This is a genomic window from uncultured Winogradskyella sp. (genome assembly GCF_937958655.1).
GTDB lineage: Bacteria > Bacteroidota > Bacteroidia > Flavobacteriales > Flavobacteriaceae > Winogradskyella.
Genome location: NZ_CALGNH010000063.1, coordinates 1 through 57,671, shown reverse-complemented (window position 1 = coordinate 57,671; position 57,671 = coordinate 1). Strand labels below are relative to the sequence as shown.

General features: G+C 34.2%; 54 protein-coding genes and 1 tRNA gene (1 of these 55 running past the window's edge). 21 read left to right on the top strand and 34 right to left on the bottom strand.

Annotated elements, in window-relative coordinates; all coding sequences use genetic code 11:
- Nucleotides 1–1,123 carry the 3' portion of an FAD-dependent oxidoreductase gene (locus Q0800_RS11780; RefSeq protein WP_299129911.1) on the top strand. 122 nt of this gene lie to the left of the window's left edge, so only the last 1,123 of its 1,245 coding nucleotides appear in the window; the start codon falls outside the window, past its left edge; the stop codon is at nt 1,121–1,123.
- A gap of 231 nt (nt 1,124–1,354) precedes the next feature.
- Here the strand turns inward: Q0800_RS11780 and Q0800_RS11775 are convergent, their stop codons facing one another.
- From Q0800_RS11775 to Q0800_RS11755, 5 genes are all read right to left on the bottom strand, one after another.
- On the bottom strand, nt 1,355–2,032 hold the full coding sequence (locus tag Q0800_RS11775) for a uracil-DNA glycosylase family protein (protein WP_299129905.1): 678 nt from the start codon (nt 2,030–2,032) through the stop codon (nt 1,355–1,357).
- Between the two features lie 157 nt (nt 2,033–2,189).
- Nucleotides 2,190–2,915 carry a hypothetical protein gene (locus Q0800_RS11770; RefSeq protein WP_299129903.1) on the bottom strand — a complete coding sequence of 242 codons (726 nt, stop codon included), beginning with the start codon at nt 2,913–2,915 and terminating at the stop codon, nt 2,190–2,192.
- Between the two features lie 33 nt (nt 2,916–2,948).
- Nucleotides 2,949–3,707, bottom strand: a complete 759-nt coding sequence (yaaA, locus tag Q0800_RS11765; protein WP_299129901.1) for a peroxide stress protein YaaA — start codon at nt 3,705–3,707, stop codon at nt 2,949–2,951.
- A 236-nt stretch (nt 3,708–3,943) separates the two neighbouring features.
- A complete protein-coding gene (locus Q0800_RS11760; RefSeq protein WP_299129899.1) occupies nt 3,944–4,978 on the bottom strand; it encodes an RluA family pseudouridine synthase in 1,035 nt (344 codons plus the stop codon).
- A 4-nt stretch (nt 4,979–4,982) separates the two neighbouring features.
- Nucleotides 4,983–5,534, bottom strand: a complete 552-nt coding sequence (locus Q0800_RS11755; protein ID WP_299129896.1) for a PASTA domain-containing protein — start codon at nt 5,532–5,534, stop codon at nt 4,983–4,985.
- 225 nt (nt 5,535–5,759) lie between these two features.
- Between Q0800_RS11755 and Q0800_RS11750 the strand changes: the two genes are divergently transcribed.
- Entirely contained in the window at nt 5,760–6,731 is a 972-nt protein-coding gene (locus Q0800_RS11750) for a D-alanine--D-alanine ligase (protein ID WP_299129894.1), read from the top strand.
- A 104-nt stretch (nt 6,732–6,835) separates the two neighbouring features.
- Nucleotides 6,836–7,294, top strand: a complete 459-nt coding sequence (gene coaD, locus Q0800_RS11745; protein WP_299129890.1) for a pantetheine-phosphate adenylyltransferase — start codon at nt 6,836–6,838, stop codon at nt 7,292–7,294.
- 87 nt (nt 7,295–7,381) lie between these two features.
- Here coaD and Q0800_RS11740 read toward each other — a convergent pair whose 3' ends face one another.
- From Q0800_RS11740 to alaS, 3 genes are all read right to left on the bottom strand, one after another.
- Entirely contained in the window at nt 7,382–8,338 is a 957-nt protein-coding gene (locus Q0800_RS11740) for a GSCFA domain-containing protein (RefSeq protein WP_299129887.1), read from the bottom strand.
- Between the two features lie 45 nt (nt 8,339–8,383).
- Entirely contained in the window at nt 8,384–8,761 is a 378-nt protein-coding gene (locus Q0800_RS11735; RefSeq protein WP_299129885.1) for a GxxExxY protein, read from the bottom strand.
- Between the two features lie 73 nt (nt 8,762–8,834).
- Complete coding sequence (gene alaS, locus Q0800_RS11730) at nt 8,835–11,450, bottom strand: alanine--tRNA ligase (RefSeq protein WP_299129882.1); 2,616 nt, start codon at nt 11,448–11,450, stop codon at nt 8,835–8,837.
- Nucleotides 11,451–11,581: 131 nt separating this feature from the next.
- Here alaS and Q0800_RS11725 point away from each other — a divergent pair, with 131 nt between their 5' ends.
- From Q0800_RS11725 to Q0800_RS11705, 5 genes are read left to right on the top strand one after another with little or no spacing between them, the layout of a single operon-like run.
- A complete protein-coding gene (locus Q0800_RS11725; RefSeq protein ID WP_299129880.1) occupies nt 11,582–12,553 on the top strand; it encodes a M23 family metallopeptidase in 972 nt (323 codons plus the stop codon).
- A gap of 1 nt (nt 12,554) precedes the next feature.
- Nucleotides 12,555–12,884, top strand: coding sequence for a MerR family transcriptional regulator (locus Q0800_RS11720; RefSeq protein WP_299129878.1), 330 nt, complete (start codon nt 12,555–12,557; stop codon nt 12,882–12,884).
- A 12-nt stretch (nt 12,885–12,896) separates the two neighbouring features.
- Nucleotides 12,897–13,496, top strand: a complete 600-nt coding sequence (locus tag Q0800_RS11715; RefSeq protein WP_299129875.1) for a LemA family protein — start codon at nt 12,897–12,899, stop codon at nt 13,494–13,496.
- Between the two features lie 9 nt (nt 13,497–13,505).
- Nucleotides 13,506–13,943 carry a TPM domain-containing protein gene (locus Q0800_RS11710; RefSeq protein WP_299129873.1) on the top strand — a complete coding sequence of 146 codons (438 nt, stop codon included), beginning with the start codon at nt 13,506–13,508 and terminating at the stop codon, nt 13,941–13,943.
- Entirely contained in the window at nt 13,940–14,803 is an 864-nt protein-coding gene (locus tag Q0800_RS11705; RefSeq protein WP_299129871.1) for a YgcG family protein, read from the top strand. Before Q0800_RS11710 ends, Q0800_RS11705 begins: the two co-directional genes overlap by 4 nt.
- 23 nt (nt 14,804–14,826) lie before the next feature.
- On the opposite strand, the gene Q0800_RS11700 is transcribed toward Q0800_RS11705, so the two are convergent.
- From Q0800_RS11700 to Q0800_RS11685, 4 genes are all read right to left on the bottom strand, one after another.
- Nucleotides 14,827–17,610 carry an outer membrane beta-barrel protein gene (locus Q0800_RS11700; RefSeq protein WP_299129868.1) on the bottom strand — a complete coding sequence of 928 codons (2,784 nt, stop codon included), beginning with the start codon at nt 17,608–17,610 and terminating at the stop codon, nt 14,827–14,829.
- 131 nt (nt 17,611–17,741) lie between these two features.
- Nucleotides 17,742–19,046: a ribosome biogenesis GTPase Der gene (der, locus tag Q0800_RS11695; protein WP_299129866.1), complete on the bottom strand. Its 1,305-nt coding sequence runs from the start codon at nt 19,044–19,046 to the stop codon at nt 17,742–17,744.
- A 161-nt stretch (nt 19,047–19,207) separates the two neighbouring features.
- Nucleotides 19,208–20,089, bottom strand: coding sequence for a GTPase Era (era, locus tag Q0800_RS11690; RefSeq protein WP_299129864.1), 882 nt, complete (start codon nt 20,087–20,089; stop codon nt 19,208–19,210).
- Nucleotides 20,090–20,109: 20 nt separating this feature from the next.
- Entirely contained in the window at nt 20,110–20,568 is a 459-nt protein-coding gene (locus Q0800_RS11685; RefSeq protein ID WP_299129862.1) for an RNA methyltransferase, read from the bottom strand.
- A gap of 105 nt (nt 20,569–20,673) precedes the next feature.
- Between Q0800_RS11685 and Q0800_RS11680 the strand changes: the two genes are divergently transcribed.
- Both Q0800_RS11680 and Q0800_RS11675 read left to right on the top strand, forming a co-directional pair.
- Nucleotides 20,674–21,213: a hypothetical protein gene (locus Q0800_RS11680; RefSeq protein ID WP_299129860.1), complete on the top strand. Its 540-nt coding sequence runs from the start codon at nt 20,674–20,676 to the stop codon at nt 21,211–21,213.
- A gap of 33 nt (nt 21,214–21,246) precedes the next feature.
- Nucleotides 21,247–21,429, top strand: coding sequence for a hypothetical protein (locus tag Q0800_RS11675; RefSeq protein ID WP_299129856.1), 183 nt, complete (start codon nt 21,247–21,249; stop codon nt 21,427–21,429).
- A 196-nt stretch (nt 21,430–21,625) separates the two neighbouring features.
- Here Q0800_RS11675 and Q0800_RS11670 read toward each other — a convergent pair.
- The 7 genes from Q0800_RS11670 to Q0800_RS11640 all read right to left on the bottom strand — a co-directional run bounded on the left by Q0800_RS11670 (nt 21,626) and on the right by Q0800_RS11640 (nt 30,695).
- A tRNA-Met gene (locus tag Q0800_RS11670) sits at nt 21,626–21,698 on the bottom strand.
- Between the two features lie 116 nt (nt 21,699–21,814).
- A complete protein-coding gene (locus tag Q0800_RS11665) occupies nt 21,815–22,663 on the bottom strand; it encodes a Two component regulator three Y domain protein (RefSeq protein WP_299129854.1) in 849 nt (282 codons plus the stop codon).
- Nucleotides 22,664–22,791: 128 nt separating this feature from the next.
- Nucleotides 22,792–22,974: a CPXCG motif-containing cysteine-rich protein gene (locus Q0800_RS11660; RefSeq protein ID WP_299129851.1), complete on the bottom strand. Its 183-nt coding sequence runs from the start codon at nt 22,972–22,974 to the stop codon at nt 22,792–22,794.
- Nucleotides 22,975–22,979: 5 nt separating this feature from the next.
- A complete protein-coding gene (locus tag Q0800_RS11655; RefSeq protein ID WP_299129847.1) occupies nt 22,980–24,305 on the bottom strand; it encodes a TolC family protein in 1,326 nt (441 codons plus the stop codon).
- Complete coding sequence (locus Q0800_RS11650) at nt 24,292–27,564, bottom strand: efflux RND transporter permease subunit (protein WP_299129844.1); 3,273 nt, start codon at nt 27,562–27,564, stop codon at nt 24,292–24,294. The genes Q0800_RS11655 and Q0800_RS11650 overlap by 14 nt, the downstream gene beginning before the upstream one ends.
- A 3-nt stretch (nt 27,565–27,567) precedes the next feature.
- Entirely contained in the window at nt 27,568–28,719 is a 1,152-nt protein-coding gene (locus Q0800_RS11645) for an HlyD family efflux transporter periplasmic adaptor subunit (RefSeq protein WP_299129841.1), read from the bottom strand.
- Nucleotides 28,720–28,784: 65 nt separating this feature from the next.
- Nucleotides 28,785–30,695 (bottom strand): ABC-F family ATP-binding cassette domain-containing protein, encoded by a 1,911-nt coding sequence (locus Q0800_RS11640; RefSeq protein WP_299129838.1) that lies wholly within the window; start codon nt 30,693–30,695, stop codon nt 28,785–28,787.
- Between the two features lie 112 nt (nt 30,696–30,807).
- On the opposite strand from Q0800_RS11640, the gene Q0800_RS11635 reads away from it, so the two are divergent.
- On the top strand, nt 30,808–31,215 hold the full coding sequence (locus tag Q0800_RS11635; protein ID WP_299129835.1) for a DUF983 domain-containing protein: 408 nt from the start codon (nt 30,808–30,810) through the stop codon (nt 31,213–31,215).
- A 15-nt stretch (nt 31,216–31,230) separates the two neighbouring features.
- Here the strand turns inward: Q0800_RS11635 and Q0800_RS11630 are convergent, their stop codons facing one another.
- From Q0800_RS11630 to topA, 7 genes are all read right to left on the bottom strand, one after another.
- Nucleotides 31,231–32,274 (bottom strand): FAD-dependent oxidoreductase, encoded by a 1,044-nt coding sequence (locus Q0800_RS11630; protein WP_299129831.1) that lies wholly within the window; start codon nt 32,272–32,274, stop codon nt 31,231–31,233.
- A 112-nt stretch (nt 32,275–32,386) separates the two neighbouring features.
- Nucleotides 32,387–33,295: a gliding motility protein GldN gene (gldN, locus tag Q0800_RS11625; RefSeq protein WP_299129827.1), complete on the bottom strand. Its 909-nt coding sequence runs from the start codon at nt 33,293–33,295 to the stop codon at nt 32,387–32,389.
- Nucleotides 33,296–33,341: 46 nt separating this feature from the next.
- Complete coding sequence (gene gldM / locus Q0800_RS11620; protein ID WP_299129823.1) at nt 33,342–34,913, bottom strand: gliding motility protein GldM; 1,572 nt, start codon at nt 34,911–34,913, stop codon at nt 33,342–33,344.
- A gap of 48 nt (nt 34,914–34,961) precedes the next feature.
- The gene (gldL, locus tag Q0800_RS11615) at nt 34,962–35,597 is read right to left on the bottom strand and encodes a gliding motility protein GldL (protein WP_299129820.1); all 636 of its coding nucleotides are present in this window, start codon (nt 35,595–35,597) and stop codon (nt 34,962–34,964) included.
- 92 nt (nt 35,598–35,689) lie between these two features.
- Nucleotides 35,690–37,042, bottom strand: coding sequence for a gliding motility lipoprotein GldK (gene gldK / locus Q0800_RS11610; RefSeq protein ID WP_299129818.1), 1,353 nt, complete (start codon nt 37,040–37,042; stop codon nt 35,690–35,692).
- A 160-nt stretch (nt 37,043–37,202) separates the two neighbouring features.
- The gene (locus Q0800_RS11605) at nt 37,203–38,369 is read right to left on the bottom strand and encodes a formimidoylglutamase (protein ID WP_299129816.1); all 1,167 of its coding nucleotides are present in this window, start codon (nt 38,367–38,369) and stop codon (nt 37,203–37,205) included.
- An 8-nt stretch (nt 38,370–38,377) separates the two neighbouring features.
- Complete coding sequence (gene topA, locus Q0800_RS11600) at nt 38,378–40,882, bottom strand: type I DNA topoisomerase (RefSeq protein WP_299129814.1); 2,505 nt, start codon at nt 40,880–40,882, stop codon at nt 38,378–38,380.
- Nucleotides 40,883–41,384: 502 nt separating this feature from the next.
- Here topA and miaB point away from each other — a divergent pair.
- From miaB to groL, 8 genes are all read left to right on the top strand, one after another.
- Nucleotides 41,385–42,830 carry a tRNA (N6-isopentenyl adenosine(37)-C2)-methylthiotransferase MiaB gene (gene miaB, locus Q0800_RS11595; RefSeq protein WP_299129812.1) on the top strand — a complete coding sequence of 482 codons (1,446 nt, stop codon included), beginning with the start codon at nt 41,385–41,387 and terminating at the stop codon, nt 42,828–42,830.
- 4 nt (nt 42,831–42,834) lie between these two features.
- A complete protein-coding gene (locus Q0800_RS11590) occupies nt 42,835–44,103 on the top strand; it encodes a sigma-54 dependent transcriptional regulator (RefSeq protein ID WP_299129809.1) in 1,269 nt (422 codons plus the stop codon).
- 17 nt (nt 44,104–44,120) lie between these two features.
- Complete coding sequence (locus Q0800_RS11585; RefSeq protein ID WP_185788259.1) at nt 44,121–44,318, top strand: hypothetical protein; 198 nt, start codon at nt 44,121–44,123, stop codon at nt 44,316–44,318.
- Between the two features lie 2 nt (nt 44,319–44,320).
- On the top strand, nt 44,321–44,821 hold the full coding sequence (locus Q0800_RS11580) for an LptE family protein (RefSeq protein ID WP_299129806.1): 501 nt from the start codon (nt 44,321–44,323) through the stop codon (nt 44,819–44,821).
- A gap of 7 nt (nt 44,822–44,828) precedes the next feature.
- Nucleotides 44,829–45,749: a hypothetical protein gene (locus tag Q0800_RS11575; protein ID WP_299129803.1), complete on the top strand. Its 921-nt coding sequence runs from the start codon at nt 44,829–44,831 to the stop codon at nt 45,747–45,749.
- A 1-nt stretch (nt 45,750) separates the two neighbouring features.
- Complete coding sequence (secG, locus tag Q0800_RS11570) at nt 45,751–46,089, top strand: preprotein translocase subunit SecG (protein ID WP_299129800.1); 339 nt, start codon at nt 45,751–45,753, stop codon at nt 46,087–46,089.
- 177 nt (nt 46,090–46,266) lie between these two features.
- Entirely contained in the window at nt 46,267–46,542 is a 276-nt protein-coding gene (locus tag Q0800_RS11565; RefSeq protein ID WP_299129798.1) for a co-chaperone GroES, read from the top strand.
- A gap of 95 nt (nt 46,543–46,637) precedes the next feature.
- Complete coding sequence (gene groL / locus Q0800_RS11560; protein ID WP_299129795.1) at nt 46,638–48,269, top strand: chaperonin GroEL; 1,632 nt, start codon at nt 46,638–46,640, stop codon at nt 48,267–48,269.
- 119 nt (nt 48,270–48,388) lie between these two features.
- Here groL and Q0800_RS11555 read toward each other — a convergent pair whose 3' ends face one another.
- From Q0800_RS11555 to xrtF, 6 genes are all read right to left on the bottom strand, one after another.
- On the bottom strand, nt 48,389–48,796 hold the full coding sequence (locus Q0800_RS11555; protein WP_299129793.1) for a hypothetical protein: 408 nt from the start codon (nt 48,794–48,796) through the stop codon (nt 48,389–48,391).
- Nucleotides 48,797–49,011: 215 nt separating this feature from the next.
- Complete coding sequence (locus Q0800_RS11550; RefSeq protein WP_299129791.1) at nt 49,012–49,392, bottom strand: heavy-metal-associated domain-containing protein; 381 nt, start codon at nt 49,390–49,392, stop codon at nt 49,012–49,014.
- 168 nt (nt 49,393–49,560) lie between these two features.
- The gene (locus Q0800_RS11545) at nt 49,561–51,822 is read right to left on the bottom strand and encodes a TonB-dependent receptor (RefSeq protein ID WP_299129787.1); all 2,262 of its coding nucleotides are present in this window, start codon (nt 51,820–51,822) and stop codon (nt 49,561–49,563) included.
- A gap of 67 nt (nt 51,823–51,889) precedes the next feature.
- On the bottom strand, nt 51,890–52,306 hold the full coding sequence (locus tag Q0800_RS11540; protein WP_299129783.1) for a hypothetical protein: 417 nt from the start codon (nt 52,304–52,306) through the stop codon (nt 51,890–51,892).
- A 45-nt stretch (nt 52,307–52,351) separates the two neighbouring features.
- Nucleotides 52,352–52,783 (bottom strand): exosortase F system-associated protein, encoded by a 432-nt coding sequence (locus tag Q0800_RS11535; protein ID WP_299129777.1) that lies wholly within the window; start codon nt 52,781–52,783, stop codon nt 52,352–52,354.
- Nucleotides 52,776–53,327 carry an exosortase family protein XrtF gene (gene xrtF / locus Q0800_RS11530; protein ID WP_299129967.1) on the bottom strand — a complete coding sequence of 184 codons (552 nt, stop codon included), beginning with the start codon at nt 53,325–53,327 and terminating at the stop codon, nt 52,776–52,778. Before xrtF ends, Q0800_RS11535 begins: the two co-directional genes overlap by 8 nt.
- A gap of 96 nt (nt 53,328–53,423) precedes the next feature.
- Here xrtF and Q0800_RS11525 point away from each other — a divergent pair, with 96 nt between their 5' ends.
- Nucleotides 53,424–53,879, top strand: a complete 456-nt coding sequence (locus Q0800_RS11525) for a GAF domain-containing protein (RefSeq protein WP_299129772.1) — start codon at nt 53,424–53,426, stop codon at nt 53,877–53,879.
- A 111-nt stretch (nt 53,880–53,990) separates the two neighbouring features.
- Here the strand turns inward: Q0800_RS11525 and Q0800_RS11520 are convergent, their stop codons facing one another.
- Nucleotides 53,991–55,241, bottom strand: coding sequence for an ABC transporter permease (locus Q0800_RS11520; protein ID WP_299129769.1), 1,251 nt, complete (start codon nt 55,239–55,241; stop codon nt 53,991–53,993).
- A gap of 144 nt (nt 55,242–55,385) precedes the next feature.
- Here Q0800_RS11520 and purH point away from each other — a divergent pair, with 144 nt between their 5' ends.
- Nucleotides 55,386–56,915: a bifunctional phosphoribosylaminoimidazolecarboxamide formyltransferase/IMP cyclohydrolase gene (gene purH, locus Q0800_RS11515; protein ID WP_299129766.1), complete on the top strand. Its 1,530-nt coding sequence runs from the start codon at nt 55,386–55,388 to the stop codon at nt 56,913–56,915.
- Nucleotides 56,916–57,004: 89 nt separating this feature from the next.
- Here purH and Q0800_RS11510 read toward each other — a convergent pair.
- Nucleotides 57,005–57,671: T9SS type A sorting domain-containing protein (locus Q0800_RS11510; RefSeq protein WP_299129763.1), on the bottom strand; the 667-nt coding region annotated here is incomplete at its 5' end.

The window sequence follows — 57,671 nt, the reverse complement described above, 5'->3', positions numbered from 1 at the left end:
AAGAGTAAAAACCAATAAAGTAAAAGGATACGCATTAGACCTTGGATTTCAGGTACTACTCAGCGCTTATCCTTTAGCAAAGCAGTATTTAGATATGGATGCACTTAATTTACATAAGCTTGAATCTGGTGCATTAATTTATGTAAACGATAAAGCCTATAGGATTGGAGACCCACTAAGAGACTGGAAGGTACTGCTACCTACCCTATTTTCAGACATTGGTACAATAGGTGATAAAATTAAAGTCTTAAAATTAAATAATAGTTTAAAGCGTAAATCTATAGATGAAATCTTTAATTCAAAAGAAACTACAACACTTCAATATCTTATTGAATTTGGTTTCTCCTCTAAGATAATTGAGCGGTTCTTTAAACCGTTTTTCTCTGGAATATTTTTGGAGACGAGTTTAAAAACATCGAGTAGAATGTTTGAATTTGTTTACAAAATGTTTGGTGAAGGATACGCCACCATACCAAAATTGGGCATAGGAGAAATAAGCAATCAATTGAAAAACAAATTACATAACACTGAGTTTATGTTTAACTCTGAAGTAAAAGAAATCACTGATGACAAAATTTTGATGAGTTCTGGTGAAAACATATCACATTATGGAGTGATTGTGGCTACTAACTCAAATTCAGTAATTCACTCTCATAACAACCAAGATATAGCGTGGAAGACTTGCATGTGCTTATATTTTGAAGTCGATAAAACTAATATCCCTACTCGTACAATTGCACTAATATCTGGTACAGAAAATTATGCCAATAACTTGTACGCCTATACAGATGTTAAAACAGATAAAACGGTTTTGTCCGTAACCACGCTTAAGCACCATAACATTTCGGATGCAGCAATCATTGAAAAGATTAGCTCTGAAGTTAAGAACTATACTGGAGCTTCTAGAGTTAATTACATTCACCATTACACAATCAATAAAGCTTTACCTGATATCCAAAATCTTAAAATGACTGTTCAACATAGCAAAAACGAGGTTCTGGATAATGTGTTTTTGGCCGGAGACGCCTTAATGAACGGTTCTTTAAACGCCGCTATGGAATCTGGGCGATTAGCTGCTAAAGCACTTCTAAAAAAAAGAAAAGAATTTTCAATAGACACTTAAAATTCTAACTAACTATAAAACTTGCACCCATAAAGAGACTGTCTGAAAAGTATTGTTTTCTGTTATTTTGAGCGCAGGCGGTAAATCTAAAATTTTGATTACCAGTGCATTTCGACTGCTTCGCAGTGTGCTTTCAATCAAAGCATACTTCGCTCTCAACCAATGCTCAAAGTGGTAGCTTATATTTTTACCGACCTTTCAGACAGCCTCAAGCCCTTAACCAAAAATCTATTAAAAGAACTCAGAATACTGCATCACTCTAAAATCAAAGGTATTAAAATCTGGGTTTTTAACTTTAAGCTGTTTATAAAGTGGCAATCTACTAATTGAAATATTAGCAGCACCCGAGCTAGAGGTTAGTGAAACAGTTTTGATGGTTCTTTGAGATTCTGAAACAAGTTCAGGATGACAAAGTTTAAATTGATGGATTCTCGGCACTTCATTATTTACCAATTCTAGTTTTAGATTATAATCTTTAAGATGTTTTCTAAAAAAATACTCTGGTCCATTTTTACTGTTGCCACCAATAAATAAAATGGTCTCTATATTTGGGTACTTTTTTATATAACCTATAATATCTCTTAGCTTAATGTTTTTCATACCCAAATCCGAAGCATCAATTTTTTCGCGTTCTGCACTTTCAACAATATCACAAACACCAATGTTGTGTTCTATTAAAAATTGCTTGCGTTGGTCTATAGCCTTATGAGAATTATCGTAACGTAAATTGAGATTATGAATTTTATCAATAAATAACCAAAGAGAATTATAATAACTTCCGTAGCAAAAGTCCACATCTTTCTCTAATAAATCACCAGTTGTAAATCGTGGTGGTGGCAGAGTGCCAACGATCAGCTTTTTGGTGTCTGATTGAATAAAGGGTTGGTATGGATGCTTGTGGAGGAACATTACCATTACAATATAATTCTATTTTTTAGAAAACACCCCTAAAGTTCCACTTGGACATACTTAGTGCATTACCTCAAGGAGACATTTGATTGAAGGTTAATTTTAGGATAGTCCTTTAATGGGACTTTAAGAATGTAAAGGCGTAAATAATTTATAATCAAGACGATTTTATCAAACGCTCAACTTCTTTGATTGTGTCTCTGTAAACTCGCCTGTTGTGCTTAGTCATGTGTTGAGATTCGGATAAAATTTCTTTAAGTAATTCAATACCTTCGGATTGTCGCTGATTTTCAAGATAAAACTTTGCTAATTCTAAACGTTCGTTATAATTTGAGTACGGTCTGTCTATTTGTTTTAATTGTATTTCTGCTTGGTCTAATTTACCAAGTTCCTTTAGTGCTAATCCATAACAGAATTGTTGCTTTGAGCCTAAAAATTCTGATCTATAACTAATTGTTTCAGCATGTTCTATAACACCTTTATAATCTTTAAGTTGAAAATAACATAATATCAATTGCTGCCTTGTGTAAAGATCATTTTGGTCAGAATCCTTTAAGGTATATTTATAATTTACGATGGCATTAGGCATATCGCCATTTTCTACATAAGCATCTGCCAAGGCAATTCTATTGGTATAAGAATCTGAAAATTCTAAGGTCTTTTCTAAATCACGAATCTTTTTTGTTGGATTTATAATCGATGTGATTTCATTCTGAATTTTATCAGCGTCACGTTTGCTATAAATATTGGTTATAAAATATATTATAGGACCAATAACAGGAATAACGAACACAATAAAATACCAATAATAAGGCTTGTTATTTTTATAGATATGGTAAAGACAATAGCCTTGTACGGCAATGATTAAGTAATATCTAAACATTAATGATTGGTTATTATCTTTTAAAGATAAAAACTATCTCACAAAAACCAACTCATTTTCAGAAGATAAACTTTCACTAAAACCATAATTTTCGTAATTAAAGCCTTTAATATCTTCTATGGTTTTAGCGTCTGTATCAATAACGTAACGCGACATAAGTCCTCTAGCAAGTTTAGCAAAAATGGCGATTATTTTATACTCACCATTTTTAAATTCTTTAAAGGCTACATTTACTACAGGCACTTTTAGTGCTTTTGTATCTATAGCTTTAAAATATTCGTTACTGGCTAAATTTAAGAATACTTCGCTCGCTTTAAGTTCATCATTTAAAGCTTTGGTAACTTTCTGTTTCCAAAACTCATAAAGATTTTTGTTCTTCCCTACAGGCATTTTAGTACCCATTTCTAAACGATAGGGCTGTATTAAATCTAAAGGTTTTAAAATACCGTATAAACCCGATATAATTCTTACTGTATCTTGTACCTTATCTAATCGATTTGTATCTATAGTATAGGCATCTAAACCTCTATATACATCACCATTAAAAGCGTATAAGGCTTGCCTTGCATTATCTTTTGTAAAGGGTAATTCCCAGTCTTGGTTGCGCTCGTAATTGAGTTGACCCAAGTTATCTGAAATCTTCATAAGCTTTGACAGGCTTTTCGCAGATTTCTTTTTTAAAAGTTTGTTTAGGCGTTCTGCTTCTGCTAAAAAACAACCTTCTGTTGTTTTAGTGGTTGGCAGTTTGCTTTCAAAATCTAAAGATTTAGCTGGTGATAATACAAGTTTCATAAGCCCCTTTTAATTCCCCAAAGGGGAAAATTCAAAATGTAAAAATACAACGGAAAGATTACAGTTTCAAGATTTTAATAGAACTAATCTCGATAGTAGTATAAGTAATTCCTATCCCCTAAAAATGATGATATCTATCATTCTCAACTGGTTTCAGAATCTGAGTTTAAAGTTTGGTTAGAGGTTGAAATCATTCCGTTAACTATGAGAACAGCATGACAAAAGTTTATTTTATTTTAGACATCTTGATGCTTAGCATAGCCTCGCCATTTTTCGATGCATTGTTGCATATCCTCAGGAACTTCGGTAGAAAAACTTAACCATTCTCCAGTTGTTGGATGCTCAAAACCTAAAGTTTTGGCATGTAGCGCTTGCCTTGGTAAGATTTTAAAACAATTCTCAACAAACTGCTTATACTTTGTAAATGTGGTGCCTTTTAGTATGCGCTCTCCACCATACCGCTCGTCGTTAAATAAGGTATGCCCAATGTGTTTCATGTGCACACGAATTTGGTGGGTACGGCCTGTTTCTAATTTACAGCGCACAAGTGTAACATAGCCTAATCGTTCTATAACCTTATAATGTGTTACGGCAGGTTTTCCTTTATAAGCTTCATCACCTTCGTAAACAGTGTTTTGTAATCTGTTTTTTGGGTTACGACCAATATGACCTTCTACAGTTCCTTTGTCTTCATTCATGTTTCCCCAAACTATAGCCACATATTCGCGCTCACTAGTCTTCTCAGCAAACTGATTAGACAAATGTGTCATAGCTTTTTCGGTCTTAGCTACAACTAATAACCCACTTGTGTCTTTATCTATACGATGTACCAAACCTGGTCGATCACTAGAGTTGTTTGGTAAATTTTTGAAATGAAAAATGAGACCGTTAATTAAAGTACCTGAGTAATTTCCGTGTCCTGGATGTACTACCATACCTGCAGGTTTATTAACCACAAGTACATCATCATCTTCGTAAACAATATCAATGGGTATATCCTCAGCCACCAGTAAATGTTCATGAGGAGGATGCTGAAATTTTACTGTGATTTGGTCGTTAGATTTTACCTTATAATTTGCTTTTACTGGTTTGCCGTTAACAAAAACGTTACCGTCTTTAGCGGCTTGCTGAATTTTGTTTCGTGTTGCGTTTTCAACAAAATTCATTAGGTATTTGTCTATACGTAAGGCTTGTTGGCCTTTTTCCACTTTAAAAGCGTAGTGCTCGTAAAGTCCGTCACTTTGGCTAGTGGTGTCTACAGTTGGTGCCATGCAGTTAACGATTACCGTTACCTAATACCAAATCTATAGTAGACGTTAAGGGTAACATCGTATTAGGTTTTAGGGTTTTCCCTTTATGTTTCATACCTAAGACCACGTCCTTACCAATATTATCTATATAAGTAATCTTACCGATTTTAAACTCTAACGCCTCTAATTGTGGTTTGGCTTGCCTAAAGGTGCGTTTTAGTATATTAGGAATCTTAACTTTTCTGTAGCCAGATGGGTTAGTAATTAAATAAATTTTACGATTTTCTTTAACTTTAGAACCTGCTTTGGGCTCTTGCTCAATTATGGCAAACTTAGGATAGTTGGGATTAAAATTAGCAGAGTCCTTAAGTTTAAACTCTAAATCTAAATCGTTTAATTCTATCTTAGCCGTTTTAAGAGACTTGCCTTTTAAGTCTGGCACCACAACAAATTCGCCATGATTTGTTGTAATATTTAACCATTTAAGCATTATAAAACTTAATACAACTATGGCTATTACTGCTAAGGCTAAATGTTTAAAAAATGTTTTACTGGTTAAAAACTTAACTAAACTCATATATGAAGAATTGGTAAACAAAAGTACATGAAATTTTTAATTTGAAAATTCATTAAAAAGTGAAATTATAAATTATATAACTTAACAAAGTTGTTGTTTCACTATTTAATCTTACAGATTAAAATTAATATACGTACAGTAGACTGCATTTAGTTTATAGAAAATAAATGATATTTTTACATTATAGTTTTAATTAAGATATTCCGTGCTTACGGAACACTAAAGATGAAAAGAAACATAGCAATCATTATGGGAGGCTATTCTAGCGAATATCTAATTTCTCTCAAAAGCGGTAATGTAGTTTATAATACCTTAGACAAAGCCAAATACAATGCCTATCGTATTCATGTTTTTAAAGATAAATGGGTTTTTATTAATGACAATAATGAAGAATTCCCTGTAGATAAAAACGATTTTTCCGTTTTAGTAAACGCTACAAAAATAACCTTTGACTGTGTTTTTAATGCCATACACGGATCGCCGGGCGAAGATGGTTATATGCAAGCTTATTTTAAGCTTATTAATTTACCACAGACCAGCTGTAACATGTACCAAGCTGCCTTAACCTTTAATAAACGAGACTTATTAGCAACACTAAAACCGTATGCTATTAAAACCGCTAAAAGTTATCATCTAAATTTAGGAGATCCCATAGATGCAAATGCTATAGTTGATAAAGTAGGCCTACCCTGCTTTGTAAAAGCCAACAAAGCTGGGAGTAGTTTTGGAGTTTCTAAAGTGTATAAAAAAGAAAACTTAAATGCAGCGATAGAAAACTCTTTTAAAGAAGATGACGAAATTATTATCGAACAGTTTTTAGATGGTGTTGAAGTGTCTATCGGTGTCATTACATATAAAGGTAAAACCACTGTTTTACCAATTACAGAAATTGTATCTGAAAATGACTTCTTTGATTATGCTGCCAAATACGAAGGTAAATCTCAAGAAATAACTCCTGCCAGAATCTCAAAAGATTACGAGGAAAAAGCCAAAAAGGTAGCGCAACACATCTATGAAGTTTTAGGCATGACAGGATTTTCGCGTAGTGAATTTATTTTTATGAATGACGAACCCTATTTTCTTGAAATGAATACCGTACCAGGCCTTACTAAAGAAAGCATCTTACCACAACAAGCCGCTGAAGCCGGAATTAGTCTTGCTGAGTTGTTTAGTAATGCGATTGAGGAAGCGCTCTGAGTAAGTAGTAGGTAGTAGGTAGTAGGTAGTAGGTAGTGAGCAAAATTATTTCATTAACTTTAAAAAAATTATCAATTTCCCCTCTGGGGAATTAAAAGGGGCTTATGAAACGTGCAATATTCCCAGGGTCTTTTGACCCAATTACCTTAGGGCATTATGATATTATAAAACGTAGTGTAAAACTTTTTGACGAAGTCATTGTTGCTATTGGCATTAATGCCGATAAAAAATATATGTTCTCACTAGACGAACGAAAAACATTTATTGAAAATGCCTTTAAGGATGAACTTAAAGTAAAAGTTGTTACCTACAAAGGTCTCACTGTAGATTTCTGTAAAAAGAATAATGTGGAATTTATTTTACGAGGCTTAAGGAATCCTGCAGATTTTGAATTCGAAAAAGCTATTGCACATACCAATAGAGATTTAGCTCCAATTGAAACCGTCTTTCTTTTAACAGCAGCAAGTACGTCTTATATCTCATCCTCTATTGTACGCGATGTGATTAGAAACAACGGTGATTATACCAAGTTGGTGCCTGATAGTGTTAGAGTAAAGCATTAAATACACCTTTTTAGTCTTATGAGCTAAATAAGGCCATGTAGCATAGATTTTAAATGTTTGTCTTTTGCGCTTTTAAACCGGTCAAACTTAAAATGTAATATTAGGATATTTATTCTGTATGTCCTTTATCTCAGATTGAAGTTTGTCACAGAATTGCTGGTGCGCCACAGAATTTGGATTAAACGGTCTATGCGCTATTTTAGCCTGTATCGCAGCCACCTTATCTGCAATTTTTAATGCCTCTTCTGTTAGCCAAACATATTTAAATTTCCCCCAAATATAATCTATGGCAAGCTCGTTCGGATGCACCATATCTTTTGCGTAGAAGCGATAATCCCTTAACTCGTCCATTACAATTTCATAGGATGGAAAATAATGGCATCTCGACTTCGCTCGATGTGACAGTAGAGAATGTATGGCTGCAACTAAATGCGATTTACTTTGTGTGTTTTCAATAAAACCATCTTTTAAATGACGTACAGGTGACACCGTAAATATGAAGTTTACCTTTGGATTTACATGCCTCACCAAACTAACAATAGCCTCTAGGGATGCTGTTATTTGTTCCACAGACAGCAACTCCTTTATAAACTCTTTTTGTTTTAGCTTATGGCAATTGGCAACAATTTTATTGGTGGCTATATAACGATATACCCAAGCTGTACCTAAAGTTATTATAATATGAGATGATTTTTTTAAATAATGATGTGCGGCTTCTATTTGGGCGTTTAGGGTGTTTAATAGTACTTCTTTTGATACGGCATTTAATTTAGAATGCGCCTCTAAACAACACCATTGCTCATTATTAAAAACCAATTCAGTTTCTGAATAATAATCCTTAGTAATGGCTCTAGTTATCAAATTTTCTATGGCTAAAGGGTGAAACTGAATCCCAAATGGGTTTACTTTAGATTGAAACTTAAAATACTCGAACTTATCACCTATATTTTCTGAAAAACACGATCCTAAAAGGAGAACATTAGCCTTATAATCTATTTGATTATGAGGTTGTTTATCTAATTGAATTTGAGTTAGGAGTTTCATTTTTTTCTCGCTAAGACGCAAAGGCGCAAAGACTTATCACAATTGCTAAAGATTATTTACTATTCTTGTAATACCTGTTTTAATTAATGGGCTATTAAAATTAATTAAAAGGCCGAGTTTTAATCCCGAAAGTTTTAAATATGTTAACAACTGTTTTGGATGAACAGGATGAATCTCTTGAACCGATTTTAGTTCAATTATCACTTTGTTTTCAACAATAAGATCAGTTCTATAATTCAAATTCATTGGTTTCCCTCTCCAGATTACAGGCAACGATTTTTGTCTTTCTACAATTAGACCCTCATTTTTTAATTCGTGATATAATATTTCTTCATATACCGATTCCAATAAACCAGGTCCAAGCTCCACATGTATTTGATAACACGCATCAACAATAATCCTAGAAATATCATTTTCAGTCATAATTTAATCTCATAAAGATTAAATAAAAAATAGGTTTAGCGGTCTTTTCGTCTTAGCGACTCTGCGAGTATTTCTATTTCAAATACCCCTTTGCCGCATTTAAAGCATCCGCAATACCACTTGGATTTTTGCCACCAGCAGTAGCAAAGAAGGGCTGACCGCCTCCACCTCCTTGTATAAACTTACCAAGTTCTCGCACTATCAGCCCAGCATTTAAGTCTTTTTCCGACACAAGATTCTTAGATATATAACACGATAATATGGCCTTTCCGTTAGTATCAGAGCCAAAAATAGCAAATAGATTATCTACTTCACCTCCAAGTTCAAAACATAAATCCTTAATACCAGAGGCATCTAAATCCACTTTTTTAGAAATAAAATTAATGCCATTATGTTCTTGGATCTTAGCTTTAAGCTCTCCTTTTACATTTTTGGCCTTAGCCTTAAGAAGTTGTTCTATTTGCTTTTTTAAATCTGCATTTTCAGCCTGTAAATTTTGTAGTGCTTTTACAGGCTCTTTAGTATTGTTGAGTAAGTCTTTCATTTCAAAATAAACGCGATTATTTTCAAAATAAAAATCCTTAACAGCATCGTTAGTAATTGCTTCTATACGACGGATACCTGATGCCACTGCACTCTCTGAAGTTATTTTAAAATGCCATATGTCTGAGGTATTCTTTACATGTGTTCCGCCACAAAGCTCTATGGATTGTCCAAAACGGATGGTACGTACCGTATCACCATATTTTTCACCAAATAAGGCCATGGCACCATCTTCAATCGCTCTATCCATAGGTATATTACGCTGTTCTTCTAAGGGCAACTTACCTTCTATACGTGCGTTAACAAAATTTTCTACATCGCGTAATTCTTCAACGGTCATTTTTGAAAAATGAGAAAAATCAAAACGTAAGTATTTTGAGTGAACCGCAGATCCTTTTTGCTCAACATGCGTTCCTAAAACCTCGCGTAACGCTTGGTGTAACAAATGTGTTGCTGTATGATTACACTCAGTCCTGTAGCGTTGTTTATCATCTACAACAGCTTTAAAGGTATCATTTAGATGCTTAGGGAGGTTCTTTACAAAGTGAATGATAACATTATTCTCTTTCTTTGTATTAATAATATAAATCGTATCTCCATGGATATCTTGCAGATAACCTTTATCTCCTACTTGTCCTCCTCCTTCAGCATAAAACGGTGTGAGATTAAATACCAACTGATACATTTCACCCTCTTTTTTAGAGCTTACTTTTCTGTAACGGGTTACCTTAACGTTAGCTTCTAAAGTATCGTAGCCTATAAACTCTTGCTCGGCATCTTCTATTAAAATCGTCCAATCGTCTGTTGACATTTCGCTGGCTTTACGCGAGCGATCCTTTTGAGCTTTTAAGTGATTCTTAAATCCTTCCTCATCTAACTTTAAATGTTTTTCGGAAAGAATTAAAGCCGTTAAATCTATTGGAAATCCATAGGTGTCATATAATTCAAAAGCCTTTTCTCCAGAAACTGTATCGCCTTTGGTACCTTCTACAATTCTATTCAGTAAAATAAGGCCTTGCTCCAAGGTTCTTAAAAAAGAGGCTTCTTCTTCTTTAATAACGTTTTCTATAAGTTGTTTTTGAGCCTTAAGTTCAGTAAATGCATTTCCCATTTTTTTACCTAAAACATCCACCAAACGATAAATAAATGGTTCTTTTTTATCTAAAAACGTAAAACCATAACGTACCGCTCTACGCAAAATTCTTCGGATAACATAACCAGCACCTGTATTACTTGGCAGTTGACCATCTGCAATAGAAAAGGCAACGGCTCTAACGTGGTCAGATATTACTCTTATAGCCACATCTATTTCTTCGTTATTCCCATAAGCTTTATTAGTTATGGTCTCTATTTCTCTAATAATAGGTGTAAATACATCTGTATCGTAATTAGATTGCACACCTTGCAGAACCATACATAAACGCTCAAAGCCCATTCCTGTATCTATATGCTTATTTGGTAAGGCTTCTAAGGTTCCGTTAGCTTTACGGTTGTATTGCATAAAGACCAAATTCCAGATTTCAACAACCTGCGGATGGTCCATATTTACCAAAGACTTACCAGCAACCTTAGCTTTTTCTTCTTCAGACCGAATATCTACATGGATTTCGCTACAAGGCCCACAAGGCCCTTGGTCTCCCATTTCCCAGAAATTATCTTTTTTATTACCCATTAAGATACGATCTTCTGGTATAAAAGTTTTCCAAAGATCATACGCTTCTTTATCCATTTTTAGATTATCGGCATCATTGCTACCTTCAAAAACCGTAACGTATAAAATGTTTTTATCAATACCGTAAACTTCAGTCAATAGTTCCCAAGCCCAAGCAATGGCCTCTTTTTTAAAGTAATCTCCAAAACTCCAATTACCTAACATCTCAAAAAGGGTATGGTGATAGGTATCGTAACCTACTTCTTCTAAATCATTGTGTTTACCAGAAACCCTAAGGCACTTTTGCGAGTCTGCAATTCTGTTTTTCTTAGGTTCTGCATTTCCCAGAAAGTACTCTTTAAAAGGAGCCATACCAGAATTAACAAACATTAATGTAGGATCGTCTTTTAATACTATTGGTGCAGAAGGCACAATAAGATGCTCTTTTTCCTTGAAAAAGTCTAAAAACTTAGATCGAATATCTTGAGAGGTCATATACTGAAATTATAGCTTGTATCGTTTTAATTATAGCAATTGCAAAACAATTTTTTATATTTGATTACTTTGCAACTAAAATGAAGACTCAAACAGAGTCTAATAGCTGCAAAAATAGAATAAATTAAAACATGGCTAAGGTAAAATATTATTATGATGCTGATACGCTCTCGTATAGAAAAATAGAACGTAAAAAGCGAACCACATTTAAATACGCTACGGTTTTTCTGTTAGCCGCAGGCTTATTTGGCTTTTTGTGTTTTGCTGTTGCTAGCAACTACATAGAATCTCCTAAAGAACGACAACTCACAAGAGAACTCAATAACCTAGAGTTACAATATGAATTGCTCAATAAACGAATGGATGATGCCATAGCTGCATTAGAGAATGTTGAAGAACGAGATAACGCCATTTACAGATTGTATTTTGAAGCTAATCCTATACCCGAAGAACAACGAAGAGCAGGATTTGGTGGTGTTAATCGGTATAAAAAATATCAAGGGTTTGATAATTCTCAACTTATTGCAGAAACCAACAAACGCCTAGATATATTAGAAAAAGCAATAGTTGTACAATCTAAATCACTTGATGAAATTGCAAAATTAGCCGAGGATAAAGAAAAATTTTTAGAAGCTATACCTGCCATACAGCCTGTGAGCAATAAAGATTTAACCAGGATGGCTTCGGGCTATGGTTACAGAACCGATCCATTTACAAAGGTTAGAAAATTTCATTTTGGTATGGATTTTACCGCACCAAGAGGTACGCCTGTATATGCAACAGGCGATGGTATTGTGAGACGAGCAGACAATAGCTCAACAGGCTATGGAAAACACATTAGAGTAGATCACGGTTATGGTTACATAACACTTTATGCACACCTTTATAAATATAACGTAAGAGTAAATCAGCGCGTTAAGCGTGGAGATTTAATTGGCTTTGTTGGCAGTACTGGTCGCTCAGAAGCACCACATTTACATTATGAAGTTTTTAAAGATGGTGAACGTATTAATCCTATCAACTTTTACTACGGTAATTTATCACCAGAAGAATTTGATGTACTCTTAAGAAAGGCATCCTTAGAAAACCAATCCCTCGATTAATATGCATTTAGATTTACCTGAAAAACGCTATTATGCTATTGGAGAAGTTGCCAAAGCCTTTAATGTAAATGCATCCTTAATTAGATTTTGGGAAAAGGAATTTGACATTATTAAGCCTAAAAAGAATACCAAAGGAAACCGAAAGTTTACACCAGAAGATATTAAAAATTTAAAGTTTATTTATCACCTTGTAAAGGAAAGAGGCTTTACGTTAGAAGGGGCTAAAATTCATTTAAAAGAAGAAAAAAAACAAGCGCTTGAAAAGTTTGAAATTGTTGAAAAACTTCAGAACATTAAAGCACAACTTATTAAAATAAAATCACAACTTTAACTAAAATTAATCATGAAAAAACTACTCATCTTCGTTGCTATAATCGTTGTTTTAGGACTATTAGTGTACAAACCTGTCGTAGGCTTTAATAATACAGCTGTAGAATATGAAGCAGATGCCAAAACAGCTTGGTCTAATGTTGAAAGCTCGTACCAAAGAAGAAACGATCTTATCGGTAATTTAATTAAAACGGTACAAGGGGCTGCAGATTTTGAACGTACAACGCTAAGAGAAGTTATTGAAGCGCGTGCTAAAGCAACATCTACCACCATAGATGCTAGTAATTTAACAGCAGAAAACATAGCTCAATTTCAACAAGCCCAAAGTGGCTTAAGCGGAGCACTATCTAAGTTATTAGTGTCTGTTGAGCGTTACCCAGAACTAAAAGCCAACCAAAACTTCTTAGAATTGCAGAGCCAATTAGAAGGCACAGAGAATCGTATAAATATTGCCAGAGATCGTTATAACGAGAGCGTTAATATTTATGATAAACATACCACTAAATTCCCTGGGAAAATCCTAGCTGGCTGGTTTGGATTTGAGGAAATGCCACGTTACAAAGCAGATCCTGGAAGCGAAAACGCACCAGACGTTAATTTTGAATTCAACTAAAATTTAATCATGCCATATATAGAAGATTTCCTAACCAGCCATGAAGAAGAGGAAATCGTTGAAGCCATTCGTGTAGCAGAGCAAGAAACCTCGGGAGAAATCCGTGTACACATAGAACAAAAGTGTGTTTCTGATGTTTACGAGCGTGCTTTAGAGGTGTTTCATTTACTAAAAATGGACAATACTAAGGACCAGAATGGTGTCCTTATTTATGTGGCTGTAGATAATAAGTCCTTTGTGATTTTTGGAGATCAAGGCATTAATAATGTCGTTGACGCTAATTTCTGGAACTCTACCAGAGATAAAATAGCAACGCAATTTAAATCTGGTAGTTTCAAACAAGGATTAATAAATGGCGTAAAAGAAGCAGGCAATGTACTCGCCAAGTATTTCCCTTGGAAACATGGAGATAGAAACGAATTAGACAACTCAATTTCTAAAGGATGAAATGTAGTAGGCACTTTTCAGTAAACAGTAAACAGTTAGCTAGTGGTTTAAAGATCTTGTTTTTTATTACAACTCTTTTTACTAGTAGACTTGTTGAAGCCCAATATAAGATTCCGCCAATTCCTAAGATTGAAACAAGCGTTTACGATGAAATAGGCTTGCTAAGTGCTTCAGAAAGGCAGAATTTAGAGCAAAAGCTAATTCGCTACTCAGACACAACTTCAACACAAATCGTTATTGCTACTATAAGTTCAACTAACGGAGAATATATAAATTATTTAGGAGCACAATGGGCAGAAGCTTGGGGTATTGGACAGGCTGATAAAGACAATGGGATTTTTATCCTTTTAGCAAAAGATGATCGTAAAATAGGTATTAATACAGGTAAGGGAGTTGAGCATCTGCTAACCGACGCTCTTAGCAAACGAATTATAAATAGAGATATTATTCCCTATTTTAAGCGTAATGATTATTACGGTGGACTCAATAGAGCAACGGATGCCATTTTTGAAGTGATGAGTGGCGAATACCAAGGCAGTCGTAAGGCTAATGCAGTACTTTTTCCGTTTGAAATATTTATTTTTCTGTTTATCCTCTTTATTATCTTCGTTATTATTATTTCTAAAAGCCGTGGTGGTGGACATGGTGGTAATGGTGGCCACAGAGGTAATGATGATGCTAAAAGTATTCTTGAAGCTATAATCTTAAGCAACATGGGACGCGGCAGTTACTCTAGAGGCTCTTCTTCTGGTGGTATATTTGGTGGTGGTTCATCTGGCGGAAGCTTTGGTGGAGGCGGATTTGGTGGTGGCTTTGGAGGCGGAAGCTTTGGAGGTGGTGGAGCCTCTGGCGGATGGTAAAACTACTCAAAATATCCTATTGGCTAATCAAAAAAGAAAACACCACCATTATCAGGTTCCCCCTTACTCCCTAAACTATTAAACTTGTAACTAAAACTCAACATAAAAAAGCGTCTTAAAACTGTGCTCTCAGAATCCTGAATAAAGTCTTGATTAGCTATACGTCTGGCATTAGTATTTTGGTTGAGTAAGTCATAAACTTTTAATGTAATCAGCCCTTGATCTTTGAGTATAGAATATGCTAACGTAGAATTCCAAAACCATGAACTTTTCTGAAAACCGTCCGCAACATTTGGGTTATAGTTAAATGCAATATCATTTCGCCACTCGAGCTCCTTAGGGATAAAAGTTGCTGTTCGTATTCCTGCCGAGTGTGTGGTAAACTGTCTATCTTCAAAAGCTTCAATATCAAACGCATTATTGGTAAAATTTAAACGATAATACGGCTTAAATTCTAATACCTTATCCCAATAATATTCTATCCCAATATTAGGAGAGTAGGTAGATACTTTACTAGAATACTTAACAGCGTTATTAAAATTGATTCTATTATTAAAGTTATACCTAGCACCAACTCTAAATTTGATAGTACGTACGGTATCTATCTTAAAATCCTTGCTATAGTTACCCGAAATGCCATAGGTATAATTTCCATCTACGTTATCGTAGGTGGTCGTTCTACTTAAGGTTTCAGGATTTACAACGGTACGTGTAATCACTTGGTTATTTGTGATACTTGCATTTACATTGGTATAAAAACCTGTGCGCTTTTGCCAATCGAACCCGTTGTAACCTCCATAAAAGCTATGCCTATTAGATGGCGCTAAGTTTGGGTTACCAATGACAACATTTAATGGATTAGAAACATCTGTAAACGCTTGTAACTGCCTAATACCTGGTGGATTATTACTTAGTCTATAACCTGCGTAAATTGATGCTTTAGGGCTAAAACGGTAATTAAAATTAGAACGTGCTTCAATGTTTTTAAATGTACGCTCAACATTAAACTGCGGCCTCAATAAATCCTGATTCTTTAAAGTTCTAATATTGTAACCAATATTAAATCGTGTAGACCACTTTTCGCCACGATAGGTAAGGCCAAACTCTGGTATACTGCGTATATCCCTATATTCAAAGTCGGTACTTAAATCAGTATTAAAATCTGTAAAATCAAATGTTGCATCGTTAAAATCAAAGGTACTCTGTCTGTTTTTATCTTTATCCTTTGAAAATTCGTACTCAAAGTTGAGAAAGAACTTTTTTGAAATTATCGGATAGCGATAGGTTATACTGGTAGAAACGCCATAACTGTTATTCTCTCCATCTGTAAACTGGTTTCTAAGTATTGAATCTGGATTATCACCCAAAATTTGAGCTTCAGAATTTATAAAATCATCACTTTCTTGCTGGTCAACTTCAGTTTCTAGTCGCAATCTAATAAACCCACCTTTGTTACCATAACGTTTAGTTGCTGTTAACTCGTTCGAAAAATTCCTCGCAAAACTTTCTACGTTAGAGTTAACATCTGATGTATTGGTTAATACCAACTCATCATTAAAGGTTTCGTCTTGGCTTTCAAAACGTGTTCTATTTCTTGAGTAGCCAAATGAGGGTTCTATACTAAGTTGAAATGTTGAATCGGTCTCTATTTCAAATTCCAGATTAAAAGTATGACTGTCGTTTTCGTTCTCACTTTTCGATTCCGAATTACTAAAAAATCTAGAATCTGCTAAAATAGTTTCGCGCTGTGACGACGTTTCATTTTCAGAACTACTCGAAGCATAAAAATAATCACTAGAAATCTCAGTATAATTGCCTATTTCATCCGCATAATTAAACCCAGCATTTTGCGAAGTTGTAATGCCCTCTCCACCTCCAAAGGAACGACCACCAATTGAAAACGAACCATTACTACTAAAGTTTATACCGCCTCCACGACCAAACATTTTAGAAATTTCTCCAAAACTAAATCCTGGCGAATTGGTATTATTACCTCCCGCTAATACACTAATGCGTCTGTCATTATCAAAGAAATTGACCATCCCTGCAAATTCATAACGATCATCAGTACCAGCACCACCAGCAACTCTACCAAATACACCTTTGTTATTTTCTTCTTTTATCGTTAAGTTAATGGTCTTATTTTCTTTATCACCTTCTTCGCCAGTAAAGGCTTCTGCTTTAGTTTTGGTATCTACAACTTGTATTTTCTCAATAATATCTTTAGTTAAGTTTTTAGTTGTAATTGTTGGGTCGTTTCCAAAAAAAGGTTTGCCATTCACTAAAATCTTATTTACGCTCTTACCATTAACTGTAATAGTACCTTCATCATCGACCTCAACACCAGGTAATTTTTTTAACAAATCTTCTACGGTTGCATCTTTTTTGGTTTTAAACGATTTTACATTAAATTCTAGCGTATCCTTTTTAATGGTAATTGGAGCTGTTGACTTCACAAGAACTTCACCTAACATATTGTCGTCAACAGTGAGGTTTATAGTTTTAAGGTCAATCGTCTCTTTATCAATTTTAATAGATTTAAAATAGGTGTTGTAGCCTACATAAGAGATATACAGGTTTAGGCTTTTATCGTAAGTTGTGCCTTCTAATTTAAATTGTCCGTCTTTATCTGAAATAGTGTATGTAACAACACTACTATCTTTAACACGTTCTAAATAAACTGTGGCAGATTCTAAAGGTTTTTTATCGTCTTTTGCTTGAAGATTCCCTGAAATTTCGAATGATTTTTCTTGAGCATGGGCAAACAGCACAAAAAAAAGAGCGAAAACAAGTGATTGTCTTTTCATTAAAGTAAAAAAAAAGATCCCGGAACACGTAAAGCTCAGGTAGATTGATGATTGATTAGTTTACTATCAACGTCATTATATAAGAAATCGTATGTTTTTCTTAAATTCATTATAAAAAGATAAAATGAAATTTATTTTTTTCTCATATAAACACTAACAGGAACACCATTAAAATCGAATTGATCGCGTAATTTATTTTCTAAAAAACGCTTGTAAGGCTCTTTAACATATTGTGGTAAATTACAGAAAAATGCAAATTGAGGTTGCGGAGTTGGTAACTGCATTATGTATTTAATTTTTACATATTTCCCTTTGTAAGCTGGAGGTGGATTGTGCTCTATAACAGGTAACAAAACATCATTAAGTACGCTAGTTTTAATTCGCTTTGTTCTATTTTTATAAACCTCTACTGCAGTTTCAATAGCTTTAAAAATACGCTGTTTGTTTAGTACGGATATAAAAATAATGGGTACATCTGTAAACGGAGCTATTTCTTTTCGGATATGCTGTTCAAACTCTTTGGCTGTTTTAGTATTCTTCTCTACTAAATCCCATTTGTTAACTAAAATTACAATACCTTTTCTATTGCGCTCAGCTAACCAAAATATATTTTGAACCTGTCCATCGAATCCTCGAGTTGCATCGAGCACTAATAAACATACATCGCTATGTTCTATGGCTCGTACACTTCGCATTACAGAATAAAACTCTAGGTCTTCCTTCACCTTAGCTTTACGTCGAATACCTGCGGTATCCACAAGGTTAAATTCAAATCCGAAACGATTGTATTTAGTATCTATGGAGTCTCTGGTTGTACCTGCTATATCTGTAACTATATAGCGCTCTTCGCCAATTAACGCATTTATAAAAGAAGATTTCCCAGCATTTGGTCTCCCAACGACAGCAAAACGTGGTAATTGTTCTTCTTCAACCTCTTCTTTTTCTGGTAAAGCGTCAACAACAGCATCTAACAAATCGCCTGTACCACTTCCGTTTATGCTTGCTATTGTAAAATAATCTCCTAACCCTAATGCGTAAAACTCTACAGCATCTTCGGCACGTTTGTTATTGTCTACTTTATTAACCACAAGAAAAACAGGCTTATCAACTTTACGAAGTAAATTTGCAACATCTTTGTCCATCCCAGTTATACCTGCCTCAACATCTACCATAAATATTATAGCATCTGCTTCGTCAATGGCCAGCTCAACTTGCTTGTCTATTTCAGCTTCAAAAACATCATCACTACCAACCACGTAACCACCTGTATCAATGATGGAAAATTCTCGTCCATTCCAATCGGTTTTTCCATAGTGACGGTCTCTTGTAACACCACTTACGGCATCGACTATGGCTTCTCGTCTTTTGATTAAGCGATTAAAAAAAGTTGATTTCCCAACATTTGGTCGTCCTACAACGGCAACTATATTTCCCATATCATAAAGTTTTATTCTGCATTACATATCCTGTAAGCGACTGCAAAGGTAGGGTTTTAGAATTTGAGATTGTAGATTGTAGATTGTAGATTGTAGATTTGAGATTTGAGATTTGAGATTTGAGATTTTGGATTTTGGATTTGCGAATGAATAATAACTTATTATTTCTGGTTGTAACCAAAACGCTTTAACTGTCTTTCATTACTTCTCCAATTCTTATTCACCTTTACATACAATTCTAAATGTACTTGTTTGCCAAAGAATTTTTCGAGGTCCTTACGAGCCTCTACACCTACTCGCTTTAGAGCCGATCCTTTATGCCCTATGATGATTCCTTTTTGAGTTTCGCGTTCTACCATAATAACAGAGCGCATTTTGATTATCTTTTCTTCCTCAAAAAATTCTTCGGTATCAACCTCTACCGCATAAGGTATCTCTTTTTTGTAGTGCAATAGAATTTTTTCTCTAATGGCTTCATTTACAAAAAAACGCTCTGGCTTATCTGTAAGTTGGTCTTTTGGATAAAATGGTTGGGACTCTGGTAAGAGTTCTATTATTCTATTAAAAACATTCTGAACATTAAATCCCTTTAATGCAGATATAGGATAAAACTCGGCATTAGGCACTTTAGTTTGCCAAAGTTGAGCTTGCTCTTCTAATTGCTCTTGATTAGAATTATCTATTTTATTTAATAATAATAAAACAGGAATTTTTGAATTTGTAATCCTTTTAAAAAATGTGTCGTCCTTTAATTCCTTTTCACCTATTTCTACCATGTAAATTAAAACATCTGCATCTTCAAAAGCAGATTTTACAAAATCCATCATAGAACTTTGAAGCTCATAAGCAGGTTTAATAATTCCTGGTGTGTCGGATAATACAACTTGAAAATCTTCACCATTAACTATACCCAAAATACGATGTCTAGTGGTTTGCGCCTTTGATGTAATTATTGAGAGTTTCTCACCAATAAATGCGTTCATCAATGTGGACTTGCCAACGTTTGGATTACCAATAATATTTACAAAACCTGCTTTGTGCATAACTAAATTTTTAGGCAAAGTTACGACCTAGGTTTGTTAATTCCTCTATCATACAATACAATACTTCCTGCAACAGCTACATTAAGGCTTAACTGAGACTTAAATTTAACTAAGAAATGGCTCATCGCAATAGCTTGCTTAGATAGCCCGTGATCCTCTGCTCCTAATAAATACACACAGCGTCTAGGATGGTGAAAGGTTTCTAAATCCTCAGCTTCTTCTGCTAATTCTACACCAACTAAGCGTGCACCTTTGGGTAGATTATTAAAGAAATCGTCAAACGTTTCATAATGAAAGTACGGCATAGACTTTACCGCATTGTGCGTATCGCAAGCCTGTTTGGCATAGCGGTTACCTATAGTAAAAATAAAGCTGGCACCAAGATTTTGAGCTGAACGCCAAAGGACACCAAGATTTTCTGGTGTTTTTCCGTTGTGTATACCTATTCCGAAAAATTCGTTTGTAAAATTGTCATACATAATGATGCAAAAATAAAGGATACTGACAAAATGTAAGTTGTATTGAAAATGGCACTTTTTTTGGGTTTAGCGATGACACTTCATATAATTTAAAATTGTAATAAAATGAAAAAAGTATTTCTCTTTTTGTTCGTCGCAATTTTATCTACAAGTTGCAACGGACAAGATCAAAATTCAGCTAAGAAAGACGTGTCTAAGTCAGAAAATAAAGGTGATAGTTTACAAGATCCCAAAGAGCGCTGGGAAGTCAATAAAGAACTAGACGAAGATGGAAACATTATTCGCTACGACTCTATATATACCTGGTCTTCATCGGGAAACTTAAAAGGTATGCACAATGACAGTATTTTAAACAAAATGAAATCTAAGATGCAAAGGCGATTTTCAATGTTTCGATCTCCAAAAATGAATGCCTTAACCGAGCATGATTCTATTATGAAACAATTCTTCTCCAACGATTTCTTTAAGGATGATTTCTTCTTAAACGGTAGCGATTTTGGCTTTCCTAATATGGATGACATGATAAAACGAATGGAAGCCATGCGTCAACAATTTTTTGATAATAACCATGGATATATTATTCCACCAGAAGAAAAGAAAAACAAAGCCAAGAGTCCTAAAGTTATTGAGAAAAAACAAGTGTGAAATTTTATTGTTTAATAGTAAATCCATTAGATTATGAAAAAAGCACCAATTAAAGTTAGATTAGTTAACCAAGAAGGAAATATATATCAGATTAAGTTTCCAAACCTTAAAGTTCCTGTGACAGTTAACAAAGATTTATACTATAAGATGTTGAGAAGTGAAGACTATCAGTTTAGTGCTACTAATGCTGTTATAAATCAATCCTATTCTACATAGTTAAACCCAAAACTATTCGTTAAAATTTCAAAACCAAATACCAAAATGTATTTGGTTTTTTTGATATGAGCACTTAACTTGGTTGGATTGCGAGCCGTCTGAACATTTCGGCAAGCTCAATTTATCACTTTACGTCCTTTTACATAGGTTTTTAAATAAAAAAAGTCACAACTACAACGTTATGACTTTCAATTAGTAGCGGGAACTGGACTCGAACCAGTGACCTTCGGGTTATGAGCCCGACGAGCTACCTACTGCTCTATCCCGCGATATTGGACAACAAATATACAACCCTTTTTAACTTTAGCAAGTATTAAAACAAAAAAATAACGCTCAATTTTCATTGAGCGCTAAAATTTTTAACTTCTATAAAAGTTAAGACACATTAATCTTCATTATCATCTTGTTCCTCATCTAAAGTAGCTAAACTACCTTTCATGTTTACATGATCTAAATCAAAATCCACGATATGTGGTAATTGATCTTTTAAGACCGCATAATTTCCTTTAAAGCCATTGTTGCTTAAGAGTAACGTTTTTAAATTAGTTAGCTGTACTAACTCATTTGGTAAACTACCATAAAACGCATTATTAGATAAGACTAACTCCTCTAATTGACTTAATTCTCCAATAGATGAAGGTACGGTTCCTAAAAAACTATTATCAAAAAGACTTAAAACTTTTAAAGATTTTAAGCCAGATATACTTGATGGTAACTTTCCCATAAATTGATTACTACTTAGTATTAAACTTTGTAGGTTAGAAAGTTGACCTATTGAGACAGGAATCTCTCCTGTAAAATTATTATTAAACATTTCTAAAATTACAAGACTACTCATATTACCAATATCTGAAGGGAGTCTACCACTTAGATTATTAGAAAATAATCGCAATTCTTCTAACGTTTTCATTGTCGTTAGTCCTTTAGGCAATTGACCTTGAAGCTTATTAAATGATAAATTTAGAACTTTAAGGCTAGTAAGATCAGATATTTCATTTGGCAATGTACCATTGAGGTTATTAAAACTTAGGTTAATTTCTACGACTTTATCATCCTTAACCGTTACACCATGCCATGTATTAATGGAGGTGTGTAAGTCCCAATTTGTATTCCAACTACTGCCTTCTGTTGCATTATACAAGGCAATAAGTGCTTCTTTTTCGTTATTGGAAACCTCGGCAAATGCAAAGGCCGATAGAAAGCAACATAATAGAGTTAGTTTTAACGTTTTCATGATTGAGGTTTAATTTGAGGGCTTCTTAACGCTTCAAATATAAACTTAAACACCGTTAAATGCAAATTTATTCGACGAAATGCATGTTTGAATTCGCTATTGAAAATTTTACATCTGCGTTTAGACCACTATTGTTCTAAATTTTCGACGTTAAATTGAATAATTTGTTGCGCTTGCACAGTTACGGAAACTTGCATTGGATTGCAACATATTTCGCAATCCTCTACATAAGATTGTTGCGGCTGAGAAAAATCAATTAACATAGAAATCTGTTCCCAGCAATATGGACACTGAAAAAAATGCTCTTCCATGACTACTAAAATTCTACATTTAACAATTCTCCACTAATTTGCAAGACTAAAACTTCGGCTAGTTTAGCATCATACTTAGCCTGATTCTTATTTAATTCTGCCGATAATAAATTAAGCTGCGCTTGTCTAAATTCTATAGAAGTTGCTTGACCTAGTTTAAACTTTTCTTTAGTGCGTAAAAAGTTGTTTTTTGCTGTCTTAATATTAGATTTTTGTACGTCAAATATTCTTAATTTATTTTGGTAATCGTCCCAGGCGTTATTAAAATTTCTTGTAACATCGAGTTTAAGCTGATCTTTTTCGAGTTTTTGATTTTCGAGATTTATTTGAGCATTCTTCACTCTAGTAATAGTACCTCCACCATCAAACAAATTCCAAGTTAAATTTAAACCACCAGACAATCCTGTGTTTGAAGATACAGCCACAAAAGCTGCTGCATTATTATTATTTTCGTTCCAGCCGTAAGCACCTGTTAAACCAATTGTAGGTAGGTATCCGGATTTGTTAGCTTTTAATGTAAACTCATTAATTGCTATATTTTTTTCATTCTGAATTAACGTAACATTGTTTATGTATAGTTTATCTAAAAGTTCGTCTTTATTTAATTGAATTAAAAATGCAACCGTTGTATCTACAACAAACTCATTATCAATAGTGTTTCCTGTTACAAAATTAAGATTGCGCTTTGCATTAATAAGGCTCTGCTCTATGTTAATACTATTTATACTGTCGTTATTAATATCGACTTCGGCATTAAGTACATCTAACTTTGTATTTTGCCCATATTCAAATTGATACTCAGCTCTTGTTAACCTGTCTTTTGAAATTTTTAAAGTTTCTTCTAATGATTTTAAATTCTCTGAGCGCCTTGCCACGTCATAATATACCGTAAGTAGTTGCGTAATTGTATTCTCTATGGTTGCTCTTGCCTGTAGGGCTGTTAAATTGTATTCTTCTTTTAATCGCTTATAGTCGTAACGACGGCCAAAACCATCAAAAAGTGTATAGTTAAGACTTAAACCTGCATTGTAACGCGAGCTAGTTGCACCATTTAAAGTGGTAGACTCTCCGTTGGTAAATTCTGCAGAAATATTATCTCTATTGTAAGTTGCGCCTGCATTCCCTGTTAATGTTGGCAAAAACCCTGAGTTTAAAATATCTTTATTATTTGCCGCAATTTCAACATTATTATTGGCTATTTTTATACCGTAATTATGCTCTAATGCCAAGCTAATAGCATCAGATGGCTTTATAACTTGCTGAGCTACACCTTGAAAAGATAAACCTAAGGCTAGCACTAATACGATGTAATTAAAATTATAGGTCTTCATTTCCGTCTGTTATCAGATGTTCTTTGTTGTACAAAACCTTAAGTGTGTTAGATGTCGCCTCTGCATTACGTTCTTTTATGGCGCGCTCTACTTCTTCTTTAGTAATATCGTTACCTGTTATTAACCATTTAATATTCTTTTTTAAGAAATTACTAAATGAAAGAAAAATAGGTAATACTACCAAAGTTAAAACTGTAGCAAAGCCAATACCATAGGCAATAGAAACAGCCATTGGTATTAAGAATTGTGCTTGTCTACTTTCCTCAAAAATAAGTGGTGCAAGACCAGCTACAGTGGTTAAAGAGGTTAAAAATATAGCTCTAAAACGGGAGCGTCCAGCTTCGTATAAGGCATCATCAAAGCCTAGGCCTTCTCTTAGGTTTCTATTAAACTTACCTATTAAAACCAATCCGTCATTAACCATAATACCTATTAACGCTATTATACCAAGCATTGAAAGAATATTGACAGGAAAATCGTGTATCCAATGTCCCCAAGCTACTGCTGGTAAACTTAACGGAATTAATAATAATAACAAAAAGGGTTGACTGTAGCTTCTAAATGTAAATGCTATTACTATATAGATAAGTGCCAAAACAATCCAACCGACTCCAAGAGATTTAATTAATTTTAAGCGTTCTCTATTTTGCCCTTCGTAAGATGGTGTTACTGTTGGATATTTAGATAAAATCTCTGGCATAATGTCATCTCTAAGCTCTGCCATTATATCTGTTGCACTTGTCTTTTTGGTGTCTTTAATATCTGCAGATACCTGTATTTCTCTTCGACCATCTAAATGGTTTATCGCAACATCACCTCGCGCTATAGTGTAACTTGCAATTTCTTTTAATGGCACTTTTTGTCCATTTGGTGCCGTTATACGCATATTATCTAGGTTGTTTACAGAAGAACGATTTACTCTATCATAACGCACCCAAACTCTAATTTCATCTTGCCCTCTCTGAAAACGTTGCGCCTGAGAACCAAAAAATGCAGAACGCACTTGTGTCATTACTGTTCTAAGATTTAGTCCAAGAGCGTAGGCACTTTCATTGAGTTTTAATTTAATTTCTTTAATACCAGCAGGATCATTATCTGTAACATCTTTTAGCAGTATGTTATCTTCTAAGCTTTTCTTTAATTCGGACTTTACTGCTTTTAATTCAGCAATATCATTACCGAGTAATGACACCGAAACAGGCAAGCCTCCAAAATTTCCTCCGCCTCCATAGACCAAACTTTCTATACCAATTACTGGCCCTACACGCTCGCTCAGCCTATTGGTTACTAAGTCTGAAGTTATTTCGTTTGGTCGTTCTTCTCCCGGCAATAAATTTATAGTTAATGACGCTGTTGAAGAACCTGGCCCAATATTTTTAATCATATTTTCTACAAGATGCTTCTCATTCTCATCTCCAAGATACTCTTTATTAATCTCATTAGTTACCTCAATAGCTTTAGCTTCAATAAATGAAATAATGCTATCTGTAACTTTTTCATTGGTACCGTTTGGCATATTTAATGACACATCTATTCTATCGCTTGCAATTCTGGGGAAAAATGCTCCTCTAATAATACCACCTTGAAAACTGGCATTGGTTAGCATAAAGAATACTATAAAAAATGAAATCGTTAAAAATTTATAATTGAGCGCAAATCTTAGAATCGGACTATAAACCTTATCACGTAACCATCGCATTATAAAATCACCAAATGTATTGATGTATCTTAATTTTGAAAACACCTTTTGGATTACACCAAAAAATCCCGTTTTCTGCACAGGACTCTCTGCTCTTAACGCTTTTGAATGTGCTAAATGCGCAGGTAATATAATTAAAGCCTCTACCAATGACACTAGTAATGTTAGCATCACCACTACGGAAACTTCACCAAAAAACTCACCAATTCTACCGTCTAGAAATAAGAAGATACCAAAGGCTAAAATGGTTGTTAAAATTGCAGAGACAATAGCAGGAAGTACCTCCATAACACCGTCTATTGCTGCTTCTTCGGGTGATTTTCCTTTTTCGTATTGTTGGTAAATATTTTCTGCAATTACAATGCCATCATCTACCAAGATACCTATTACAATAATCATCGCAAATAGCGATAACACGTTAATTGTAACATTAAAATAACCTGCAAACATAAACATACCTGCAAAAGCTACTGGTAAACCTACCGCTACCCAAAATGCTAGCCGTGTATTTAAGAATAATGACAAAAACAGTAAAACTAAAAGCATACCAATAATGGCATTTTCTGCAAGTAAGTTTTTACGCTGTACTAACGTTGTAGAAAGATCTCTAATAACATTTAGCTGCACATTTTCGTACTTTTGATTAAAGTCTTCTATGTAAACTTTTGTTGCTTCTGCTGTAGAAATTAAATCTTCAGTATTTGTACTTGTAATGGTAATATTAATGGACAAATCTCCATTAAAATAATTAGAATTTGGTGTTTCAGAAAACTGATCTCTTACAACTGCAATATCTTTTAATTGGATAATACGACCCGAAGCATCTGCTTTTACGACTAAATTAGATAACTCATCCGCATAATAAGAACGTGAGTTGGCTCTAATCAAATATTCTTCAGCGTTTGTTTTTATAGTTCCACCTGTAGTGATAAGACTAGATTCATTTATGGCCTGAGAAACTTCTGCAAAAGTTAAATTGTAAGCTAATAAATTGGTTTCATTAAGTGCTATTTCTATTTCCTCTTCTGGATAACCCGAAATTTGAATTTGAGAAATACCGTCTATGCCTCTTAAGTCATTTTCAACCTGTCTCCCTATTTGTTTTAAAGTTACCAATGGAATTTTAGAGCCACTAATTGCAAATGCTATTGTGGGTCTAGACGCTTCTTGTTTGGCTACAATAAGAGGTTCCATACCAACAGGGAACGACGGTACACGATCTACAGCGTTTTTGACTTCGAGCAGCATAAAATCTATGTCTTTGCCCTTTTCAATTTCAACATTTATCGTTCCACTATTTTCTCTAGAGGTAGATGTAACCCGCTCTACACCATTTAAACCCTTAAGATTATCCTCTATTTTTAAAACAATACCTTCTTCTACCTCTTGAGGTGATGCGCCTGGATAGGCAACGTTAATTGTAATATTTTTAGAATCGATTAAAGGAAAAAACGAGGACTTTAGACTTTTAGCTCCAAAGTAACCAAAAATAAGAAATGACCACATGATCACGTTAACAGGAACGCTATACTTAATGAAAAAAGCAATTAGTTTTCTCATCTCTTAATTTAATTTTTGAGATGATTCATCTACTTTTTTATCAGAGATCTCTTTAAAAGGTTTCACAGCCATACCTGCGTATGCTCCAGGAATTGGTTTTGAAACCATAACGGTTCCATCTGGTATATTCTTTAGAACCACTTTAGTATCAGAAAAATAAACGGGCTTTACATCAATAAGATCTAAAATACTGTCTCTAACCACAAAAATCTGGTCGCCATCTTGCACCAAACTTCTATTCACTTCAATGGCATTTTCTTCTTGTTTTGCATTTAGATTGGCTTCTAAATACATACCTTCTTTTAGGGTTTTATCATTTACTTCTATGTATGCCGTAATGGTTTGTGTTGTAGCATCAATGCTACCATTAACACGAGAGACTTTACCTGTATAGCTTTCTGTATTATCAAGGTTTTTGAGTACTACGCTCTCACCTACTTTTAAAAGGCTTGCATACGATTTACTTAATGCCACTTCCATTTCGTAAACCGAAGGATCAATATATTCGCCCAATTTTTGCCCATTTCTAATTAATGAACCCTCTGTCACTAAAGCTTCAGTAAGAATACCTGTAAACGGTGCTCTTATATTATATTTAGCTAGGCGTTGTTCTAAATTTTTTACATTGTAATAACTAGAAACTATACCTCGACCAGTGATAAAATAGTTTTCCTTTTCGGAAGTCATTTCTGGTAATTTAGGCGTCGATTTGTTTAAATCAAAACCATTAAGGTAGCTTTGCCATTTTTGAAATATCTCAGGAAAGTCTAACCTTAAATCTGGCATTATTGCCGCTATAGAATTGTAAAGGTTACTTTTTGAAGATTGCACACTCGCATAATATTCTGAGGCATCGATACGTATTAAATTTTCACCTTGTCTGTATTCTTGTCCTGGTTTAAAGAGTTTACCGCTGGTTTTAAAAACTCCTTGTACTTCTGCATATAATTCAACACGTCTCTGGGCAACTAAGCTTCCATTTGCAGGAATTACAATTTGTACTGTAGAATTTTTAACCGTATCTGTAAAAACAGTTTTTACAACTTTAGCAGGTGTTGGCCTTTTCTTTTTAGCGTTGTTGGCTATATATTGACTAGCAAAGTAAGCTCCAACTATTAGGAGAATCCCTAATATGAAAAGAATAATTTTACGCATTGTAATGTGATGGTTGTTAAACAGCAAATTTACCGATAACTGAATGTGAACGCGTTAAAATAATCTTAATTGTTAAGTGTATCTAATTGCTCTTGTACGGTCTCCCAGTTTTCCATTAAGTCCTCTAAATCCTTTTTCTTTTTTTGATAGGCATCAAAAAATTTTGGGTCTGCGGCAGTTTCGTCGTAATGCGTTGCTAGTTTCAAATCATCGGACTTAATAGCTTTTTCTAACTGGTTAATTTTAGATTCTATATTACTCAACTTATTATTTAAAGACTTTAATTTCTTCTGGTCTTCGTAACTCTGCTTGTTGCTTTCTTTTGGCTTTTGAGTTACTACTGTTCTTTTTTCTGCCTCTCTTAGATTTTCTAAATTTCGCTGTTCTAGATAATAGTCGATATCGCCCAAATACTCTTTAATATTTTGATCTTTAAATTCGTAAACAGTATCGGTAAGGCCCTGAAGAAAATCCCTATCGTGAGACACCAAAATTAAAGTCCCTTCAAACTTTTTAAGCGCTTCTTTGAGTACATTTTTAGATTTAATATCCAGATGATTGGTAGGCTCATCCATAATAAGCACATTTAAAGGCTGAAGCAATAGCTTTGCTAATGCTAATCTGTTTCTTTCACCACCAGATAATACCTTAACGTATTTTTCTACTTCATCACCTCTAAACAAAAAAGATCCTAAAATATCTCTGACTTTACTTCGGTTACTTTCGTTAGCGGCATCAATCATAGTATCTAAAACGGTTTTAGTACCATCTAAATATTCGGCTTGGTTTTGCGCGAAATAACCAATTTGTACATTATGGCCAATTGTTAAATCGCCTTTATAATCTATGTCTCCTACTATGATCTTTGCTAATGTTGATTTTCCTTGTCCGTTTTGGCCTACAAAAGCAGTTTTTGTATCTCTGGGAATTGCTAAGTTTACATTGTTTAAAACTTGTAGTGCGCCATATGTTTTAGACACGTTTTCTAGTTCTACAACCACTTTACCTGGCGTTGTGGACACTGGGAAATTTAAAGTCATTACACTATTATCATCCTCATCTACCTCGATACGATCTATACGGTCTAACTTTTTAATTAAGGATTGCGCCATGGTTGCTTTAGATGCTTTTGCCCTAAATTTTTCAATAAGTTTTTCGGTTTGTTGTATTTGCTTTTCCTGATTTTTTTGCGCTGCCAATTGCTGCACTTTCATCTCCTTACGCAAGGCTAAAAACTTAGTATACGGCTTATTGTAATCGTAAATTCTGCCTAAAGAAATTTCTATAGTTCTGTTTGTAACGTTGTCTAAAAACATTTTATCGTGAGATACGATTACTACTGCACCACTATAACTCCTTAGAAAGTTTTCTAACCAAATAATAGACTCTATATCTAAGTGGTTAGTGGGCTCATCTAACAGCAAAAGATCATTATTTTGAAGTAATAATTTAGCCAATTCTATGCGCATACGCCAGCCTCCAGAAAAGGTATCTGTGAGTTTATTAAAATCGTTGCGTTTAAACCCTAAACCTTGTAGGATCTTCTCAGTCTCACCTTGATAGTTATAACCTCCCAAAATTTCATATTGGTGCTGTATATCGTTGAGATCTATCATTAATTGGTTATAAGATTCACTCTCGTAATCGGTGCGCTCTGCTAACTGTGTATTTATTGCCTCTAGCTTGGCTTCACATCCTTTTATAGCCTCAAAAGCTTCGTAAGATTCTTCTAAAACCGTTTTACCAAAGTCAAAGTCAATATCTTGTTTTAAAAAACCGATCTTTAGGTCTTTATCGGCTGCAATTTGTCCTGTATCCGACTCTTGTTCTTTAGAGAGAATTTTTAGCATCGTAGATTTACCCGCTCCATTTTTACCAATAAGACCCACACGGTCTCCTAAACCTAGTTTAAAGGTTATATCTTCAAAAAGGTGTTCTCCTTGAAATGAAATGGATAAATTATGAATGTTTAACATAGTAGTTTCTAATAATAGAATTGGTTTAAAGTAACCATTGTTACAATACTTAGCTCGGAAAAAAGCTACCTTTGTAATCTCGTAAAAAAGTGTAAAAGTAAAGGTTTTAGATATGATTAGAAAAGGAATGAAACTTTATAGTATTCTTTTTGGTACTTGCCCAAAATGTCACCACGAAACAATGTATGCTAACAAAAATCCTTATGTATTAAGCGATACACTCAAGATTAATGAAAACTGCTCTCACTGCAATACAAAGTATAGGATGGAACCTTCTTTTTTTTATGGCTCTATGTATGTGAGCTATGGCGTTGGTATAGCATTTGCTGTTGCGGCATTTGTTGTAAGCTACTTACTCTTAGAATCCTCTATAGATACTGCTTTTATTTCTATCGTTATTACTTTGGTGGTCTTTTTTCCTTTGATTCTAAGGCTTTCTAGAAATATATGGATCAATCTTTTTATGAGTTACGATAAAGAACTGGCTAAGAAAAGTGAGAGTAACAGAACATCGGCTTAAAAGTACCTTTTTTCCTTATTGAAATCTATTACTATTAATTTCAGGGTCTAGTGGCTGCTTGTTTTCAATATATTTATAGAGCTTGTCTGCAACATAAGGGGCAATCATAACTCCTCTTGTACCCAAACCATTTAAAATATAGAGATTTTTATAATCTGCATGCCTACCAACCAAAGGCCTTCGGTCTTTTACCGTAGGTCTTATACCTGCTCGTTGATTAATAATATTAAAATCGCATGTCATAAAGGTTCTTAGTTTAGCTACTAATTCATTTTTACCTTCTTCAGTGGTAAGGTGTGTTTTATCCTTCCAGTTGTAGGTAGCACCAACATAATACTTATCATTCCCTATAGGAACTAAAAATACGGATGATTTAATACCAAAATCTAATTTTAAATCTGGAGCTTTTATGGTAAGTACTTCACCTTTTGTTCCGTTAAGTGGTAAATGCTTAAAAAATGGATTTTGCTTTACTCCAAACCCTTCTGAAAAAACAATATATTGAGCTTCAATGTCTTCGTAATTAAGCTTATTGGTTGCAATCTGCAGCTTATTGTATTGAAACTTGGTATTGAAGAACCAGTTTTTATCAGTTAAAAACGCTTTGTACGCTTTTATCAGCACCTCAGTATCTAACCTTCCAGTTTGTAACACTTGCCCAAAGCCATATTGTGCATCAATAAAAGGATTGGTGTTTTTTAGTATTTGGGTTGAAAGAAAAGGCTCTAAATTTATTTTATCGCAAGCATTAAACCATAGGTTTTGTTCTTCTATAGATGTAAAACGTCTTAAAAGTTTGAGTTTATTATCTATGGTAATGTTTAAATCCCTTTCGAGGGTTTTATAAACAGGTAAGGCTATATCTAATTGTTCTTTTGCTTTCCACACCTCTGTAAAACGTTTTAGTATAACTGGGTTATATAAACCAGCCGCAACAATAGACGACTTTTGAGAAGCGTCATCAAAAACCATAAAAGATTTATTTTGGGCTCGCAATTGCTCACAAAACGCAATACTTGCTAAGCCGCAACCAACAATAATGTAATCGGTTTTTTTCACGTTGTAAAAATAAGGGATGCTTAGCCAGACTCAGCATAACATAGAAAATAAATTATAATAAAAAACGCCCACTAATAAAAGTGAGCGTTTAAGTTTTATGAGTTAGAGCATACTAGTAACTCCACATATCTTGTTCAAAATTTCTGATTTTGTCTTTGATACGGTCAGACTCTAGCAGCTGCATTAACGCATTTTCTGCTATATATTCTTTAACTTCTCTATCGCCATAAACATTTTCTTCTTTATAAATTAGACCGTGAAAACGACGACTGTTTAATAAATGATCAAACGATATTGGTGACGCACTGTTCTTATTATTAAACGCTTTAGCCTCGTGCAAGATATCTCTTACTTCTGGGAAAAACACCCAAAACATTGGTATTGGCTCACTATTATCAGAACCTTCTTCGTCAATAAAGTTTACGTCTGGTGCTGCTGGTGCAATACCTAAAATACGATACTTAAGTTCTCCTTGACGTTTATCGAAATACCAAAGGCCTTTAATTAAGTATGAGTTAATATCTGCTGGACCTATTTCTCTTCTAATAACATACTCCTCTGGTAATTGATCTTCGCTCACACCATTCTCGTTCATGTAATCTATACCAGCATCTGTAATTCTTGTCATCATTAAAGATGCCTCTAAATCCTTGAGCGTGCGCTCTTCGGTAAAATACGAATCTGCATAAACTTTGGAGATCATACCGCTTTCCATATTATCTTTTAGAACTTTGTATAATGATTTTCTATCATCACCTAAATTCTCTTCGATAGGGAAGTATAGCGGAAAATTAACACGTTCATCTAAGACTACTTTTTCCCAAGTCATTTTAGAAAATAAGATATCTCTATCTCCTACGTAGCCATATTCTAATGGCTTATCATTATCTAAAAGAAGTTCTGCTTCGGTTTTCATGCCAATCTCTTCTGGGATTTTGGCATTAAGAACGTTAGCCTGAGCAAACATAGCATTTGCTGCAAAAAGTGCTAAACCTACGTTTAAAATATTCTTTATTTTCATCTTACTTAATATTATAATTTGGGTTTTATACTAATGACAATGGTTATTAGTTAGTAACTTCTACAACGACCGGAGAAACGTTCTTCAATCTGTATGAGTTGTTACCTTGTATCTTTGCTTTTATATCAAAGATTGTAATATTATCGCCTTTACGTGCTCTCTTAATTGCTGCTTTAGCTTGAGCGTTCATTTTTGTACCTGCAACGTTAACGGTTGGCTGGCCTTGTACTTTTATCTTAAATGATGTGGTTTGTATTGGTAAATCAAAAACAAAATCATCTAATTTAGCACTCACTGTACCTACCTCTACATTACGTTTAGGTAATTTTACCACACCTGTTTGCCCAGAGATTGTTCCTGTTGGCGCAGGTATATCTTTAATTCTAAAGGTTTTACTATCTGTTGCTTTAGAACCATCATCTAAGGTGGCTGTAACATTAATAGTCATTTGCTTACCTGTACCAGCTCTAACAACGTATTTACCTTGGCCTCCAACTTTAGATAAACCTGAACCAGAAGCTGACACCTTATTATCTGGTACACCAGCAAAAGAAATAGTCATTGGGTTAGGAACACCACGATATACCACATTCATCTTATCTGCTGATATAGTAGCAGAATTTGGTCTTGGAACTACCACGTAGTTTGCATCAATTTTGATTGGTAATTCTTTGCCATTCTCGATAAATGTAAACTCACCTTCTATTTTGTGTTCACCAACATTACCAACATTAAAATCTAGAGTTGCAGCTCCTGAAGAATCAATTGCTTTAGATAAATCTATCTCCTTCCCTTGCACAACTAACTTAGTTGGAGGTACGTTAGCATATTTACCAATAACAACTCTACCTTGAAATTGTTCTCCTGCAAAAAAAGCTGATTTTTCAGGTAAAACGATTGCCTTGTAGTTATTCAGTGTAGTAGCCTCTGTAACTACTTTACCTAGAAATAAATTAAGCATATTGGCTTGAGCTACTCTAACATCATTTTGCATAGCAGTCAGCTTTGTGTAAGATGCTATAGCAGGAAAGCCTTGAAAATGGTAATCTAACCAATCTATTTTCTTACCATCTTTATTAGTTACTTTATCTGTATTAAAGGTCTTCTTAAAATCATCCGCAGTACCTCTGTAAGACTCGTCTTTAGATAATACCGCCAAAATTGATTTCTTGTATTCTTCAATATTACTCATTACTTCTTGACCTTTCTTTGTAAGCCTATCTCCAGTAAACCAAGCTTCATCAAGAATGTCTGTCTTATCCATTGCCTCAAATGGTAACTTACCATTTTCTGTAGGCTTGTAATTTCCTTCTCTTATAATATCTTGTTTTAAGGTTTCAAGGTATTTATAAAATTTATCAGAAGCTATTTCCGTTTGTTGTGCTCTAGCCGAAGGCACAGAAAATTCTTTCGGTTTTTCTTTTCCCTTTTCAACTAAATCGGTAAGTAATAATTCATTTCTGTCAGCTGTCGACGCGTTAGAGTCGGCAAACTTTGCTTCCATCAATCCGAAAGCGGATAGTACTTCTTTAGACATATTCATTGCCATCATAGCAATAAATACTAAGTACATTAGGTTAATCATTTTCTGCCTTGCAGATGCTTTTCCTCCTGCCATTGTAATTAGTTTTTAAATGTTAATTAAATTGATTATTGTAAAAACTAATTAGTTTTTGTTCATTGCAGAAAGCATACCACCATATACACCATTTAATGATGAAAGGTTTGATGCTAAGGATTGCATTTGTTCCTTTAACTTAGTTGCATTTTCTACAGCTTCTTCGTTAATTGCTGCCTGACGATTAGCACTTTCCATTTGTACTTTATAAAGACTGTTTAAAGACTCCATTTGTGCGGCTGCTAATGATAATTCTTCGCTGTATTTCTTTTGAGCAGACATTGAGTCTACAGTTGGGCTTATATTTTTTGCAGCTCCTTCAAAGTTTTTAATACTACTTCCTAAGCTTGCCATAAGCTCACCATCAATTTTTGCTTCTTTTAATAGGTTATCTAACTTTTTAGATAATAAACCTTCAGCATCTTTTGGCTCTTCTTTTTTCTTTTTACCACCTAAAGATTGACCTCCAGCTAATTCTGGATATACGAGTGACCAATCTAAATCTGCTTGTTGTTTTTCAAAAGCTGAATAGGTAAATACCAAAGCTTCTACGATCATACCAAGCGTTAAAATTTCTGAACCATAAGGCCAGTGCTGTATTTTAAACAATGCTCCTACGATTACGATTGCTGCTCCTAATCCGTAGACCATGTTTGTTATTGTCATTTTACCTTTTTGTGCCATAATTGTTTTAAGTTTTAAGTTTAAGTTAAGTGGATGTATAACTTAAGTAGGTTAATATATATTTAATTTGGGTTTACTATTTTAAATTATTTTTAATTTGTAGCGGCATTTTTAGTCACTTCTGTTCCCATATAATCTTGAACAGTTCTAAATCCGATATAACTTCTTGCTGAGTCGGCATATTCGTAATCTCTAGAACTTACTTGTAAGAAATAAGCAACATCTTTCCATGATCCTCCTCTTACCACTTTACGTGCATTGTCTGAATCATTAACATTAGGATTAATTGTAGACGCATACTCGTAAGATGCTGCATCGTAAGAACCGTTAACCCATTCTGACACATTACCTGCCATGTTATATAGGTTAAAATCATTAGGATCGTAAGCATCTGCTTCTACGGTGTATAGGGCTTGGTCTGCAGCATAGTCACCTCGTAATGGTTTAAAGTTAGCCATAAAACAACCTCTATCATTCTTTGCATAAGGTCCTCCCCAAGGATATGTTCCTCCTTGTAGTCCTCCACGAGCAGCATATTCCCACTCTGCTTCTGATGGTAACCTATATGAATTTACGGATTGCTTACCTTTACTTTTTTGGTAACCATTGTGCTTTAAAGTTCTCCATTGACAAAATGCTCTTGCTTGCTTCCATGATACTCCAACAACAGGATAATCATCGTAAGCAGAATGCCAAAAATAATCGTTGTGCATTGGTTCGTTATACGAATATGCAAAATCTCGTATCCAAGCTGTAGTATCTGGGTAGATCTCTACTTCCTCTTGTTGCAATACTTCAGATCGCTTTAAACTTCTATCTCTAGCTGCTTTAGCAATATCCATGTACGCATATTGAAATTTAAATTGCTTAACATCCCATGTGCGCTGTCCGTTATAAGATTCTTCTAATGGCAAATACATACCATCCATAACCTCTGCATATAATTCATCTGGGTAGTCGTCTGTATCAAAAACCAATTCTACATCTCTGTTTATTTGTCTTTGTTCGTTACCATACGTATTAAGCATATAACTTTCGTAGGCATTTAAGTTGTTAGGGTCTGAATCTAAATACGCAAACTCACCTATATCGCCGTTACCTGGTGTTTTACCTTCTAAATCAGCCATCTCAGCTAATTTAAGTCTTAAAATGGAATCCCTTACCCAATGTACAAAAGAGCGGTATTCACTATTTGTAATTTCAGTCTCATCCATATAGAATGCACGTACTGTTGCAGTTTTGGTTGGTGCATCTTGGACTCCTGCAATGTCATCATCGGATTTACCCATAATAAAGGCTCCGCCAGGAACCAAGGTCATACCATAGGGCTTTTCTGGGTGCCAAGCTTTACCTTTAACTCCTACTAGCTGTCCTCGGTCTCCAGAATTACAACTGGCAACCAAAATCAATACTGTGGTTAGTAAAATAAACTTCTTAATATTCATAGTAACTCGAGGTTAAATTAGTGGTCTTTATTTTCAAGGGGGTAAACATATTTATATATTTTCGAAAAAACAACTTTTTTCGGATTTTTTTTGCATTTCGTCCTTAAAAAATGCATTTCGTCGATGTTAATTTAGCCAAATCATCGATAAACGGTACATTTTAAAAGATGTTTTTTCTGTATGCTTTATACCACCTTTCGGGTATTTCACCCTCTATTGCACGCACATAATCTAAATGCATGCAAGGTAATAACGTATGCTTTTTTAATTTATTATTAACATCTGGTAAAAAAGGAATCTCTATCCACCATCGTCCTGTTTTTAAACTTTTATAAAAGATTAATTCATCATCTTCTACCAGCACATTGTATTTTTGGTAATAACTATCGTTTGTAAAATCATCATCTAGGACTCTACAATTTACACCTTCAATAAAATACCATATAATCTGTGCTATTAGCATTGCGGTCTCATTGTCATTTTTAGAACTATGATATTCATAAATGCCAAATGAAGAGACTTTATTACTTATACCAGCATAGCGCGAAATGGCGCATATCTCCTTGCCCGAAAAACCATTTGGTGAATATTTCTGGTTTGCACTGACTTCAGAGGCTCTAATAGATTTTAAATCTATTGACACAATATTAGCATCTCGCAATAATGGTTCTACTGCATTTATGTCTGAGGATACCTCTCCTAAACGGTAGCCCTCAAAATAGAGTTTCTCCATTAAATCAATCTCTTCTTGCGAATTAAAATAGGTCTGGTACCCAATGGTCGAATAATTAAAGAGATTATAAGGCTCCTCTACAATTATTTTACCGACGTAACTATTGTTTCTAATTGGTAAATTGGCATCACCCAAATCAAAATTAGCATCTACGTTAACAATGTTAATCATTGGTTTTATAGAATCATAGGCTCTGTAGTTTGCATAGGTTAGATCTTGACTACCACCAATAATAATAGGTGTTATTTCTTTCTCTAAGAGCAGAGTTACGGCTGTTCTAATGGCAAAGTACGTATCTTCTGTTGTTTCGCCAGGCTCTATATCACCCAAATCCGCTAGGGTTGTATGCCAATTACCGGGAAATAACGTGTATAGTGTTTTACGTATGGTATCAAAATTGATTTCTGCACCTATATAATTAACGTCGTTACGATTTTCTTTTACACCGATAATGGCTAACTGAACGTCATCTAATTCTGGAATGCCGTTTTGTTGCGAGTGGACTTTAATTTTTCTTCCTAGCGCTTGCTGCGCTATTAGTTCTTTATGAGCTAAAACCGCATCTGAAACAGGCGTTAGAAAGTTAAAATTCATAAAATTTACTATTTTTTAGAGGTCGATTTTTTCTTTGTTGTTTTTCTAGTCTTCTTTTTTGGAGCGTTTTTTTCTAAGATAGCCTTGGCTTCTTCTAATGTCATATCAGAAACATCAACAGTTTTTGCTAATTCAACCTTTTGTTTTCCTTGTATAACATTGTGCCTTCCCCATCTCGCCTTTTCTACTCTTATACCGTCATCTTCCCAAACATGGATAAGTTTATCTTTTTCTTTTTGGATTTTATCCTCTATTAAAGTTACAATATCTTCTTCTGATAAATTATCCCAATCGTACTTTTTATTCACATTAATAAACATATTGTTCCACTTAATAAATGGCCCAAAACGTCCTTTTCCTTTGGTTACCTCTAAACCTTGATAATTATAAATAGGTGCATCTGCTTTTTCTTTCTCCTTTATATAAATAATAGCCTCATCTAACTCTACGCTTAATGGATCTACACCTTTGGGTAGCGATACAAACTTTTTTCCAAAACGCACATAAGGCCCAAATCTACCATTATTAACTTCTACTTCATCATCTTTATAATGTCCTAAAGATTTTGGTAATTTAAATAAATCCATAGCTTCTTCAAACGTTATGGAGTTTAATTGTTGGTCTGGTGAGAGACTTGCAAATTTTGGCTTTTCCTCCTCATCTACAGTACCTATTTGCACCATTGGCCCAAACTTACCTAACCTAACGCTTACTTGGCGTCCTGTTTTAGGATCGGTACCTAATACACGCTCACCAGACTCACGCTCTGCATTTTCTTTAACATCTTCTACCTGAGGATGAAACCCTTTGTAGAAATCCTTCATCATCTTTCTCCAATCTTCTTTACCTTCTGCGATGTCATCAAAACTTTCTTCAACTCTAGCTGTAAAATTATAGTCTAAGATGCTTTCAAAATGATTCACTAAAAAATCAGTAACAATAAATCCAACATCCGTTGGTACTAATTTTCCTTTATTAGATCCTGTTTTTTCTGTAAGTTCTTTCGTTTTAATCGTTCCGCTTTCTAAAACCATCTGCGTATAATTACGCTGTTCCCCTTCATTTGTTCCTTTTTCGATGTAATTTCTATTCTGAATTGTAGAGATAGTTGGCGCGTAAGTAGATGGGCGACCTATCCCTAATTCTTCTAATTGTTTTACTAAAGCAGCTTCCGTAAATCGAGAAGGTGGCCTTGTAAATCGTTGTGTTGCTGTAATGTATTTATTTTGAAGTGTTTCTCCAATTTTTAAATCTGGCAGTATACCTTCTTGCTCTGTATCTTCATCATCTGTGCCTTCTAAATAAACTTTTAAAAACCCATCAAAAGTGATGATTTCTCCATTAGCAGTAAACTGTTCTTTTACCTTTGGATTAGAATTTACTTCTATTTTAAGATTGGTACGTTCTAATTTAGCATCGCTCATTTGAGAGGCTATTGCTCTTTTCCAAATAAGTTCATAAAGTCTAGCTTGGTCTCGCTCTGCATTTACAGAGTGGTTGGCAAAATTTGTAGGTCTAATAGCTTCGTGAGCTTCTTGTGCTCCTTTAGATTTACCTTTATAATTCGTAGGTTTACTATATTGAGATCCGTAAGCTGTTATAATTTCTGTTTCTGCTCCTTTGTTAGCTTCATCAGATAGGTTAACACTATCGGTTCTCATATAAGTAATAAGACCAGCTTCGTATAGTCGTTGTGCATTACTCATAGTTCTACTTACAGAAAAACCTAGCTTACGAGACGCTTCTTGTTGCAATGTAGAGGTTGTAAATGGTGCTGCGGGAGACTTTTTAGCGGGTTTCTTTTGTAAATCAGAAACTGTATAGGTTGCATTAAGGTTAGCATTTAAAAAATCTGACGCTTCTTGCTCCGAATCAAAATTTTTGGGCAATTTTGCTTTAAAAGAATTACCACTTACAGGATTAAATTCGGCATCTATTCTGTAAGAAGCCTGGGTTTTAAAATTTTCTATAGCTCTTTCGCGTTCTACAATTAAACGCACAGAAACGGATTGTACACGTCCGGCAGATAATCCTCCTTTAACTTTTCTCCATAAAACAGGAGATAACTCATACCCTACTATCCTATCTAAAACACGCCTTGCTTGCTGTGCATCTACTAAATTATAATCTATACTCCTTGGATTTTCAATAGCTCTTTTTATAGCCGCTTTTGTAATCTCATGAAATACTATACGCTTTGTTTTCTCTTTTTCTAAACCTAAGTTTTCTGCTAAATGCCAAGCAATAGCCTCTCCTTCTCTATCTTCATCACTTGCTAACCAAACCATCTCAGCTTTTTTAGCCAGATCTTTTAGCTTTTTAACAACATCTTTTTTATCTTTTGAAACTTGATATTTTGGTTTAAAATCGCCATCTACATCTACACCTAATTCTTTAGATGGTAAATCTGCAATGTGGCCAAAACTTGACTCAACCTTATAATCTTTTCCTAAAAACTTTTCTATAGTTTTTGCCTTTGCAGGTGACTCAACAATGACTAAATTCTTTGGCATGCCTTATTTTTTTGAGGTTACAAATGTATGTGAAAATTAAGATACAATCCTAATTTGCTCGTAAATACAACTAAATATTAAGAATTAAAAAATAATACTAAACAAAAAAGACCCAATCTTAGTGGAGCTTATTATCTTAACATACTAGATTATTACTAATAGATACAACTTAAAGTTTCTGATAAATTCTCTACATTAAGTCAATTTCATTTTCGCTGTCTATCTGCAAAGCTGATAAATTAAAAGACTGCGCTTTGATATACACAGCCGCACAACTTTTAGTATTGGTAAGGATAAGTCTTAAATTTCGTTGAACAGGAGCGGAATCCATAATAATATCAGCATCTACAAGTTGTAAATCCCAGAATAAACATAAAGAATAATAGTTTTACTTTGCATTTAACACCTGCCACTTTGTCACAATCTCTAAATAATCTTATCTTTGCATGCTATTTGAAAGCATATTAATGCAAAAAAGTTTCCACTAGTGTGGATAATGAATATGGAGAAAATCATAGACGAAAATAAACAAGGAGAATCCTTAATCTTAGACCATAAAGAAGGTAATACCAAAAAGCTTTTTATAGAAAGTTATGGTTGCCAAATGAATTTTAGCGATAGTGAAATTGTGGCTTCAATTTTATCTAATGAAGGTTATAATACCACACAAAAACTTGAAGACGCAGATCTCGTTTTGGTAAACACATGTTCTATTAGAGACAAAGCAGAACAGACCGTTAGAAAACGTCTTAAATACTACGATAAAATTAAACGTAAAAATCCTAAAATGAAGGTTGGCGTTTTGGGTTGCATGGCAGAACGTTTAAAAACAAAATTCTTAGATGAGGAAAAAATCGTCGATCTCGTTGTAGGACCAGATGCTTACAAGGACCTTCCTAATTTACTACAAGATGTTGATGAAGGTAGAGATGCGATCAACGTTATTTTATCAAAAGAAGAGACCTACGGCGACATATCGCCTGTGAGGCTAAACAGTAATGGAGTTACTGCATTTGTATCTATTACGCGTGGGTGCGATAACATGTGTACATTTTGTGTTGTACCCTTTACAAGAGGACGAGAGCGCAGTAGAGATCCGCAAAGTATCATAGAAGAAATTAATGATCTGTGGACAAAGGGTTATAAAGAAATAACACTACTAGGCCAAAATGTAGACAGCTATTTATGGTATGGAGGAGGCTTAAAAAAGGATTTTGAAAACGCTTCGGATATACAAAAGGCTACAGCAGTTAACTTTGCAAAGTTACTAGACCTTTGCGCTAAAGCTCAACCTAAAATGCGTTATCGTTTTTCTACATCTAATCCACAAGATATGACCTTAGATGTTATAGAAACCATGGCTAATCATCGTAATATTTGCAATTACATTCACCTACCTGTGCAGAGTGGAAGTGACCGTATTCTTAAAGAAATGAATCGCCTACATACAAGACAAGAGTACTTTAAACTTATAGATAACATACGTGGTATTATCCCAGATGTAGCTATTAGCCAAGACATGATTGCAGGGTTTCCAACAGAGACCGAAGAGGACCACCAAGACACCCTAAGTTTAATGGAATATGTAAAGTACGATTACGGCTTTATGTTTGCTTATTCTGAGCGCCCTGGCACACTTGCAGGTCGTAAAATGGAAGACGATGTTCCTGCGGATGTTAAGCAAAGACGACTCAACGAAATCCAAGCACTACAGCGTCAGCACAGTCTTTACAGAACCCAACAGCATGTTGGTAAGGTTGAAGAAATTCTTGTAGAAAAGTCATCTAAAAAATCCGATGCACATTGGGCCGGACGCAACAGCCAAAACATAGTGGCTGTATTCCCTAAAGAACACTACAAACCCGGAGACTTTGTTAACGTCAAAATTTTAGACTGCACAAGTGCAACACTCATTGGTGAAGCTATAGGATATTCTGAAAATAATTAAGATAATGGAATCAGTTCAAGCTATAAAACAACGTTTTGGTATAATTGGTAACGAACCCAAACTCAACCGTGCTATTGAAAAAGCCATACAAGTTGCAGCCACTGATATTTCAGTATTAGTAACTGGCGAAAGTGGAGTTGGTAAAGAAAGTGTTCCTAAAATTATACATCAACTATCGCATAGAAAACATGGTAAATACATCGCTGTTAATTGCGGTGCAATACCAGAAGGCACAATAGACAGTGAACTCTTTGGACACGAAAAAGGTGCATTTACCGGAGCTACCTCAACACGCTCTGGCTATTTCGAAGTAGCCGATGGAGGTACCATTTTCTTAGACGAAGTGGGAGAATTACCATTAACCACACAAGTTAGATTATTACGTGTCTTAGAAAATGGCGAATTTATAAAAGTTGGCTCTAGTAAAGTTCAAAAAACAGATGTTAGGATAGTTGCGGCTACCAACGTTAATATGTTTGAAGCCATAAAAAAAGAAAAATTTAGAGAAGACCTCTACTATCGTCTCAGCACTGTAGAAATCAATCTTCCACCACTTAGAGAGCGAAAAGACGATATTCATTTATTATTTAGAAAATTTGCCAGTGACTTTGCTTTAAAATACAAAATGCCAACTATAAAATTAACAGATGATGCTATTATATTACTCTTAAAGTATCGTTGGAATGGTAATATTAGGCAATTAAGAAACGTTGCAGAACAAATTTCTGTTTTAGAGCATAATCGCACCATAAGTGCTTCAGCTTTACAAAACTATCTACCAAATACAGGCAGCAATTTACCAGCAGTAATTAATCATTCAAAATCTGAAAGTGATTTTAGCAGTGAGCGCGAAATTTTATATAAGGTGTTATTTGATATGAAAAACGATCTTAATGACCTTAAAAAACTCACCATGGAGTTAATGAAAAACGGCAGCTCTACAGAGGTACAAAAAGACAATGAACATCTTATACAAAAGATTTATGGAGATGAAGATAATCCTAACTATAAAGCTGCAACAATAGAGGATTTAGAAGTTCTGTCCATACCAGAACATTCTGAAGTTAATGATGTTCAACCTAAAGACGTTGAAGACAAATATCATTTTGCAGAAGAAATTGAAGAGGAAGAAACATTATCTTTACAAGACAAAGAATTAGAGCTCATAAAAAAATCACTAGAACGACACGATGGCAAACGCAAATTAGCAGCTGCAGAACTTGGTATTAGCGAGCGTACTTTATACAGAAAAATTAAACAATACGATCTGTAAAAATTTAAATAAATATTATGAAAGCAGTAGAAATATTTATGATTAGAAAGTCGTTTAGACCTAATAGCTCGGAAGCTATACGACAAGAAGCGGAAGACCTTATAAACGAAAAACACTATAAAGGTTACCGCTTAATCAACGTTGATTTTGATGTTGCTGATAATGCAGGTTACATTTACGCCTTTATTACGATGAAACGACCAAATACCTATTAAGAATGCAAAAATTACGATACATTATAATAACCATATTGGGTCTAACTTTGGTGAGTTGTGGCCCGTATTCGTTTACTGGTTTAACAGAAACACCAGACACGTTTCAGGTTAATTTTTTTCAGAATAATGCAGATTTAGTAGAACCTGGTCTAGAAATAGATTTTAGAAATGCCTTACAAGATTTAATTCAGAATCAATCTAGTGCACAACTTGTTAATACTGGTGGCGAAGTAATTTACGAAGGCGAAATCACCGAATACAGAATAGCTCCAATGACGGCTACTGCCCAAAATACGGCAGCACAAAACCGATTAACAATTGGTGTTAACGTAAGATATATTAATACCAAAGACGAAGAAAAAGATTTTGAACAGCGGTTTTCTTTCTTTTTCGATTATCCTGCAAACGATCAATTAATTGGCAGTTTAAAAGATGAAGCTCACGAAGTTATTTTTGAGCGATTAACACAAGATATTATTAATGCATCCTTAGCAGATTGGTAAACTTTAAATGAAAAAACAAGACTTAATTTATCTTTTAAAACACCCTGAAGCCGTATCAGCATCTCAGTCTGCAGTATTATTAGAAAAAATTAATGAATATCCTTATTTTCAATCGTTAAGAGCGCTCTATCTAAAAGGGTTAAAAGAAAAAGAAAGCTATAAGTACAATAATACCCTAAAAATTACCGCAGCCTATACTACAGACAGAAGTGTTTTATTTGATTACATAACCTCAACAGTTTTTAATCAAAATGAAATATCTCAGCATATCAAACAAAATTCTGAATATCTAAAATCTATTACGGTTAGCGAAATTGATGATATTTCAGTTGAAAAAAGTGTAACAATAGATGACGCACTCAAAGCACATATTAAAGCAACGGAAGGTGTATTAGACCCTAATTTATTTAAAGTAAAACAAAAACCTTCAAAACAGTTAATTACACCAAAACTTGAAGATTCTATAATCGCAGTAGATGTAGACAATATTACACCAGAAAAGAAACTTAATATTGGTAAACCCCTAGAATTTAATAAAAACGAAAGTCACTCCTTTGCAGAATGGTTAAAAATCACAAACTTTAAACCTATTGTTAGGGAGCAGCCAGATGAGCTTATTGAGGGTAATACGTCCAAAAATCAGCCACTGACCAATAAATTAGAATTAATTAACAAATTTATTACCGAAAACCCTAAGATAAAACCCATTTCAGGTGATGCACCAAAGCCTAAGTTGGTAAATAATAATGAAGATTCGTCAGACAGCTTAATGACAGAAACTTTAGCGCGCATTTATTTGGAGCAAAAAAACTACGATAAGGCTATTCAATCTTATAAAATTTTAAGTTTGAAATATCCAGAAAAAAGTAGTTTCTTTGCAGACCAAATTAAATTGGTAGAAGAATTAAAAGAAAATAATACAAAATAAAATGAGTGCATTTACTATATTTTTAATCCTTATCGTCATTGTGGCATTTTTGTTAGTCGTAGTGATTATGGTTCAAAACCCTAAAGGTGGAGGATTGTCGTCTTCATTTGGTGGCGGTGGTACACAGCAATTAGGTGGTGTAAAGAAAACAGGAGACTTTTTAGATAAAAGTACATGGTTCTTAGCAGCAGCGCTTATTGTATTAATACTAACATCCAACCTTACTTTAAACTCTGGTAATACTGTAGAGTCTAAAGCATTAGACACTAATGAAGCTACTGAAATGCCTATTACAACACCGGCAGTAGAAAGCGCTCCAGACACAAGTAGCGAAAACTAAGACTCAAAACACTATATAAGAAGCCAACAATTATGTTGGCTTTTTTTATGCCATAAATTAACCTACAGAATTATAAAAAAGTAGGTCTGAAACTTTGTCAGTCTTTAGGTCTTGGCATAATTTTCGAATAACGCTTTAGCGTTAAATTAATTTAAATAACCAAAAATAAATAACAAAATGGCTTTAAACATTAAACCTTTAGCAGATAGAGTTCTCGTAGAACCTGTAGAAGCTGAAACTAAAACTGCTTCTGGTATTATCATTCCGGATAATGCAAAAGAAAAACCGCAAAAGGGAACTGTTGTTGCTATTGGCAATGGCAAAAAAGATGAACCCTTAACCGTTAAGGTTGGAGATACCGTACTCTACGGAAAATATGGTGGTACAGAACTTAAATTAGAAGGAAAAGATTATTTAATGATGCGCGAAAGTGACATCTTGGCGATTATTTAATCGCTTCTGTAATTCCGCACTTGATGCGGAATCTCACAAAAAAACTAAACATTAATAAGATTCCTGCCTTCGCAGGAATGACAAAAATTTTAACGATGGCAAAAGATATAAAATTCGATATTGAAGCACGCGACGGCATTAAACGTGGTGTTGATGCTTTGGCAAACGCAGTAAAAGTGACATTAGGACCTAAAGGTCGCAACGTAATTATAGGTAAATCATTTGGTGCCCCTCAGGTTACTAAAGACGGAGTTTCGGTAGCAAAAGAAATTGAATTAGACGACGAACTTGAAAACATGGGAGCTCAAATGGTTAAGGAGGTTGCTTCTAAAACCAACGATTTAGCTGGTGATGGTACAACTACTGCTACTGTTTTAGCGCAAGCAATAGTAAAAGAAGGTCTTAAAAATGTTGCCGCTGGTGCAAACCCAATGGATTTAAAACGTGGTATTGACAAAGCAGTTGAAGCGTTGGTAAACGACTTAGAAAAGCAAGCCAAAAAAGTTGGTAATGATTCCGACAAGATTAAGCAAGTTGCTGCCATTTCAGCTAATAACGATGATACAATTGGTGAACTTATCGCTAAGGCTTTCGGAAAAGTTGGAAAAGAAGGTGTAATCACAGTTGAAGAAGCAAAAGGTTTAGATACTTATGTAGATGTCGTTGAAGGTATGCAGTTCGACAGAGGTTATTTATCTCCTTACTTCGTAACGGATTCTGACAAAATGATTGCAGACTTAGAAAATCCTTATATTTTATTATTCGATAAGAAGATTTCTAACTTACAGGAGATTCTTCCAATATTAGAACCAGTTGCTCAGTCTGGTCGTCCTTTATTAATTATTGCTGAAGACGTTGAAGGTCAAGCTTTAGCAACGCTAGTAGTAAATAAACTAAGAGGTGGTTTAAAAATTGCTGCGGTAAAAGCACCAGGATTTGGAGACAGACGTAAAGCAATGCTAGAGGATATCGCTATCCTTACTGGTGGTGTTGTAATTTCTGAAGAAAGAGGATTTTCTTTAGAGAATGCAGATTTATCTATGCTAGGTACTGCAGAGACAGTAACTATAGATAAGGACAATAAAACTATTGTGAATGGTGAAGGTAAAAAGTCAGATATCAAAGCAAGAGTGAATCAGATTAAAGCTCAGATCGAAACAACTACATCAGACTACGACAAAGAAAAGCTACAAGAACGTTTAGATAAGTTAGCAGGTGGTGTTGCTGTACTATATGTTGGTGCTGCCTCTGAAGTTGAGATGAAAGAGAAGAAAGATCGTGTTGATGATGCATTACACGCTACACGTGCAGCTGTGGAAGAAGGTATCGTTGCTGGTGGTGGTGTAGCCTTAGTTCGTGCTAAGAAAACCTTAGAAAAAATAACTACGGATAACTTAGATGAAACTACAGGTGTACAAATCGTTAATAAAGCTATTGAAGCTCCATTAAGAACTATCGTAGAAAATGCTGGTGGTGAATGCTCAGTAGTTATTAATAAAGTTTTAGAAGGCAAGAAAGATTTCGGTTACGATGCAAAATCTGAAAACTACGTAGACATGCTCAAAGCTGGGATTATAGATCCTAAAAAAGTGACGCGTATTGCTTTAGAAAATGCGGCTTCAGTTGCTGGTATGATCTTAACTACAGAATGTGCTTTAGTAGATATTAAAGAAGACGCTCCTGCTATGCCACCAATGGGTGGAGGCGGAATGCCAGGCATGATGTAGTGGCGAATCGTCACAGATAATTTATCTCACCCTTACGCAAAGTAAAGTGAGATATAATCTTAATAAATTTAAAAGCCCTTGATGCAAATCAAGGGCTTTTTTATACATGATTACTTTTTCTATTTGATTTTTAAGGAATTCCACATCAGCTGAATCATGTCTGCACCACCATCATCGACACCTAAATCCATATTCATAGTCATAATTAATATCCCTTCATCTTTTCTACCATGAGCAGCTATCTCATAGATTTCATATTCGCCTCTATACTCCAAAACAGCCTTTAAGACGCGTATAGTTTCACCTGATACCAATTTCTTATCATAATCTTCGCGTTTCATTTCATATCCATAACTAATACTCTCTTTTGTAACTTCATTGAGCATCATTTCTTGAAGCATTGTTGGATTAAAAGCGTCGTATTTTTGCACAATAACGCCTGTTCCAGCGGCTGTTACCATCATTATTTGCTCTATCCCAGTATCTATCTGCACTCTAGATACATTTTGTTGTTTTGTATATTTCAATTCAAAATAGTCCTCACTAAAGACAAGGGTATGTTTTTTACTTAAACCCAGATTTAGAGTTTTACCAGCTATCTTAGCTTTAATACTGCCATTTAATTCTATTTCGTAAGGTTTTCCATCAATGGTTATAACATAATCTTTTTGTGCATAGACTGATAAAGACAGAAAAAATACCGTAAGTAATGATAGTTTAAGTTTCGTATAAATGATTTAGATTAGTTCTTGATTTTAGCTGCTTGCTTCTCCTCTTTGTGCGCCTCTTGCACCTCTTTATTGCGGTACTTACAACAAGCATGTACTGAGTTATAAGCCGTGTCTGACGCTTTTATATCCTTAGTATCGTGGCCAACATCTGCTAATTTCTGAGCAATGATTTTTAGCGTTGTTTTACGTTCATCGTAAATCAATTTTAACTTGTGTGTATCTATATTCCAAACGGCAGATTTTACTCCTTTTGTTCTTATCGCTGCTTTTTCTATTCGCTCTTTACACATCATACAAACACCATCAACTTCCATGCTTGCTTTAGCATTTTTGTTTTGAGCAAAGGAAACACTCGATAATATTACTGTAATAATTAAAAGTACTTTTTTCATTTCTTTAGTTTTTATTTGGGACACTTCGACTACGCTCAGTGTAACATTAGGTTTTGTTTTTTATCATTCTGTCCCGAAGCTTCGGGAGTTTCAGAATCTATTTATTTCTGGTTGGAGCTTTATTTTTAAGATTGCTTCGTTTTGCTTTCTCGTAATGATATTAAATTATTAATTTATTCTATATCGCAATCCTGCGTAATACAATCTACCAAAAATTGGTCCATAGACAAAATTACTATCAAAATTTGCTCCAAATGGATTATCTGAACTAATAATAGGATTGGGTTGCCTTACATTAGTTACATTTTCTCCTCCTAAATATAATTCAAATTTAGGCGAAAATACTTTGGTTACCTGCAAATTTAAAGTAGCAACCGTTGGAGAAAACGCATCTAATTGAAATTGTGGTGCACTTAAGTTTGTACTCGGAAATCGTTGCGAATCTAACCAATTAAACGACGCATCAAATTTCCATGGAGATGCATTAGCAGCACTATCTGTTTCATAAGATGCATTTGCAAAAAAGCGCTGCTGCGGTATTAACGGTTTTTGGAGTTTACCAGCATTGTAATCTGTTTTAACATCATAATACTTGTATGCTGTTCTTAAATCAAAATTTTTAAAAACGTTATAATTAAATTCTAACTGAAAACTATTAGCATAGCTTTCTCCATCTAAATTATAGAAATTGATTTCAAACGGGTTTTCCCAATCTACGACCACTTGATTTTGAAAATCAGTTCTATAAAAATCTAATGTAATATCAGCAGCTCTACCAAAAAGGTTAAAACCTTGTAAATAACTCAAACCGTAGTTCCATGCAATTTCGGGATTTAAGCCGTAAATTTTTCCACCAGAGTTAAGGATGTTAATCTGTCTTGAACTTGAAAATAAATTTTGATTTTCTGCAAATATATTGGCACTTTTTATACCACGGCCTATTGAAGCCCTTAAAGCCGATTTTGCCCAAGGTGTATAACGCAGATGTAATCGTGGTGTAATAAAAAAGCCTAATCTATTGTGCTGGTCTGCTCGTATACCTGCGGTTAATGTTAATTTATCGAGATTGTCATACCAATACTCAAAGAAAGCTCCAACAGAATTCTCGGTGCGTTTAAAGGTGCTGGTGTTTACTAATTCAGTATAACGATCGTAAGTAAAACTAACTCCTGTTTTTACTTTATGACGCGAATCTGAGATAATACTATTATAAACCAAATTTGAGTAAAAACTGTTATGCACAATATCATAAACATTTAACCCAAAATAAGAGTCTTGTCTGTGATGACTAAACGCGGTTTGAAACCCTAAACTTTGATACGGTATTTCAGGATTAACATAACCTAACTTTGTTGTAATATCTACCCGTTCTGTATCGATCTCACTTCCCCAAATTTGGGCTCCGTTTTGCGCAAAGGTACTGTTTGTTAATTTGTCTGTGTCTGGATTGAAACTTACCTCACCAGTTTGTTTTTCGTCATAAAGATATCTTACGTTTATAAAGCTTACAACACCTTTTTCCGGATTGGTGTATTGCCAACGATTCATAACGTTAATTTGGTTGAAGAGCGGCATATCTAAAAACCCATCGTCATTAACATCGTGTATTTGTTGGTGCGTATCGCCATGTATATACAAACCTGTGCTCCATTTATCGGAAAGCCTTGTATTAAAATGTGTATTCAATTCTAGCCTTTCGCTTGAAGCTCCATAAAAATTAAGAAAAAACGTTGCGTCCGTAGTTGGCTTTACCAATTCTGTATTAATTTGCCCCGCAATACTTTCAAATCCATTAACAACACTACCTGCGCCTTTTGTGATTTGAATACTCTCTACCCAAGTCCCAGGAATAAAGCTTAAACCGTAGGCTTGTGATGCTCCTCTGATTGCAGGAATATTTTCGGTAGCAATTAAAATATATGGCGATCTTAAACCCAACATTTTAATCTGCTTTGTGCCCGATACTGCATCCGCAAAATTTACATCTATTGATGGGTTAGTTTCAAAACTTTCAGACAGATTACAGCAGGCTGCTTTCAGTAATTCATCACTACTAACAAATAATGTATTTTCTGCTTTTAGATAGGATCTGGCCGTTGCCTTTTTACGAGATGTTAGTGTTACTGTATCTAATTCATCAGACGGTTGTAACACATGTCTTATGTATCTATTTTTAGTTACTGTGATTGTATCTGTTTTAAAACCCACATAACTAATCACTAACTTATTGAACGAAAATTTATATGGTAAGGAAAACGTACCATCATCGTTGGTGATGGCACCAACGGAAGAATCTAACCAATAGACATTGGCTCCTGGTAAAGGTATTTCTTTAGAGCTACTAGACTCTAACACAACACCTTTAAGTTGCTCTTGTGCAGTAACAAAAAGTGATGCTAACAAGAAATTTACTATTAAATATTTTTTCATTTGCTTGATTTAAATATAACATTTAGCACATAACCTGTGCTGTTCTTAATAAACAGTTATATTTAAATCAAATGAGGTAAGTTTCGTCTAAAACTTGTATATCCTTAACAAGTAAGGGTGGTGAATAATCTTTATTTGGAATTACCGCTTTAGGTAAACTCTCAAAAAGATTTATATATGTTTGTGTAAATACAAAAAGAACCTGCTTTTGCAAATCCTCTAAATCATCAAAAGTCTTTACCGTCAACTTGTCTAGACCTTTAATAACATCAACTTCATCTTTACAACAACTTTTAGAGGTAAGTTCTTTTTTAATCTTATTTTCTGACATTTGCATACCACATTTTTCACTTTCAGAAAAAATAGCAACATCAATCAAAGTATCACCACAAAAATGCTTTTCTATGGTTAACGACAACGTTGACACCAACACCAAAAGTGATAGTACTATTGAAAGTATTTTATGTAATACTGATGATTTCACAATGCAAAGTTACAAAATTCTTAAAATTGAAAAGCAAATTAAAGACTACGAACGATTCAGTTTATAATAATAAAACGCCGGAAGTAAAAGAATTAAACCTATTGGCTGTATTAAAAATCGCCTAATATTAAAAAATAAATAGTAATCCTCTTGCCTCGGATTAATAACAAAGTATAAAAATGGAATTAGTAATACAACATAAGCTACAACATATATAAAAACTGAAAATTTTATCATTTTTTTATCTCTAAATACGAGATAAAGAATACCTAAAGACGCTAGGGTATTTAAGAAATATCTAAGACTGGTAAAGAGAATGAGCTTAGCAACTTCTCGCCTAGGGTTATCTATGTAGAGGTAGTCGTTTTCAAAAAAGGTTAAATACGGATCATAAAACAACTCATCCTCAAAAGCACGAATAGCGACTAACACAAAAAACAATAATACAATTAATATGTAGCGTATAGGTTTAGACATTGGCTTTATTAGCTTTAGAAAAACGGTTAACCCAAACCATCCATAGTAAAAATACAATACCGTAAATTAACATAGGAAATATAACCTCATGCAGTAATTCTCGTCGCCAAGGATAATGGTACAAACCAACGGAGAGTATAACTATTCTAAAAAGATTAAACACATAAATAATAGCACTACCAGCAAGGCAATATATAATGGTGGTTTTAAAATTACTGTAAAAGGCGGCTATAAATGATAAAAACAAAATGATTATACTCACCGCATTACAACCCTCTATTACTCTAGCCACAAATTTATCGTTAATAATAATTTTTAGAGAAGGTTCGTTTGGGTGTGGTAAAATAGTTGCATCATAACCTATACTATTGAGTAAGGAATTGGTTTGTTTTGCTACTAAATTAGTTATGTAATCTGGGTAAAATATAGATCCATCAGACTTATTTAAATATAAATTGTAAGTTACGGTTAGCAAACCATACGCTAATAAAAATACCGCTATGAAACGTGTAACAAGCTTATATTTTAGAAATAGTTCTTTCAGTGGAAAGGAATTAAAAATTGTTTGATGTTAAATTTATGAAAACCCTAATTTAATATTGAATCATTTAAATATTTTTGTTGAAAATTATTAATACCTATGTCGTTAGAAAACTTAAAACCTAAAGTTAAGACCATAATTGAACAATATAATCTAAGTGTAGACCAGCGTCTTCTTAAAATTTGCGAAATACTTGAAACAAATGTTGACTATTACAACTGGGTAGGTTTTTATTTTAAAAACGGAGATAAAAACGAATTAAAACTTGGGCCTTATGTCGGTGAACCAACGGACCACACCATCATACCTTTTGGCAAAGGCATTTGTGGGCAAGTCGCTGTAAGTAATAAAAACTTTGTGGTACCCGATGTATCTGCACAAGATAATTACATTGCATGTAGCATTACTGTAAAAGCCGAAATTGTTATTCCTATTTTTGTAAATGGCGAAAATATTGGCCAAATAGACATTGATTCTAACACACCAGATCCATTTACCGAGGCCGATGAACGTTTTTTAGAATTTGTATGTAAAGAAGTTGCTGGTTTGTTGTAATGTAATAAGAGATTACCTATAACATCTCAAAACCTAATATTACTATCTACAGTCTATGGTCTATTGTCTATCATCTAAAGTCTATCGTCTAAAGTCTACATTCTAACAACATTACATACCTGTTCTAATAGCCTCAACTGGGTCTAATTTTGACGCTGAAATTGCTGGAATAACACCTGATATTAACCCAATTACACTAGACAATACAAAGCCTAGAAACATATTACTAAAGGATAGTACAAATTTAAAGTCTTCTACAAACCCATTCATAATCATTGCTATTATCCAGACAAAAAGTAACCCAACCAAACCACCAACAACTGCCAAGATTGTAGCTTCAAATAAAAATTGAAATAAAATAAAGCGATTCTTAGCACCTAAGGATTTTTGTATCCCAATTAAATTGGTGCGCTCTTTTACACTTACAAACATAATATTGGCAATACCAAAACCTCCTACCAATAATGAGAAACCACTAATTACCCAACCTACCAAATTTAACGTAGAAATTATGGCATCAATAAAAGACACCAATCCAGAGAGTTTGTTTACAAAAAAATCATCATCCTCATCTGCTTTTAGACCTCTGTATGCTCTAAATTTTTGTTTTAAAACAGATTCAAAACCAGCAATATCTACACCTGCTTTTGGTTTAATAACCACAGCACCTGGTAGACCATCTACGCCGCCATTTCTAAATTGTCTTACAAAATTTGCAGGCACAAATGCTTTTCCGTCAGGTGAATCACCTAAACCAGATCCATATTTTTTAAGAACTCCTATTACCGTTAATTTTCGACCATAAATTCTAACCACTTTACCAACAGGGTTTAAATTATCAAAAAGACTTTCTGCCAATTCAGCCCCTATTACCACTACTGGCGCACCAGTATCAGACTCTAACTCTGAATAAAATCTTCCTTTTTCAATTTTTAAATCATCTATAATATAAATACCATGAGATATAGGTGTAACATTTACATTTGTTACAGTCTCTGCCTGATATCTGATGGTTTCACTACCACCAAAAATAACATAGGCAGACTCTTCAATATCTGGTACATTTCTTCTCACAAATTCATAATCATCATAATTGGTTTGCGGAAAATTATCGCGTTTCCATCGTGGCACCTCCGTTGGGCCAAAGGAGTATTTAGTTAAATACATTGTATTCTTATCTAAGCCAGATAAGTTTTCTTTTATCTTTCTATCTAAAGAATCCACTGCAGCCAACACAGCTATAATTGAAAATATACCAACCGTAACACCTAATAATGATAAAAACGTACGTAGTTTATTAGTTCTAAGGGCATTTAATGCAAATGAAAAGCTCTCTTTGAATACTCTTAAATAGACTAGCATAGATTGGCTGTTTTAAAACATTTTAAAGATAGGACGTTTTCAACAATTTATTGTTACAAAAAACTTAAAGAAACTGTTTATATACCAAAGAATTTCCTATTGATTATTTTATTTTTGCAGCATCAAAAATCAGAACACAACATTATGAGCAACAAAACCATGTCATCTGCATTAATTTCAGTATTTAATAAAGACGGATTAGAGCCTATTGCAAAAAAGCTTAACGATCTTAACGTTACGATTTATTCTACAGGTGGCACAGAAAAATTTATTAAAGACCTAGGTATAAATGTAGTTGCTGTTGAAGATGTAACTTCTTACCCTTCTATATTGGGTGGTCGCGTAAAAACATTACATCCAAAAGTATTTGGCGGAATTTTAAATCGTCAAAATCATGATGGAGATGTTGCAGAATTGACAAAGTTTGAAATTCCACAAATCGATTTAGTAATTGTAGATCTTTATCCTTTTGAAAAAACTGTTGCCTCTGGCGCTAGTAACCAAGATATTATCGAAAAAATTGATATTGGAGGGATTTCTTTAATTAGAGCTGCTGCTAAAAATTATGCTGATGTAACTTGTGTATCTTCGGTTGATAATTATGCTGAATTCTTAGATTTATTAGAAACAAAAAATGGTGAAACTTCTGAGGAAGACAGAAAGCAATTTGCTGCAAAAGCATTTAATGTGTCTTCGCATTACGATACTGCAATTTTTAACTATTTCAATAAAAATCATGACATCGCTGCATTAAAAATAAGTGAGACGAATGGTAAGGTATTACGCTATGGAGAAAATCCACATCAAAAAGGATTTTTCTTTGGCGATTTTGATGCAATGTTCACTAAACTTCATGGTAAAGAACTGAGTTATAATAATCTTTTAGATGTTGATGCAGCAGTAAATCTAATTTTAGAATTTAAAGATGAAGATCCAACATTTGCCATTCTAAAGCACAATAATGCTTGCGGTTTTGCTCAAAGAAGCACAGTCTGTCAAGCTTATGTAGATGCTTTAGCAGGTGATCCTGTTTCTGCTTTTGGAGGTATTCTTATTGCTAACACCGAGATTGACAAAGCCACAGCGGAGGAAATTCATAAACTATTTTGCGAAGTTGTAATTGCACCGTCATTTAGTGACGATGCTTTAAAAATTTTAAAAGGAAAGAAAAATAGAATACTATTAATTTTAAATGATGTTGAATTACCGAAAACAACTGTAAGAACTTGCTTAAATGGTGCTTTGGTACAAGAAAGAGATTCAAAAACAGATAGCTTAGAAGATTTAAAAACGGTAACAAATACTACTCCTTCTCAAAGGGAATTGGAAGATCTAATCTTTGCTTCAAAACTCTGTAAACATACTAAGTCTAACACTATAGTATTAGCTAAAAATAAACAGCTATGCGCTAGTGGAACTGGACAAACAAGTCGTGTAGATGCTTTAAATCAAGCGATCCATAAAGCTAAATCTTTTAATTTTGATTTAGATGGTGCAGTTATGGCAAGTGATGCATTTTTTCCTTTTCCAGATTGTGTAGAAATTGCTGACAAAGCAGGTATTACGGCTGTTATTCAGCCTGGTGGGTCTATAAAAGATGAGTTGAGTATAAATTATTGTAATGATAATAATGTTGCTATGGTAATGACAGGAACACGTCATTTTAAGCATTAAGAAATCTAAGTTTTAATTATTATTAAAAATAAAAAAGAGCATCAATATGATGCCCTTTTTGTTTAAACGAATTAATCACGAGCTATTAATTAGTTTTTTATAACACGTTTTACGATTCTACTGCCAGACTCTAAATCTGTAATATTCATAAAATATGTTCCGTTTTCTAAATCACTGATATTAAATGATAGTGCACTTTGATTTTTACTATTATTTCTATACACTATTTTACCGAGCATGTCAATAATTTGAATATCTAATTCTAAAGCTCTATTAGCTTCAAATTCAATATTAATATTACTTTTAGTAGGATTAGGATATATGTTAATATTGAAGTTAGAATCAAATTCATCTATACTCAAAGCATCACAATCTGTGCCAGTAAATCTATTTATTGAAACTGGGTTCGATAGATCAAAACAGCCCATTAAGTCCGATACATTGTTTCCTGCTGCTAAGCCCGTCAGTCCATCCTCATAGCGAATGTACCAAATATCGCATACGCCTGATCCTGCTCCCTCCAAATCGAAAGGTGGTGCCGCAGGTAAACCTAAAATCTCACCTGTAGCCTGATCAGTAATTAGCCAACCGTTATTAGTACCAACACCTGTTCCAACGATCTCTACATCAATTGGATCTGCTGTACCATCGCCTGAACATATCTCGGCTGTCGTGCCACCTCCTACGATCTGAATAGCTGCTGCGTCTGGTGCATTTCTTGTAATACTTACTGGATTGGATAGATCAAAACAGCCC

Bases quoted from the DNA above. Each gene is read 5' to 3' on its own strand.
- Q0800_RS11710 (WP_299129873.1), top strand. From the start codon at position 13,506: ATGCCATATATAGAAGATTTCCTAACCAGCCATGAAGAAGAGGAAATC.
- Q0800_RS11740 (WP_299129887.1), bottom strand. From the start codon at position 8,338: ATGAAACTCCTAACTCAAATTCAATTAGATAAACAACCTCATAATCAA.
- gldN (WP_299129827.1), bottom strand. From the start codon at position 33,295: ATGAAAATAAAGAATATTTTAAACGTAGGTTTAGCACTTTTTGCAGCA.
- Q0800_RS11755 (WP_299129896.1), bottom strand. From the start codon at position 5,534: ATGAGTTTAGTTAAGTTTTTAACCAGTAAAACATTTTTTAAACATTTA.
- Q0800_RS11645 (WP_299129841.1), bottom strand. From the start codon at position 28,719: ATGCGTAAAATTATTCTTTTCATATTAGGGATTCTCCTAATAGTTGGA.
- Q0800_RS11605 (WP_299129816.1), bottom strand. From the start codon at position 38,369: ATGAATTTTAACTTTCTAACGCCTGTTTCAGATGCGGTTTTAGCTCAT.
- purH (WP_299129766.1), top strand. From the start codon at position 55,386: ATGAGCAACAAAACCATGTCATCTGCATTAATTTCAGTATTTAATAAA.
- Q0800_RS11635 (WP_299129835.1), top strand. From the start codon at position 30,808: ATGATTAGAAAAGGAATGAAACTTTATAGTATTCTTTTTGGTACTTGC.
- Q0800_RS11700 (WP_299129868.1), bottom strand. From the start codon at position 17,610: ATGAAAAGACAATCACTTGTTTTCGCTCTTTTTTTTGTGCTGTTTGCC.
- Q0800_RS11585 (WP_185788259.1), top strand. From the start codon at position 44,121: ATGAAAGCAGTAGAAATATTTATGATTAGAAAGTCGTTTAGACCTAAT.
- yaaA (WP_299129901.1), bottom strand. From the start codon at position 3,707: ATGAAACTTGTATTATCACCAGCTAAATCTTTAGATTTTGAAAGCAAA.
- groL (WP_299129795.1), top strand. From the start codon at position 46,638: ATGGCAAAAGATATAAAATTCGATATTGAAGCACGCGACGGCATTAAA.
- Q0800_RS11640 (WP_299129838.1), bottom strand. From the start codon at position 30,695: ATGTTAAACATTCATAATTTATCCATTTCATTTCAAGGAGAACACCTT.
- Q0800_RS11665 (WP_299129854.1), bottom strand. From the start codon at position 22,663: ATGAAAACGTTAAAACTAACTCTATTATGTTGCTTTCTATCGGCCTTT.
- Q0800_RS11590 (WP_299129809.1), top strand. From the start codon at position 42,835: ATGGAATCAGTTCAAGCTATAAAACAACGTTTTGGTATAATTGGTAAC.
- gldL (WP_299129820.1), bottom strand. From the start codon at position 35,597: ATGGCACAAAAAGGTAAAATGACAATAACAAACATGGTCTACGGATTA.
- era (WP_299129864.1), bottom strand. From the start codon at position 20,089: ATGCACAAAGCAGGTTTTGTAAATATTATTGGTAATCCAAACGTTGGC.
- Q0800_RS11685 (WP_299129862.1), bottom strand. From the start codon at position 20,568: ATGTATGACAATTTTACAAACGAATTTTTCGGAATAGGTATACACAAC.
- Q0800_RS11770 (WP_299129903.1), bottom strand. From the start codon at position 2,915: ATGTTTAGATATTACTTAATCATTGCCGTACAAGGCTATTGTCTTTAC.
- secG (WP_299129800.1), top strand. From the start codon at position 45,751: ATGAGTGCATTTACTATATTTTTAATCCTTATCGTCATTGTGGCATTT.
- gldM (WP_299129823.1), bottom strand. From the start codon at position 34,913: ATGGCAGGAGGAAAAGCATCTGCAAGGCAGAAAATGATTAACCTAATG.
- topA (WP_299129814.1), bottom strand. From the start codon at position 40,882: ATGCCAAAGAATTTAGTCATTGTTGAGTCACCTGCAAAGGCAAAAACT.
- Q0800_RS11675 (WP_299129856.1), top strand. From the start codon at position 21,247: ATGAAAAAAGCACCAATTAAAGTTAGATTAGTTAACCAAGAAGGAAAT.
- Q0800_RS11705 (WP_299129871.1), top strand. From the start codon at position 13,940: ATGAAATGTAGTAGGCACTTTTCAGTAAACAGTAAACAGTTAGCTAGT.
- Q0800_RS11580 (WP_299129806.1), top strand. From the start codon at position 44,321: ATGCAAAAATTACGATACATTATAATAACCATATTGGGTCTAACTTTG.
- Q0800_RS11725 (WP_299129880.1), top strand. From the start codon at position 11,582: ATGGCTAAGGTAAAATATTATTATGATGCTGATACGCTCTCGTATAGA.
- Q0800_RS11750 (WP_299129894.1), top strand. From the start codon at position 5,760: ATGAAAAGAAACATAGCAATCATTATGGGAGGCTATTCTAGCGAATAT.
- miaB (WP_299129812.1), top strand. From the start codon at position 41,385: ATGGAGAAAATCATAGACGAAAATAAACAAGGAGAATCCTTAATCTTA.
- gldK (WP_299129818.1), bottom strand. From the start codon at position 37,042: ATGAATATTAAGAAGTTTATTTTACTAACCACAGTATTGATTTTGGTT.
- Q0800_RS11680 (WP_299129860.1), top strand. From the start codon at position 20,674: ATGAAAAAAGTATTTCTCTTTTTGTTCGTCGCAATTTTATCTACAAGT.
- der (WP_299129866.1), bottom strand. From the start codon at position 19,046: ATGGGAAATATAGTTGCCGTTGTAGGACGACCAAATGTTGGGAAATCA.
- Q0800_RS11575 (WP_299129803.1), top strand. From the start codon at position 44,829: ATGAAAAAACAAGACTTAATTTATCTTTTAAAACACCCTGAAGCCGTA.
- Q0800_RS11735 (WP_299129885.1), bottom strand. From the start codon at position 8,761: ATGACTGAAAATGATATTTCTAGGATTATTGTTGATGCGTGTTATCAA.
- Q0800_RS11655 (WP_299129847.1), bottom strand. From the start codon at position 24,305: ATGAAGACCTATAATTTTAATTACATCGTATTAGTGCTAGCCTTAGGT.
- alaS (WP_299129882.1), bottom strand. From the start codon at position 11,450: ATGACCTCTCAAGATATTCGATCTAAGTTTTTAGACTTTTTCAAGGAA.
- Q0800_RS11650 (WP_299129844.1), bottom strand. From the start codon at position 27,564: ATGAGAAAACTAATTGCTTTTTTCATTAAGTATAGCGTTCCTGTTAAC.
- Q0800_RS11525 (WP_299129772.1), top strand. From the start codon at position 53,424: ATGTCGTTAGAAAACTTAAAACCTAAAGTTAAGACCATAATTGAACAA.
- Q0800_RS11535 (WP_299129777.1), bottom strand. From the start codon at position 52,783: ATGTCTAAACCTATACGCTACATATTAATTGTATTATTGTTTTTTGTG.
- Q0800_RS11660 (WP_299129851.1), bottom strand. From the start codon at position 22,974: ATGGAAGAGCATTTTTTTCAGTGTCCATATTGCTGGGAACAGATTTCT.
- Q0800_RS11520 (WP_299129769.1), bottom strand. From the start codon at position 55,241: ATGCTAGTCTATTTAAGAGTATTCAAAGAGAGCTTTTCATTTGCATTA.
- Q0800_RS11720 (WP_299129878.1), top strand. From the start codon at position 12,555: ATGCATTTAGATTTACCTGAAAAACGCTATTATGCTATTGGAGAAGTT.
- Q0800_RS11545 (WP_299129787.1), bottom strand. From the start codon at position 51,822: ATGAAAAAATATTTAATAGTAAATTTCTTGTTAGCATCACTTTTTGTT.
- Q0800_RS11550 (WP_299129791.1), bottom strand. From the start codon at position 49,392: ATGAAAAAAGTACTTTTAATTATTACAGTAATATTATCGAGTGTTTCC.
- Q0800_RS11565 (WP_299129798.1), top strand. From the start codon at position 46,267: ATGGCTTTAAACATTAAACCTTTAGCAGATAGAGTTCTCGTAGAACCT.
- Q0800_RS11775 (WP_299129905.1), bottom strand. From the start codon at position 2,032: ATGTTCCTCCACAAGCATCCATACCAACCCTTTATTCAATCAGACACC.
- coaD (WP_299129890.1), top strand. From the start codon at position 6,836: ATGAAACGTGCAATATTCCCAGGGTCTTTTGACCCAATTACCTTAGGG.
- Q0800_RS11715 (WP_299129875.1), top strand. From the start codon at position 12,897: ATGAAAAAACTACTCATCTTCGTTGCTATAATCGTTGTTTTAGGACTA.
- Q0800_RS11760 (WP_299129899.1), bottom strand. From the start codon at position 4,978: ATGGCACCAACTGTAGACACCACTAGCCAAAGTGACGGACTTTACGAG.